Consider the following 57,671-nt stretch of genomic DNA (forward strand, 5'->3'; position numbering starts at 1 on the left):
GGCGGTGGCGGTGGCGGTGGCGGTGGCGGTGGCGGCGGCGGTGGCGGCGGCGGCGGCGGCGGCGGCGGCGGCGGCGGCGGCGGTGGCGGTGGCGGTGGCGGTGGCGGTGGCGGTGGCAAACGATCGGTGCAGACGCTGGAGATGGCCATCGACGCGCTGGACATCGCCGCGATCCGGCCGTTCTGGAAAGCCGTGCTCGGTTACACCCACGAGCCCTCCGCCGACGGGCCAACGGATCCGATCGTCGATCCGGCCGGGCAGGGGCCACCGGTGTGGTTCCAGCGAATGACCGAACCCCGCCCACAGCGCAACCGCATCCACTTCGACCTCTGCGTCCCCCACGACGAAGCACCGGCCCGGATCGCCCTGGCCCTGGCCGCCGGCGGCCACCTGGTCTCCGACCGGCGAGCCCCGGCCTTCTGGGTACTAGCCGACGCCGAAAACAACGAAATCTGCATAACCACCTGGCAGGGCCGCGACTAGACCAAGCCCCCATGCCCTTGCGTGGGGAGAAACGGCGCGCTCCGCACCCAAACTCCCCACACCGCATGCGACCCCACCTTGCGTGGGGACTTGCGGTTCGCTCCGCACCCAAACTCCCCACACAACTGGCGAACCACGCCTGCGTGGGGAGAAACGGCGCGCACCGCACCCAAACTCCCCACACAGCGTGCGACTCCACGTTGCGTGGGGGATTGCGGCGTTGGGGCGCTAGCGGGGCGCGATCGCGTGGTGCGGTCCGCTGCCGCCCACCCGGGGGCGGCAAGGGTCCGCAACTCAACAATGCGAACCGGCGCCGCCCTGCTCAAGGCCGGAAGGACTCCGCCACCACAGCATCGCGCCCGCGGGTGCCACCTTGGGGCGGCAGGAGCCCGCAGCCGCAGCGGCACGCGCGGGCACTACCCGACAGGGCGAGCCGCGGGGATCCGCAGCCTGTCGGGTGACAGGTAGTGGGCTGCGAACTTGCCTTTGAGCGGGTGCGACTGGGCGGCCGGGCTGAATGCGGCTCCGCGGCCATGCTGGGTGCGGCTGGGCGGCCGGGCTGAGGGTGCGGTGATCGAAGTACGTGGGGTCGTGGAGACTTGGGCCGGCATGGGGATGGTCGGCCACGCCGGGACGACTGTTCGGGGAGGGGTTCTTGGTGGCTGCGTTCTTCGCGGTGATCCTTCTGGTCTTCGGGCTGGTCCACTTCTATCTGTGGAAGCGGCTCGGGCACGACACGCTGCGGCCCGGGTGGCCGCGACGGGTCGGCACAGTGGTGGCCCTGGTGCTGACCGTGCTGGCGCCGACGACGCTGATCGGTGTGCGCGCCGGGTACGTCAAGTGGCTCGCCTGGCCGGGCTACCTGTGGATCGCCGTGATGTTCTACCTGCTCATCGCCCTGCTCGTGCTGGAGATCCCACGCCTGGTCGTGCGGCTGCTGTGGGTGGACCGCGTACGTACCGGAAAAGGTCAAGAAGCGGCAGAAACCCGCAGCGCCGCCGCGGACGGTGAGTCGCCGCGGCCCGAGGCTGTTCCGGTCGCGACCGGCGCGCCGACCGCAACCACCGCCCACGACGCCGAAACCGCTACAAAAACCAAGACAGCCAACGCAAGCGGCGTGACAGACAAGACCGAAGCGACAAGCAACACCGAAGCGCCAAGCGACGGCACAACCGGGATCGATCGGCGGCTGGTGCTCGCGCGGGGTGCGGCGATCTTCGCCGGACTCACCGCCGCGAGTGTCACCGGCTACGGCGTCCGCACCGCCACCAGCGCCCCGCGGATCGACCGCGTGCAGATCCCGATCCCCAAGCTCCCCCGCTCCATGGACGGCACCCGCCTGGCCGTGGTCTCCGACATCCACCTCGGCCCACTGACCGGAATCGGTCACGCCCAGCGCATTACCCGCGTGATCAATTCGGTGGGCGCGGACCTGGTGTGCGTCGTGGGTGACCTTGTGGACGGCAGTGTCGCGGAACTGGGGCGGCTCGCCGAGCCGCTGCGCGGCATCGAGTCCCGGAGGGGCGCCTACTTCGTGACCGGCAACCACGAGTACTACTCCGGCTACCAGGAGTGGGTCGAGGAGGTCGCCGAGCTGGGCATGCGGCCGCTGCGGAACGAGCGCGTCGAGATCGACGGCCTTGACCTGGCCGGGGTCAATGACCTGGGCGGGGAGGAGCACGGCGACCCTGCCGACTTCGCCAAGGCGCTCGGCGATCGGGACACCGCCCGGCCGGTCGTGCTGATGGCGCACCAGCCGCTGGCCGCCAAGGACGCCGCGCCCTACGGCGTCGATCTGCAGCTGTCCGGGCACACCCACAGCGGCCAGATGGCGCCGTTCAACCTCCTCGTGAAACTGCAACAACCGGTAGTCTCCGGCTTCGGACGAGTGGACGGGGTGCCGGTTTACGTGACCAATGGCGCGGGTTTCTGGGGCCCACCGGTTCGCGTGGGCGCGCCGCCGCAGGTCACGGTGGTCGAACTCCGCGTGGCGTAACTCATCAAGATCGGTAAGTGTGTTTGAGCGTGGCGATTCATGCCGGAACCGACGGCCGTGACAGGATGCGAGACGTGGAGGTCAGCCCGGACACGTACGTCGCGGACCTACACATTCATTCGCGGTATTCGCGAGCCTGCAGTCAGAGCCTGACCCTGCCCAACCTGGCGTGGTGGGCTCGGCGCAAGGGAATCGGCCTGCTGGGCACCGGTGACTTCACCCACCCGGCGTGGTTCGAGCACCTCAAGGAGAGCCTGGAACCGGCCGAACCCGGCCTCTACCGGCTCAACGACGAGGACCCGATCACCCAGCGGCTGCCCGGTTCGTTGCGCGGCACCACGCCGGCCCGGTTCATGCTGTCCGTGGAGATCTCCACGATCTACAAGCGGGACGACCGGACCCGCAAGGTGCACCACCTGCTCTACGCGCCCGACTTCGCCTCGGCCGCAAAGATCAACACTGCGCTGGGCCGGATCGGCAACCTGACCGCGGACGGCCGGCCGATCCTCGGCCTGGACTCCCGCGACCTGCTGGAGATCACTCTCGAGGCCGGCGGGTACCTGGTCCCGGCGCACATCTGGACCCCGTGGTTCTCCGCGCTGGGCTCGAAGTCCGGCTTCGACGCGATCGCCGACTGCTACGCCGACCTCGCCCACCACATCACCGCCGTCGAGACCGGGCTCTCCTCCGACCCGGCGATGAACTGGCGGGTCTCCAGCCTGGACAACTACCGCCTGGTCTCGAACTCGGACGCGCACTCCCCCGCCGCGCTGGCCCGCGAGGCCACCCTGTTCACCGGCACCCCCGACTACTTCGCGGTCCGGGACGGCATCGGCCAGGCCGGCACGCTCGAGTTCTTCCCGGAAGAGGGCAAGTACCACGCCGACGGGCACCGCGCCTGCAACGTCAGCTGGGAGCCGGAACGCACCCGGCAGGCCGGCGGCACGTGCCCGCAGTGCGGCCGCCCGCTGACCGTCGGCGTGCTCAGCCGGGTCGAGGACCTGGCCGACCGGCCGGAGGGCTTCGCCCGCGACACGCACGTCGAGCACCTGATCCAGCTGCACGAGATCATCGGCGAGATCCACGGCGTCGGCCCCAAGTCGAAGACCGTCGAGTCGCAGCTCAACCACCTGGTCGCGACGCTCGGCGCGGAGCTGGACATCCTGCGCAAGGTCCCGGTCGACGAGATCGGCAAGGCCGGCGGCGACGAACTGCGCGAGGCCATCTCCCGGCTGCGGCGCGGCGAGGTCCGCCGCATTCCGGGGTACGACGGTGAGTACGGCGTGATCACCCTCTTCGAGCCCGGTGAGCTGCGCAACCGCAACAGCGCTCCGCAGGTCGAGACGCTGTTCGACATGGTCCCGGTGGAGAAGCCGAAGGCCGCCCCTCCCCGCGACGACAAGCCGAAGCCCAAGCCCAAACCGGCGAAGGAGAAGCCGGCCCCGCCGCCGCTCGCCCCGCCGCCCAGCCCGCACGAGCCGTTCGAGCCGATGCTGGCCGGCATGGAAGAGGTCGGCACCGGCCTGTTGGACCGGCTGGACGCGATGCAGCGGGTGGCCGCGTCGGCACCCGGTGGACCGCTGCTGATCGTGGCCGGCCCGGGCACCGGCAAGACCCGGACGCTCACCCACCGGATCGCGTACCTCTGTGCCGAGCTGGGTGTCTTCCCGGAGCGTTGCCTGGCCATCACGTTCACCCGGCGGGCCGCGGCCGAGCTGCGCGAACGGCTGGAGAACCTGCTCGGCGACGTGGCCGAGGACATCACCGTCGGCACGTTCCACGCGCTGGGCCTGACCATCCTGAAGGAGAACGCCAAGGTGGCCGGTCTCGGCACCGGCTGGCGGATCGCCGAGGAGACCGAGCAGAAGCAGGCGCGGGAGCAGGCCGGCGAGGATGACACGGCGTACCGGAAACTCCTGCGTCAGCAGGATCTGGTCGACCTGGACGACCTGATCAGCGTGCCGGTGTCGCTGCTGCGCGACGACACCGCGCTCGTCGAGCGGTACCGCAAGCGCTGGCAGTGGATCTTCGTGGACGAGTACCAGGACGTCGACGACCTGCAGTACGAGCTGCTGCGCCTGCTCAGCCCGGCGGACGGCAACCTGTGCGCGATCGGCGACCCGGACCAGGCGATCTACTCGTTCCGGGGCGCGGACGTGCGTTACTTCCTGCGCTTCAACCAGGACTTCGTCGACGCCCGACTGGTCCGGCTGACCCGCAACTACCGGTCCTCGGCGCCGATCCTGGCCGCCGCGGTGCAGGCCATCCAGCCGACCACGCTGGTCCGTGGCCGCCGGCTGGACCCGGCCCGGCTGGACCCGGAGGCCCCGCTGGTCGGCCGCTATCCGGCGCGCAGCGTCTCGGACGAGGCCGACTTCGTGGTCCGGACCATCGACGAGCTGGTCGGCGGCCTCTCGCACCGGTCGCTCGACTCCGGCCGGGTGGATTCCCGCGCGGCCGTCACCGGCACGCTGTCGTTCTCCGACGTCGCGGTGCTCTACCGCACCGACGCGCAGTCCGGTCCGATCCTGGACGCGCTGCTGCGGGCCGGTGTCCCGGTGCAGAAGCGCTCGCACAACCGGCTGCGGGACCGGCCCGGCGTCCAGGTGATCGCCCGCGAGCTGCGGCACGCCGGTGGGCCGGGCGGTGCGCTGCCGGCCCGGATCAAACTGGCCGCGCAGGTGCTGTCCCAGCGGTATTCGGCGCCGACGCTGGACGGCGGGCAGATCACGCCGGAGGACATCTGGTCGGCGGCTGACCTGCTCACCCCGCTGGGTGAGCGAGCCGGCGAGGACCTGCCGCTGTTCCTGCAGCAGCTGGAGACCGGCGCCGAGGTGGACGCGCTGGACCCGCGGGCCGAGGCGGTCAACCTGCTCACCCTGCACGCCGCCAAGGGCCTGGAGTTCCCGGTGGTGTTCCTGGCCGGCTGCGAGGACGGGCTGCTGCCGCTGCGCTGGCCCGGTTCGACGCCGACCGAGGACGAGATCGCCGAGGAGCGGCGACTGTTCTTCGTCGGGCTGACCCGGGCGCAGGACCGGCTCTACGTCAGCTATTCGGCGAAGCGGTCGCGGCACGGCAGCGAGCGGGAGCAGCAGCCGACGCCGTTCCTGGACGTGATCGATTCCGGGCTGTTCGAGCGGCTCGGCGAGTCCACCCCGTCCCGGCCGAAGGACCGGCAGCTCAGGCTGCTGTGACGAGTACACCGGTCAGGGCACCGAGCAGCAGCGCCGGACCGAACGGGAACACCCGGCCCCGCCGGGTCACCAGCAGGTAGATCGCGGTCAGCCCGCCGAGCAGGTGGGCTGACCCGATCCCGGTCACCACGGCCGGCCACCCGCCGAGCAGGCCGAGCAGCAGCGCCAGCACCGCGCCGAGTTTCACGTCGCCGAACCCGAGGCCCCGCCCGGGCAGCAGGGCGAGTGCCAGATATCCGGCTCCGGTCAGCAGCGCCGCCGCCAGCGCCGGGACTATCCGGTACGGCGTGAGCAGCGCCAACGGCGGCCCCACCCCGAACGCCAGCGTCGCGACCAGCGGGTCGGGCAGCCGTAGCGAGCGCAGATCGGTCAGCGCCAGCAGGACTCCGACCTCGGCGGCGAGCAGCAGCACCGGCAGTTGTGGTGCCGGGCCGAGCCGGACGGCGAGCAGCCCGGCAGCCCCGGCGGCGGACAGAAGCGCAGGTGGACGGCGTGTCAGCGGAAACGCCGCGGCGCACCCGAACACGATCGACAGGATCACGAGAAGGGACGGCACGACCCGGGAAGGTAACGACCCGGGCGGGCGAACACCGGTCGGGTTGTGGACAACACCAGGGGGTGTGATGTGTCCGCAGGCGATTCCCGCACCGTCGCGGCGGGCCGCGCACGATACCGTGGCAGGCGGCGTAAGCGCCCAAAAGCGTCACCCGAGAGCCAGAAAGGAGGATTCCGCGATGTCGCACGACGGCCCGTATTCCGGCCCGCCCTGGTCCGGCGGGCGGCCCGAGGAGCCGTACGCGGAACCCTCCGACCCGTGGGGCGAGAGTGGCCGCGCCGTGCCCGACCCGGCCTGGGACGCCCCGCAGCAGTACACCCCGCAGCCGTCCTGGCAGCAGCAACCGGCGCCCGCCCCGCAGCAGCCGGCACCTGCCCCGCCGCCCTCGCAGCACCGGCGCGGCTTCGCCCTGGGCGCCCTGATCGCGGTGCTCAGCGTGCTGGTCGGCGGTGGTCTCGCCACCACGGTCTGGTTCCTGCTCAGCCGCAACGACGACGCGAAGTCCCCGGTGGCCGCCACGTCCACCGCGGTGGCGACTGTGCCCCGGCCGCAGACCAGTGCCGACGCGCGCTTCGCCACCAAGGGCCAGTGCGTCCGGAACGAGGGCACCAACACCGAGCCCGAGCTGCAGATCGTGGTGTGCGCGTCGAACACCTACGAGGTGTTGAAGCGCATCGACGGCCGGGCCACGGGTGAGAAGGACGCCGTCGCCAAGTGCGGCAAAGTGCCTGGTTACACCAAGTGGTACTACTACGACACCGAGTACGACGACGTCGACTTCGTGCTCTGCCTCCGCGAGTATGGCCCCGTCTAGCAATCTCTAGCCCAAAAGCTAGACAGACGTAGAGCGTCATATCGAACCATCTCTAGCGTTCGTCCTAGATGGCCCGATACTGTGCTACCCGTGGATCCGGTGCGGAACCCGTATGCTCCCGGCGCCGGCCAGCGCCCACCCGAGCTGGCCGGGCGCAGCCGTGAGCTGGACGCGTTCGACGTCGTCCTGGAGCGGGTCGCCCGCGGCCGCCCGGAACGCAGCCTGGTTCTCACCGGCCTGCGCGGCGTCGGCAAGACCGTGCTGCTCAACACGCTGCGCTCGGCGGCGATCGGTCAGCTCTGGGGCACCGGCAAGATCGAGGCCCGGCCCGACCAGTCGCTGCGCCGCCCGGTCTCCGGCGCGCTGCACATGGCGATCCGCGAGCTGGCCCCGCACCACCGCGACCCGGACCGGGTCGACGAGGTGCTGGCCGTGCTCAAGGCGTTCGCGCTGCGCTCCAACGACCCCAACGGCAAGATCCGGGACCGCTGGACGCCCGGCATCGACGTGCCGCCGGCGCGCGGCCGGGCCGACTCCGGCGACATCGAGATCGACCTGGTCGAGCTGTTCACCGATGTCGCCTCGCTGGCCACCGACGTGGGCACCGGGATCGCGCTGTTCATCGACGAGATGCAGGACCTGAGCGGCACCGACGTGTCGGCGCTCTGCGCGGCCTGCCACGAGCTCTCCCAGCTCGGCGCGCCGCTGATCGTGGTGGGCGCCGGGCTGCCGCACCTGCCCGCGGTGCTGTCCGCCGCCAAGTCGTACTCCGAGCGGCTGTTCCGCTATCAACGGATCGACCGGCTCGATCGGGACGCGGCCGACCTGGCGCTCGGTGTGCCGGCCGAGCGGGAGGGCGTGGACTACGACCAGGAGGCGCTCGACCTGCTCTACGAGAAGTCGGGTGGGTATCCGTATTTCGTCCAGGCGTACGGAAAAGCGACCTGGGACCACGCGCCGCAGTCCCCGGTGACCGCGGACGACGTCCGGATGGCCGCGCCGGAGGCGGAGAGCGAGCTGGCGGTCGGCTTCTTCGGCTCGCGCTTCGAGCGGGCCACCCCGGCCGAGCGGGAGTACATGCGGGCGATGGCGGCGCTCTCCAACGACCCCGGCAACGACATGGACGCCGCCGTGCCGACCTCGGAGATCGCGCTGTCGCTGGGCCGTAAGCCGGCCAGCCTGTCGCCGGCCCGGGATGCCCTGATCAAAAAAGGTCTCATCTATTCCGGCGAGCGCGGCACCGTGGCCTTCACCGTCCCGCATTTCGGCCGCTACCTCAGAACACAGCCGGTGTGACCACGCGGTAACGGGTATAAGGGATTTCATGAAGCCCGTCCGTACCGCCGCCCGAGCCATGCTCGCCTCGATCTTCGTGATCAGCGGGGTCCGTGTGCTGATCAAACCCGGCGAGGCCCGGGTCCAAGCCGCCCGCCGGGTCACCGACCGCCTCACCCCGCTGCTGGAGAAGGCCGATCCCCGGCTGCCCTCGGACGCGGAAACGCTGGTCCGGCTGAAGGCCGGCGCCGACGTGCTGGCCGGGCTGGCCCTGGCGACCGGGCGGTTCACCCGGCCGGCCGCCGCGGTGCTGGCCGCCGGACTGGTGCCGACCACGTATGCCGGCCACCCGTTCTGGGCCGTCCCGAAGGACCGCCGCGCCGACCAGCAGATCCACTTCCTGAAGAACCTGGGGCTGCTCGGCGGGCTGCTGCTCGCCGCGGCCGACACCGAGGGCGAGCCGAGCCTGCGCTATCGGGCCGGTCACGCGGTGGACCGCAGCCAGCGCGAGCTCAGCCACGCGGTGGACCGCAGCCAGCGCCGGCTCAGCCAGGCGGTGGACCGGTCCCGGCGGTCGGCCCGGCGCGCGGTGCGCACCGCCAAGCGGGAAGCCAAGATCGCCGCGCTCTCGGCGGCCACCGCCCGCAAGCTGCCCGGCTGATCAAAATCGGGCGCGAAACGCACCTCTTGTGCGCGAACCGCATGTACGAATTGTCTAGATAACAACCTTAATGCGGCCTTTGCGTTAAAGCGGACGAGGGGCCGCACGGACGGTCTGCGCCTTCTAAGCTCGCTTCCGCCCGGCAACGAAACCTGCCGCCCTTGCGGCGGCAGGCCGTGCCGTGCCCGGAGGACGAGACGGGGGGTCGCGCCATGCCGGTCATCCAACGACGCGCGCTTCGCGCTGCGCAAAGCAGGTCCGCGCTGGTCACGCTGGGCGTTTTAGGCACCCTCGCGCTGATCGCGATCGCCCTTTCCCGGTACGGCCTGAGCACCCTGGCCGTCACCCACTCCGCCGTCCGCGACTGGTTGCACGGCGCGGAGCTGTACGCGTACCGCGAACCGGTCAGCCAAGCCGGAGCCGCGCTGCCTCCCGCACTCGCCATCCTCCTCGCGCCCCTGGTGCTCCTGCCGCTGCGCGCCGCCGGCTGGATCCTGGCCCTCAGCGGTGTCGCGGCCCTGCTGCTCGCCACCGTGGTGCTGGCCGGCCCGATCGCCCGCCGGTACGGCCGCCGCCGCACCCCACTGGTCCTCGCCGCGGCCGGGCTCGCCCTGCTCACCGAACCGGTCCGGGCCGCACTCGGCGAGGGGCGCCCGGAGCTGCTGCTGTTCGGCCTCGTGGTGGCGGACCTGGTGGCGTTGCGCCGGGCCCGCCGCGCCCAGTGGTGGCGCACCGACCGGCACCTGCCGCTGGCCGACCGGATTCGGCAGACCTGGGCCGACGGCTCCTGGGCCGGCGTCGGCACCGGACTGGCCGCCGCGTTCGCGGTCACCCCGATCTTCTTCCTGGCCGGTCTGCTCGTGCTGCGGCAGCGCCGGGCCGCCCTGACCGCGCTGACCACCGCGGTCACCACCACGCTCGCCGGGCTGTTGTTCGCCCCGCGCGAGACGATCACCTGGTTCGGCGACACGCTCTGGGAACTGAACCGGACCGAGCCCCTCAACGACGCCGCCAACCAGGCCCTGGCCGGCGTGCTGGCCCGGCTCTACGGCTTCCCGGCGCCGCCGGTGCTGGTCTGGCTGTCGTTCGGGGTGCTGCTGCTGGCGGTCGGGCTGATCCGGGCCCGCTCCGCCTACGCCGAGGGTGACGAGGTCGCCGCGTTCACGATGATCGGTATGGCCGCCGCGGCGTTCGGCCCGATGACCACGCCGGCCGAGCTGATCTGGCTGGTCCCGGCGGTGCTGGTGCTGGCCGACGGCGCGATCCACCGTGGCACCGACATCCGCCGCACCCGCAAGATCCGCCGCGGCGAGGCGCTCCTCGGCGCGGCCGCCATCTCCGGCTACGCCCTCCTGCTCGCCGCCCCCGCCGACCTGCTGGCCATCAACGGATACGCACTAGCCCTGATCGTCCTGGTCAGCGCCCTACCCTGGCGCCCGGCCCCAGCCACCACCCAGCGCCCCGGCCACCCAGCCCGCCGCTCCGCCGCCATCCCAGTCCCCCGCGGCGGCTGACCCCCTCCACCGGCGCAAGGTTGTCGTCAGCTCCCGGCCAACCCTCCGCCGGCGCAAGGTTGTCGTCGGCTCGGGCGCCCTATTTGGTACGAATATGGAGCGCTCGCCCGCAGGCTACAAGCCGAGTCCCGCCCGTGAGGCCACCGCGACGCCGCTGCCACCCCGGACCGCAGCGCGCCGCAGTGCCCCGGCTGGCCCTGAGGGGTGCCTCAAGGGCCGGGAGACACCCCTGAGCACCAGCCGAAGACGGGCGGCTGGCCCTGAGGGGTGCCTCGGAACCTCGGACACACCCCTGAGAGCCAGCCAGAGCTTCGCGGCGCGCCGCGGTCCCGGGTAAGCGGCGGCCTCGCGCGGCAAACCGGCCCAGCTCACGGCCGCGGCTGGCGCTGAGGGGTGTCTCCAAGGGCTGGAGGCACCCCTGAGTACCAGCCGACGACGGGAGGCGCGCTGCGGTCCAGGGTGGGCCGGGCCTCGCGTCGGCCTCACGGGCGGGACTCGGCTTGTAGCCTGCGGGCTAGCGCTCCATATTCGTACCAAATGGGGGTTGAAGATGGGTTATGGGCAGTTCACCCATTCTTCGGCGCCGTCTGCGAAGACCTGGCGTTTCCAGATCGGGAGGCGGGCCTTGGCCTCGTCGACCAGGCGGCCGCACGCTTCGAACGCGGCCGCGCGGTGGGCCGTGCTGACCGAGGCCACCAGCGCCACGTCGCCGATCTGCAGGACGCCGACCCGGTGCGAGACCGCGACCGCGTAGACCGCCGGGTCGGCGGCGATCTCCTCGGCGACCTCGCGCAGGACCGCGGCCGCGGACGGATGGCCCTCGTATTCCAGCAGCGTGACACCGCGCCCGTGGTCGTGATCGCGGACCACGCCCTGGAACGAGACGACCGCGCCGGCCCGCCGGTCGGCGACCGCGGCCTCGTGCGCGGCCAGGTCGAGCGGGGTGTCCAGCACCTCGGCGAGGATCACCGGGCTGGTGCGGTTCTCGGTGGTCATGCTCGCTCTCCGGGCAGCAACGGAAGGGGCAGGAAGGGCACCAGGTCGCCGGCCGCGACCTTGACACCGGGCCGGACCACGACGAAGCCGTGCGCGTTGGCCAGGCCGCGCAGCATCGCCGAGCCGACGTGGCCGACCGGGGCGGCGGTCCGGCCGGTCGGGTCCAGGGCGGCCAGCGCCAGGTGCGTGTCGCGGCCGCGGCCGGGCACCGGGACGGCCGCCTCGACCAGCGGCAGGTCGCTGGTGAACGGGCGGCCGGCCAGCCCGGCGAGCAGCGGGGCGACCAGGCTGATCAGGGCGATCACCGCGGACTGCGGGTTGCCGGGCAGGCCGGCGAGGAAGCGCGGGCGGCCGTCCGGGCCGGGGACCCGGGCCAGCAGCATCGGGAAGCCGGGGCGGACCCCGACCGTGTTCACCAGGTATTCGGCGCCCAGCTCGGCCAGCGCCGGGTGCAGGTGGTCGACCGGGCCGTGCATGGTGCCGCCGGTGGTGCAGACCAGATCAGCGGTGTCCAGTGCGGAGCGGATCGCGTCCAGGTGCGCGTCGAGGGTGTCCTTGACCGGGCCGGACACCGCGGTGATCGTCGCGCCGTAGCGCCGCAGCCAGGCCGGGACCTGCGGGCCGAGCGAGTCACGGACCCGACCGGCGCCGGGCGGGCCGGCGGTGAGCAGCTCGTCGCCGAAGACGAGCAGGGCGGCACGCGGCTCGGGCCGTACGGTCAAGGTCTCATAACCGCAGGTGGCGGCGACCCCGATGACGGCCGGGTCGACGGCCGCGCCAGCCGGCAGCAACTCCTCGCCGAGCTCGGCCTCCTCCCCCGGCAGGCGCCACTCCGGCATCGGCCGCGGGGTGCCGGTGACCCGGCCGTCCGCGCCGGTGACCGACTCCTCGACCCGGATCAGGGCGGCAGCGCCGTCCGGCACCATCGCGCCGGTGGCGATCTCGACGCAGACGCCGTCCTCGGTCAGCGGTGGTGGCGTGCCGCCGGCCAGCACCCGGCCGACCGGCCGCCAGGGGCCGGTGCCGCGCACCGCCCAGCCGTCGATGCTCGACGTCGGGAACGCCGGCAGGGCGGTGAGCGCCCGCAACGGCTCGGCCAGGGTGCGGCCGTCGCCGGCCGTCAGGGGAATCCGCTCGGCGCCGGCCGAGGCGGCGAGACCGGCCTGGTAGGCCAGCTCCCTGGCCTGCTCCCAGCCGACCGGGGTGTTCACGTCAGCGCTCACCGGTCGAGCCTAATGCGCTAGTGGTCGCCGCCGCGGATCTGGTCGACGGTGTGTGCAAGGAGTGGACCCAGGACCGCGAGACCGTCCTTGGCGCCGCCGGTCGAGCCGGGCAGGTTCACGATCAGGGTCCGGCCGGCCACCCCGGCGAGGCCACGGGAGAGCGCGGCCGCCGGGACCTTGTCGCGGCTGTACGCCCGGATCGCCTCGGCGATGCCCGGCACCTCGAAGTCGAGCAGCCCACGGGTCGCCTCCGGGGTCCGGTCGGTCGGGGTGACCCCGGTCCCGCCGCTGGTCAGGATCACGTCCACGCCGTCCGCGAGCGCGGCCCGCAGCGCCTCGGTGACCGGGTCGCCGTCCGGGACCACGACCGGTTCGCCCACCTCGCAGCCGAGTTCGCGCAGGCCGGTGACCAGGCGGGGGCCGCTGGTGTCGGCGTAGACCCCGGCAGCGGCCCGGTTCGACGCGACGATCACTCGGGCGCGGATCGTCATGGCCGGTCCTCCGGGCGTACCCAGTCTCCGGTCTTTCCGCCCTCTTTGCGGAGCACCCGGACCGACTCGATGCTTGCCGCCGGGTCCACCGCCTTGATCATGTCGATCATCGTGAGGCCGGCCGTGGCCACCGCGGTGAGCGCCTCCATCTCGACCCCGGTGCGGTCGGCGGTCTTGGTGGTCGCGGTGATCTCCACCGAGTCGGTGCCGAGCGCCAGCTCGACAGTGACACCGTGCAGCCCGATCGGGTGACAGAGCGGGATGAGGTCGGGGGTGCGCTTGGCCCCCATGATCCCGGCGAGCCGGGCGACCGCCAGCGCGTCGCCCTTCGGCAGGTTCTCGCCCCGGAGCAGTTCGATCACCGCGGGCGTGGTGCGGACCGAGCCGGCCGCGACCGCGCGGCGGACGCTCACCGCCTTGGCGGACACGTCGACCATCCGGGCTGCGCCGGTCTCGTCGACGTGCGTCAGGTGCTTTTCCTGGGGCATACCGGGAGCTTATAGAGCGTTCGACGTAACCGCGTTCGCATCAACGCCCGATTGGCTTCACACTTTGTCCACACCGCCTTCGCAGAGTTCCGCCACTGCTCAGGGACCCTGCCGGGGTGGAATGAAAATAGTAATCGGAACTTATTACCATCGCTTTCCGTTGCCATTCGGAAACTGTCGGTGACGAAATGCTGAGCGCTTTCCGCATCATGCTCAAAACGACACGATTCACTAGAAACCGGACCGCTGCGCGCCTATCTTCGATCTCGTCGCGACACAAGAGAACGCCAGCTCGTTAGTGGAACCGGACCCGTTCGCGGGGGATTCCACCGACGTCGAGATGAGGAGAACGCCATGCGTAGCGGCGACTGGGGCTGAACCACAGTGATGCGCAAAACGGCGCAGATGAATAGCCTGGAACCCTGAGCTACGGCTCAGTTGCGTTCGGCGACAAGGATGTCATGCCTGACACCAGCTTCAACGACGACGCGACCGATCGGCGGCTTCGGCTGCTCATCGGTCTCGTCGTCGTGTTGGGGCTCGGCGCCTCGGCCTGGTGGATCTCCTACCTGCACCACCACCCGGCGCCGACCCCCTCGATCGCCGTCCTGACGCTGCTCTGCCTGACCGTGGCGGCGGCCTACCGCTTCCGCGTCTCGGTCCGGGTGCGGTCCAGCGTGGACGGCCTGGCCTGGGCCGAGATGCCGGTGCTGGTCGGGCTGGCGCTCGTGCCGACACCGTGGGTCGCGCTGTGCGCGGCGATCGGCGTCGGCATCGTCCGGCTGCTGACCCGGGCCGGAGCACAGAAAACCGTCTTCGCGGTGGCCAAGGAGGCGCTGACCGCCGGCGCGGCCGGCGCGATCTTCGCGGCCTACGGGGTCCAGCCGAGCGTCACCGACCCGTACGTCCCGGTGGGGGTGCTGGTCGCCGCGCTCACCGTGTTCACCCTCGTCGACCAGCTGGTCTTCATCCCGGTGGTGGCGACCGGCACCCGCACCAGCGTGCTGGCGGCCGCCCGGCGCAACTGGATCGGCAAGGTCATCGGGTACCTCGGCCAGCTCGGTGCCACCCTGCTGGTGCTCTGGGTGCTGTCCAGTGACGCGAACGTGCTGCTCCTGCTGGTCGCTCCGCTCGTTGTGGCTTGCATGTACCTGTGGCAGTCCCGCAGCTCCCGCACCCGCGAGGAGCGCGAGTCGTGGCAGCGCCTGGCCCGGGCCACCGACGAGCTCAACGCCGTCGACCTCACCCAGGTCCTGCACTCCGCGACGACCCGCGCCGCACAGATCTTCTCGGCCGTCGAGGCGGTCATCGACCTGACCACCGGGGGCATCGGGCGTACCGTCCGGGCCACCGAGGACCACGTGCTGACCGACGGCCCGCCCGCGATCGGACCGGCCCGCGCCGACGAGACCACTGTGGATCTCGTCGCGCACGAGGGCGGGGCCCGGGTGGGCGTGCTGCGGTTGCGGTTCGGCGGGACGGTGCGGCTCACCGAGTTCGAGCAGTACAAATTGCGTACGTTCACCTCGGCCGTCTGCACCGCCATCCGTAACGCGCAGGCGTACGCCGAGCTCGAACGCATCGCGGCGGAGAACGCCTACGCCGCCGCACACGACCCGCTCACCGGCCTGGCCAACCGCCGCCACCTGTACGAACAGGCCGAGCGCCGATGCCAGGACACCTCGCCGGACGGCCTCGTCGCCCTGCTGATCATCGACCTGAACCACTTCAAAGAGGTGAACGACACGTTGGGCCACGCGGCCGGCGACGACGTGCTGCGTGAGGTGGCCCGCCGGCTGGACGAGGCGGCCCCGCCCGGTGACCTGGTCGCCCGGCTGGGTGGCGACGAGTTCGCGGTGCTGCTCACCGGCCTGCCCACCCCCGCCCTGGCCAACCACCGGGCCACCGCGATGCTCGCCGCCCTCGAGCCCAGCATCGAGGTCGAAGGCATGCGGATCACCGTCGAGGCGGCCGGCGGCATCGCGCTGGCCGTCGGCACCGGCAGCGTCGAGGAGCTGATGCGGCGCGCCGACATCGCCATGTACCAGGCGAAACGCGCCGGCGAGCCGACCATGATCTACGCGCACGCCCGGGACACCTCGGACGTCGAGCGGCTGATGCTCACCGGCGAGTTGCGCCGAGCGGTCAGCGAGCACGAGTTCACCGTGGACTTCCAGCCGATCGTCGATCTCGGCAGCGGCGAGGTGGTCTCGGCCGAGGCCCTGGCCCGCTGGCACCACCCCGACCAGGGTGATCTCACCACCGTGCAGTTCCTCGAGACGGTGGAGCGGTCCGGTCAGCTGCCGGCGTTCGCCGACGCCGTGCTGGAGCAGTCGCTGCTGGCCATGCAGAGCTGGCGGGCGGCCGGGTTCGACCTGCCGGTGGCGGTGAACGTGTCACCGCGCAGCCTGCTCGACCCGGACTTCCCGGCCGCCGTGCTGGCCCGGCTCGAACGCCACGACGTGTCACCCGGTCAGCTGGTCCTGGAGCTCGCCGAGACCCTCACCATCAGCCAGCTCGACGTGGTCGAACGGGTGCTCGCCGAGCTGCGCAACGCCGGGGTCCGGCTGGCCGTCGACGACTTCGGGACCGGGGTCTCCTCGCTCTCTGTGCTCTCCCGCATCCCGGTGCACCAACTCAAGATCGACAGCGAGTTCGTGGCGTCCGTGGAGACCTCGACGGAGGCGGCCGCAGTCGTCCGGACCACCGTCGACCTGGCCCGCAATCTGCACCTCACGGTCGTCGCCGAGGGCGTGGAGAGCGAGCCGCAGCGGCGGGCGCTCTGGGCGCTGGGTTGCACGGCCGGTCAGGGCCACCTGTTCGCCCGGCCGCTGTCCGCGGCCCGGTTCCTCGGCACGCTGCAGCGCGGGTCCGGCGGGCGGCCCGGCGTGCTGGCATCGGCGCTGCACGATGCCGGGTCGGTGGTGCGGATGCCGGTCCGCAGGTCGGCCGGGCCAGGGAGATCTTCTCTGCCACACTTGCCGGCGTGACACAACCCGCCGGCGGACTGCTCGGGCGCATCGACCGGGCGGCCGGTGGACTGGCGGCCGACTTGGGGCTGTACCTGATCTCGGCCACGTTCGCCCTGGTCACCGCGCTGACGTCGACGCTGTTGCCGCATCGGGCCTGGGGGTTGATCGCCGCGTGGGGCTATCTGGCCGCAGCGCTGCTGGTGCTCGGGCAGATGCTGCTGCGCCGTACCGCGTTCGCCGCGGATCGCTTCCGGGCCGGGCTGACCTGGCTGACCTGGTCGGCTGTCGCGCTGGTGCCGCTGGTCGTGGAGGCGGTGCAGCGGGCCGGCGGGCGCACCGACCGGGCGCAGGAAGAGGTGCTGGTCGTCGAGTCGATGGGCCGGTCGCTGCTGGAGCACGGGACGCCGTACCTGAGTCGCGCTGAGATCGCCGCCATTCCGCTCGACGAGCGCTTGATGGGCTACCGGCCGTACCAGCCCGGCATGGCGATCTTCGGCCTGCCGCGGGCGTTCGCCGGTGACCACTGGTGGACCGACGCGCGGATCTGGTTCGCGCTGGTCACGGTGGTCGCGCTGGTCACGGCCCTGCGTTTTTGCAACCCCTTTCCGGTACGGGCGATCCAGGCGGCAACCGTCCTCCCGGTGACCGCACTGACCCTGGCGACGGGCGGCGACGACATCCCGGTGCTCGCACTGTGCCTGCTCGCGCTGGCCCTGGCCGCCGGCGGTCGATTCGGCTGGTCCGGTGTCGCGGTCGGTCTTGCCGCGTCCGCCAAGCTGTTCGCCTTCCCGGTCGTCGCGGTGCTGGTCGTGCTGGCCGTGGTCAGCGGCCGGGGCCGTCGCATGCTTCCGTTCGCGCTCGGCCTGCCGATCCTGGCCCTGTTCCCGCCGCTGCTGGTGAACGCGGACTCGCTGATCGAGAACGTGCTCCGGTTCCCGCTCGGGCACGGCCTGGTGACCAGCCCGGCGCAGTCACCGTTCCCCGGCTACCTGATCGCCGAGAACCTGCCCGGCGGACACATCCTGGCCGGCGGGCTGCTCGGCGTCGCGGCCCTGGTGATCGCGTGGCGGCTGGTGCGGCACCCGCCCCGCGACGCCGGCGCCGCCGCGCTGTTCTGCGGGTGGGGTCTGCTCGCCGCGATCCTGCTGATGCCCACCACCCGGTTCGGGTACCTGCTCTACCCGGTGGCGCTGCTGCTCTGGGCGCCGGCCCTTTCTCTTCCGGCGGGCCCTCTTCTGGCTGGTCCACAGAAAGCGCACAGGTTCTTCCGCCCCATCGGATGACACAGCCTTGTACCGTCAATGAGATGCAGATGACCTGTCCCAAGTGCCACGGTGAGATGCGGGTCTACGAGCGCAGCGGCGTCACGATCGACCAGTGCACGGAATGCCGCGGCATCTTCCTTGACCGTGGCGAGCTGGAAAAACTCTTCACCGCTGAGGCCAACTTCAACCGTTCTTCGTCGGCGCCGGGCCCTGCCTCGCACACCCCGCCGCCGCCCCCGCCGCCGCAGCAGCAGCCGCATGGCGGCCACGGTGGGTATGCTCCGCCGCCCCCGCCGCCCTACGGCGCCCCGGTTCACCACGCCCCGCCGGTCGCCTACCCGCCGGCCGCGCACTACCCGCCGGCCGCGCCGCGTTACGGACACCACGGCCACTACCGCCAGCACCACGGCCACTACCGTCGCCGGGGCTTCCTCCACGACCTGTTCGACTGATCGCTCTCGTTCGGTAGTCCTGCTCATTTGCTGACCGACCCGCTCCAGCCCGGTTCCCCCGGGCCGGGGCGGGTCGTCGCGCATCCAGGCCGGGCCGGTCGTCGCGTCCCGGCCAAGGCGGGTCGTCGCGCATCCCGACCGGGCCGGTCGTCGCGCCCCGGCCGGGCCGGGCGGGCGAGTCGTCGCGCGTTCAGGCGGCGGTCGCGGCGGATCGTCACTCAGGGTCTTGTTCCGGCCATTCCCGAATTTCTCCCCACCCTGATCGCCGAGGCGGCCCTGGACCATTCGGATCTCGCCGGCCGCTGATCGGTAGGGCCGCGACCAGCCGATTCGGCAACGGGAGCGGCGGGCGTCACCATCGACGTCTCATCGGTGTTACGGAACCGCCCGCGAATTGGGACGGCCCGGCGACGTCACTGACGCGCACCTCCCGGCCGCGCTCGACCGCTCTTGACCGAGAGCAACCATGCGGCCCCCAGCGCCCCCGCGGCCGCCCCTCTCGTGCCCGGCACCGCGACCAGCGGCAACTGACCCCGGCCGTCGCATCACCGACAAGACCGCCGACCAGCCACAGTGGCATTGATCACGCTCAGTGACCACAAACCGGAGTCGATCCGTCACTTAAGAGTGAGCTATTTCGATAGCTCTCTCTTTTCGTTCGCGTTACGAAGTCATTGGAATACGCAACGTCGCGGATCTTGGGTATTGTCACGTCGCCCCCTGTCGCGGCGAACGGAGGAAGAACCGTGACTGAAACCGCTGATCGCGCGGCAAGTCAGGCCCTGCGGAACGATCTCGAAGACGTCTACGGCCGGTATGAAGAACTACGCTCCGGAGTGGACGAACTACAGCGCAGCCTCGCCACCATGCAGGTGAGCGCGGATTCCTCAGACGGCGCCGTCCGGGCGACCGTGAACGCCGACGGTGAGCTCATCGGGCTCCAGCTCGACCATCAGGCCTGCCGCGAGTGGAACGTCGAAACCCTGGCCCGGATCATCGTCGAGACGGTCCAGCACGCCTCAGCCGGCAAACACCGCCAGGTCGAGCGCCTGGTCACCACCCACCGCCCGCCGGACGATCCCGCCTGACCGGCCACCGCCCAGCGCCGCCCCTCCAGCGCCACCCCTGCGGCCCCACCCGCTCCAGCGCCGCCCTCAGCGGCCCCGCTGCTCCAGCACAGCCGCCCGCAGCGCCGCCGCTCCGATGCCGCTGCTCCGGCGCCGCCCGGTGAGGCCCGGCCACCCGGCCACGCCCCACCAGCACAAACCGTCCTAAATGGCCATATCCACGAAGCGGGACAGGTGCAGCTGCGCCGCCACCGTGATCGTGTCCGTCGGGCCGTTACGGTGCTTGGCCACGATGAAGTCGGCCTCGCCGGCGCGCGGTGACTCCTTGTCGTAGTAGTCGTCACGGTGCAGCAGGATCACCACGTCCGCGTCCTGCTCGATCGAGCCGGACTCACGCAGGTCGGACAGCTGGGGCCGCTTGTCGGTGCGCTGCTCGGGGCCACGGTTCAGCTGGCTCACCCCGATCACCGGGCACTCGATCTCCTTGGCCAGCAGCTTCAGACCACGGGAGAGCTCGGAGACCTCCTGCTGCCGGCTCTCGGTCTTCTTCGGCGAGGACATCAGCTGGAGATAGTCGATGACCAGCAGCTTCAGGTTGTGCCGCTGCTTGAGCCGGCGCGCCTTGGCCCGGATCTCCATGAGGTTCATGTTGGGGGTGTCGTCGACGAAGATCGGCGCCTCGCTGATCTCGCCCATCCGCCGGGCCAGCTTGGTCCAGTCGTCGTCGGAGAGCTGTCCCGAACGGAGGGTGTGCAGCGGCACGCGCGCCTCGGCGGAGAGCAGCCGCATCACCATCTCGATCTTGCTCATTTCCAGCGAGAAGATGGCGCTGGCGTGCCCGTGCCGGATCGCCGCGTTCCGGGCGAAGTCCATGCTCGCCGTCGACTTGCCCAGACCGGGCCGACCGGCCACGATGATCAACTGACCAGCGTGCAGGCCGTTGAGCAGGCGGTCCAGGTCGGCGAAGCCGGTCGGAACACCGCTCATCACGCCGCCCGAGGCGCCGACCGCCTCGATCTCGTCGAGCGTCGGCTGGAGCATGTCGCCGAGCGCCGCGAAGTCTTCGCTGACCCGTTTCTCGGTGACGTCGTAGATGGCCTGCTGGGCCAGGTCAACGATGTCGTCCACGTCGCGGCCGCCGTTGCCGCCGGCGCCATACCCCAGCTGCACGATCTTGGTGCCGGCCTCGACCACCCGGCGCAGGATCGCCCGTTCCGAGACGATCCGGGCGTAGTACGACGCGTTGGCCGCGGTCGGCACGCTCTCGATCAGCGTGTGCAGATAGGGCACGCCGCCGATCCGCTGCAGGTCCCCGCTGTCGGCCAGGGCGGCCGCGACGGTCAGCGCGTCGGCCGGCTCTCCCCGCCCGTACAGATTGAGAATGATGTCGTAGATGGTGGCGTGGACCGGGCGGTAGAAGTCGTTGGTCTTGAGGATCTCGACGACGTCGGCGATCGCGTCCTTGGAGAGCAGCATGCCGCCCAGCACGCCCTGCTCGGCGGCCACGTCCTGTGGCGGCGCCTTGTCGTACTGTCCGCCGTTCGGCGACTCGGACCGGCCGGAGCCGCCGTTTCGGGGTCCCCCGGACGGCTGAGATGAGGGACGAGGTTCCGGTCGTGCGTCGTCGGTGATCGACACCGGGACATCCCCCTTAGTTGGCCCTGCCACGATCATGATCGAACAGCCCTCGTACGACCTCTTCGGCCGATCTCGCTTCAAGTTCAGCCGGAGCGGTCGATCAGAGGGCGGGACCACTCTACGAACCCTGCTGCCACCAGCCCAACTGCCGCGGTGGACGAGTCTTGGGACAACCTGTGGACAGGACCCCCTCAGCTGTGGGCAAGCCTGTGCACACCATGTGGACAACTCTTGGGGAAAGAGTCTCAGCAGCACTTTTCTGGACGCGACCTGTGGAGGGCAGAAAAGCTGATAGATCTGGGAAAATACCGGGTCGGGTGAGCAAGCTGTCGCTGTGAGGCGTTGCGGTTCCGCCTTCGGCACGTCACCCTTTTCAGGTGGACCAACGGGAGTGGGACTACGGTGCCCGCATGTCGCGCGATCGGCGCGGTGCGGACCCTTGGCCCACCCGAGAGCCGGAGATCAACGAGTCAGAGCCCAGTTGGTCGGCTCTGACCGACACCGGCAGCATGACGCCGAGCCCCGAAGCACTCACCTGGCAGCGCCGCGCGGACGCGTGGGCGCAGCAGGGTGACCAGCAGGGCGACCTCGAGCCGTATTCCGGCGGTGGCGGCGGTCACGCCATCGAGCCGGCGAACCGCTGGTCCGACGTCGCCGCCACCGGCCGGCCCACGTTCCCGGCCGACGGCGCCGGCTGGCGCACCCAGACCTCGGAGTGGCGGGCCACCGGCGCACGCTGGCGGCAGACCACCGAGTGGCGCTCGTCCACCGGCTCGCACGTCTGGCGTTCCACCACCGAGGCGTGGCAGCCCGGCGACGACCCCGCCGACGCGCCGCCCGGCACCCCCGCCGCCGATCTGATCCGCCCGACCATCTCCGGCACCGCCTGGCCGACCCCGGCCCTGGAGTCCGGCTCCGGCCGCGACGGCAGCCGCGACCGGGAGAGCAGCCGGGACATCTCGTCCAGCTGGTCGGAGACCCCGTCCTGGCGCCGCGACGCGGACACCGGCCGGGCCGCGACCACCCCGGTCGAGCAGACCTGGAGCAGCTCGGGTTCCCAGACGCCGTCCTGGCAGCAGCCGCCCGCGCAGACGCCGTCGTGGCAGCAGCCGAGCCAGCAGACCCCGTCCTGGCAGCAGCCCGGCCAGACGCCGTCCTGGCAGCAGCCGTCGTCCCAGCAGCAGTCCGCGCCGTCCACGCCGTCGTGGCAGCAGCCGTCCCAGCAGCAGCCGCCGTCCACCCCGTCGTGGCAGCAGCCGTCCTCGCAGCAGCCGCCGTCCACGCCGTCCTGGCAGCGGTCCGGCGACTCGCGGCCGGCCACGCCGTCCTGGCAGCAGCCGTCCGACTCCCGGTCGTCGTCCGCCTCGGCGAGCGGCGCCTGGTCCACCGAGAGCGCCGCCGCGGCCCCGTCCTGGAGCGACAGCCGCCGTTCGCCCGGTGAGAACACCACCGACGTCGGCGGCTGGGAACGCCCCGACGGCCCCGGTTGGCAGACCGGTCCGCGCGACGACGGCCGGCACTTCGTCCGGGAGGACGACCGGGCCGCCTGGCGCCGTGGCACCGACCCGGAGTGGTCCACCCGGCGCGGCCGTCGGCGTGCGCCCGAGCCCGAGGGCCAGCCCTCCGGCGGCAGCGGCTGGTCCGGCACCTCGTCCGAGGACGACTGGGCCGACCACACCGACACCGGCAGCATGCAGCTCGGCCCGGGTGCGCAGTCCGGCGATCCGGGCGCGCCCGGCCCGTCCTGGGGCAGCCGGTCCGCCCGGCGCGGTTACCAGGCTGACCAGGCGAGTTATCCGGAGACCCCGCGCCGCGGTCTCGTTCCGGAGCAGCCCACCGGCTATGCCGCCGAGCAAAACGGTTATGCCGGGCAGAACGGCTATCCGGGGCAGCCCGCTCAGGATTCCGGCGCCGCTTACGGCGAGCGTGGCGGACAAACCCCTATTCGGTACGGCGTACGTCCGGAGTCCTCCACCCGTCTGTCCCGCCGCCCCGCGCCCGACGAGGCCCCGGCGCCCGGTGTCAGTGGCCGGATCCGGGACGACAGCGCCGCCGCCTCCGGTGGCCTGCCCCAGCGCCAGCGCGTCGACCAGAGCAGCCCGCGCATCGACCAGACCGGCTTCCCCGAGCGTCAGCGCGGTGAGCAGCGCGGTCTGCCCGGGCGGCAGCGCGGCGATCAGGATGGCCCGCGCGTCGACCAGAGCAGTCTGCGCATCGACCAGACCGGCTTCCCCGACCAGCAGCGCGGCGAGCCCGGCGGCATGCGCAGCGAGCCCGGCGGCATGCGCGGCGAGCAAGGCGGCTCACGCGGCGAGCAGAGCGGCATGCGCGGCGGCCCGGGCGGTCTGCCCGAACGCCAGCGCGGCCTGCCCGAGCAGCAGCGTGGCGAGGGCCGGGGTGGCGGCCAGCCGAAGCGCTACAACGCGAACCCGACGAACTGGCGCGAGGACACCTCGTCCTGGGACGCCGAGCAGGACACCAGCAGCTGGACCCGGGACCCGGACACCGGCCAGTGGAGCCGGGCCGAGGACGACCCGCGCGTGCTCGCCTGGCGTGCCGAGGCGGCCCGCCGTGACCAGCAGAAGCCGGGCGGCACCGTGGAGCCGCCGCAGGCCGAGCCGGCCAGTTGGGACGGTGGCGGCGGGCGACGCGGCCAGCGCGACGAGCCCACCGGCCCGGTCGGCGGGGTGCCCGGCGGCCCGCTGCCCGGCAACGCCATGCCCGGCCCGGCGCCGCGCAGTGCCATGCCCGCTCCGCGCAGCGCGATGCCCGGTCCGGCCGCGCCGCGCAGTGCGATGCCCGCCGGCGAGGGTGGCTGGTCGAACAGCGGTGCGATGCCCGGTCCGGCTACACCGCGCAGTGCCGTGCCGAACGGTGGCGGCACACCCTGGAACGGCGCTGACCAGCCCGATCCTTACGCTTCCGGCCGCTTCCGCGGCGAGGGGTATTCGCCGGACGGTGGTCAGCCGGGGCGGGGCGCTTCCGACCCGTACGGAAATGGCTTTGGCTCGGACAACGGCGCAGGCCGCCGCCGCGCGGCGGACCCGGAACCGGAAGGCTGGCCGGGCCGTCAGGCTCGCGGCGGTCCGGAGGACGACTACGCCACCGGTGGCTGGCGCCAGGGCCCGATGCCGCCCCGCCAGGGATCTCAGCGTGAGCTGCCCGCAGGACGCTCCGACGGCCGAGGCGAGCAGTCCGGCTACGCCGAGCCCGGTTATGGCGCTCAGCAGCCTCGTGAGCTGCCCGCCGGCCGTTCGCCGCGGCCCGAGACCGATCGCATTCCGCGCCAGTCGGCCTACGGCGCCCAGGAGCCGGCCGGCTGGGCCGAGCCCGACCGTGCCCCGCGTCGGTCCGGCTACGCCGACGCCGGTCAGAACGGCTACGGCGACCCGGAGCCCAACGGCTACGGCGGTCCCGAGCAGAACGGCTACGGCGGTCTCGCTCAGGGCGGCTACAACGGTGCGGGTCAGGGTGGTTACGGCGGCCCCGAGCCGGATCGCGGCAGCCGTGACCAGCGCCGATCCGGCGCACCCGGCTACGGCGGCCCGGAGCAGGACGGCCCGCGCCGCTCCGGTGCACCCGGCTACGGCAACCCCGAGCAGGACGGCCCGCGCCGCTCCAGTGCACCCGGCTACGGCGGCCCGGATCCGGAGGGTTCCGGCTGGTCCGACACCGGTCGTGGCGCCCGTCGAGCCGGCGCGCCCGGCTACGGCGGTCCCGAGCCTGACGGCTCGTCCTGGGGCGACCAGCGCCGGGTGAGCAGCGCCCGGGCGTTGCCGGCCGGCCCGACCCGGCGCGAGGAGCCGAACGGCTACGGCGTCGACCCGCGCAAACCTCCTTACGGCGCGCAGCGTGAGCTGCCGGCCGGCCCGTCGTCATGGTCCGACCAGGCCGGCGGACCGGAGATGCCCGGACCGGACGGCTTCGGGCTTCCGCGCCGTCGCGACGATCAGGACGAGCCACCGTACGGCGGCGGCCGTGGCTATGACGGCCGCGACGATCCGCCCTTCGGCGGTGGTGGCGGCCGTGGCCGCGACGATCGGCGGCCGCCAGGCTCGTGGAACGACGGCAGCGGCCCAGCACCCGGACGGAACGGCTCAGGGCAGGGCAGCGGCGGTTATCGCCGTGGCGCCGACCCGGATACCGGTTACAGCAACGGCGGCGCGCCGGACGGGGGCGGCTGGCGCGCCAACGCCGACAGCGACGCCCCCACCAACGGTGCAGCCTCGGGCGGCACCGCGCCTCGCGCCGAGCCCGGCGCGGACTGGCGTGCCGACCTCACCGGCAGCACCGCGGCACCGGTCTCCGGCGCCGCGGGGTACCGTGCCGCCGCCACGCCCGACACCGACTGGCGGTCCGGCCTCAACGGCGGCAGCGGGGTCACCACCAGCGCCGCGCCGGTCTCCGGCTACCGCGCCACCGCCACGCCCGGCAACGAGTGGCGCGCCGAGCTGAACGGCGGCGGCGCTGCCCCGGCCGCCCCGGCCCCGGCAGCACCCGGCGCCGACTGGCGCGCCGACCTGACCGCCGGCGCCACCGCGGTCGCCGCCATCCCTCCCGTGCCCGCCGCCGACTGGCGCGCCGATCTCACCGGCGGCCCGGCAGCCGGAACCGCTCCGGCCGCACCCGGCGCCGACTGGCGCGCCGACCTGACCGCCGGCGCCACCGCGGTCGCCGCCATCCCCCCGGTGCCTGCCGCCGACTGGCGCGCTGACCTCACGGCCGGCACCGCCGCCGCTCCCACCTCGGGTGCGGCCGGGTACCGCGCCACCGCCGGCGCCGACTGGCGGGCCGACATGAGCGCGGCGCCCACCTCCGGCGCCGCACCGGCCGCCGGCAGCACCGGGTACCGCGCGACCGGCGAAGCACCGGCCCCCGACGACTGGCGCCGCGAGCTGAGCGCCGAGGTCGGCGACGGCGAGGCGCAGCGCTTCAGCACCTCCAGCTTCCCGCCGTTCCGGCCGAACGGGTCAGCCGCGGTCGCCGGCAACGCCAACCTGGCGATGGGCGCCACCTCACTGATCGGCACGCCGCAGGCCGACGCCCCGGACGCCGACAACGTCTGGCCGCCGCGCCGCGGCGTGAGCAGCGCGCTGTTCGAGAGCACCGGCTCCTACGAGCGCCGCCCGGTCAGCAGCGGCGTGCTCTCCGGCAAGCAGAGTGACCTGCTCAACCCGGACGAGGACGAGGACGAGGAGAAATCCAGCAGCCCGCTGGCCGCGGTCGGCTACACCGTCGTCTGGTACGGCGTGCCCCTGGTCCTCTTCGTCCTCGGCATGTTCCTGCTCAACTCCGACCAGCGCACCAACGCCCTGAAGACCCTGGCCAGCGCCGCCCCGCAGTTCGGCATCTCGCTGGCGCTGAGCATCGTCGTCGCGTTCGGCCTGCGCTTCGCCACCACGGCGTGGAAGTCCGCCAGCGTCGGCCTGGCCGCCGCGGTCGTCGGCGGCGGCCTCGCCACCGTCCTGGCATCCGCCATCAGCGGCAACAGCCTCAGCTGAGGACCGCTTCTCCTCCGGGCCGCACTTTTCCCGTACGTTCATACGCCGTGACCCCGGACCCGCCCGTGTGGCTGCTCGACGTCGACGGCGTGCTGAACGCCTACCGCGCCGGCTGGTACTCCGCGCCCCGCGTCATCCAGGTCTACTCCACTGCGGACGCCTACGACTATCGGATCCGCTACGAGCCACGCCTGATCGACGCGATCGGCCGCCTGCACGTGACCGGCCGGGCCGAGGTGACCTGGTGCAGCACCTGGTGCAGCGACGCCCCCGCCCTGGAACAGGCGCTCGGCCTGCCGGAGTTGCCGCGCGCCTTCACCGAGCCGTTCACCGGCCTGGACGCTTCCCTGGCGAAGCTCGCCGCCGCCCAGCGGGTGATCGCCGCCGGTCGGCGCCTGATCTGGACCGACGACGTGGAGATCGACGTGCACGCCGACGTCTGCGCCCCGTGGGCGGCCACCGGCGGCGCCCTGCTGATCAGCCCGGACGCCGGCCGCGGTCTGCGCGCCCGCGATCTGCGCCGGATCGAACGGTTCCTGCACCAGCAGCCCTGACCCCGGAAGGCCGTGGGGCTCTCAGGGGTGTCTCCACGTCGTGGAGGCACCCCTGAGGACCAGCCATCGGCAGGGAGAAAGACGAAACGGCATGCCGGTGATCCGGCATGCCGTTCGCTGTGGTGCGGGGTGTTACTTGGCGGCGACCACGTTCACCGGGAACGTGGCGGTCACCTCGGGGTGCAGCTTGACCAGGACGTTGTACGAGCCCGTGGTCTTGATGTGACCCGGGAGCTCGAGACGACGACGGTCCAGCGCGGGGCCACCGGCGGTCTTCACCGCGGTGACGACCTCAGCCGGGGTGATCGAGCCGAACAGACGCCCGTCCTTGCCGGCCCGCGCGCTCAGCGCGACCTTGAGGCTGGACAGCTGGGTCTTGACCTCGTTCGCCTGGCCCAGGTCACGGATCTCGCGAGCCTCGCGGGCCCGCTTGATCACCACAACCTGCTTCTCGGCGCCCTTGGTCCACTGGATCGCAAAGCCCTGCGGAAGCAGGTAGTTGCGGCCGTAACCGTTCTTCACCTCGACGATGTCGCCGGGGGTGCCCAGGCCGGACACTTCCTGCGTGAGGATGATCTTCATTTGGGTGATCCTCCTCAGCGAGCCGTAGCCGTGTACGGCAGAAGCGCCATCTCGCGGGCGTTCTTAACCGCGCGGGCGATCTGTCGCTGCTGCTGCGAGGTCACACCGGTGACGCGGCGGGCACGAATCTTGCCGCGGTCCGAGATGAACTTCCGCAGGAGCGCGGTGTCCTTGTAGTCGATGTAGGTGATCCCGTCCTTGTCGAGCGGGTTCACCTTCTTCTTCGGCTTGCGAAGCGCCGCAGCCTTAGCCATAGCTCTTACTCCTGAACTCAAGAAACAAGAAAGCCCGAAGGCTTAGAAGGGAGGCTCGTCGTCGAACGAGGAGTTGCCGCCACCGCCGGAACGGTTGCTGGAGGCCGGAGCCGCCGATGCCCACGGGTCGTCGAAGTCGTTGCTCCGACCGCCGCCGCCACCGGACTGCTGGCCACCGCCACCGGGCTGCTGCCGGTTGCCACCGCCGCCACCGCCACCACCGGAGGCGCCGAAGCCACCCCCGCCGCCGCCGGAGCGACTCGCCTTCTGCACCTTCGCCGTGGCGTAGCGCAGAGACGGGCCGATCTCGTCGACCTCGAGCTCCATGACGGTGCGCTTCTCTCCCTCTTTGGTGTCGTACGAACGCTGGCGCAGCCGGCCCTGCACGATCACCCGAGCGCCGCGCTGCAGCGACTCGGAGACGTGCTCGGCGGCGTCACGCCAGACACTGCACGAGAGGAAGAGTGGCTCGCCGTCTTTCCATTCGCCCGACTGCCGGTCCAGAGTCCGCGGGGTGGAGGCGATGCGGAACGAACAGACCGCAGCACCCGAATTGGTGAAGCGCAGCTCAGGGTCGTTGACCAGGTTGCCAACAACCGTGATTACGGTTTCTCCAGCCATGAAACTTCTCCTCGCCGCTCAAGTCGTTGAGACAAAGGGTCTCAGGACCCTCTGACAAAAAACGACTCAGCGGGTCTCGGGACGGATGACCTTGGTCCGCAGAATGGACTCGTTGAGCTTGAGCTGACGGTCCAGCTCGACCACGGCCTCGGGCGTCGCCTGCAGATCGACGACCGCGTAGATGCCTTCAGCCTTCTTGTTGATCTCGAACGAGAGCCGGCGACGGCCCCAGACGTCGAGCTTCTCCACCGAGCCGCCGGCAGTCCTGATGACGTTCAGGTACTGGTCGAGCGACGGGGCTACGGTGCGCTCCTCGAGCGAAGGATCGAGGATCACCATGAGTTCGTAATGACGCAAGACATTCACCTCCTATGGGCTTTGCGGCCACGGTCTCTCCGTGGCAGGAGGTCTTGAGTCGCACGCAGCAGAAAGCCGTGGGAGAGAGAACGCCTCGAGAGGCACGCCCACGGCGGTTCAGACTGCGAACCGAGCCAGCATACCCACGAGGTGGCCTCCAGCCCAAAACGAAAGACCCCGTCCGTGGACGGGGTCTTTCGTCATGCAGAGCCGCGGGGCGTCCGGTCCGGTTCGTTGGGTGGGACCTGGGGAGGAACGACCACACCGATGAGGTGGACGCGGTCGCCCCGCGGAGCCTTATGAGCCGAAGCTTACGCCAGATTTGCCCGGGATGCACGTTGCGACACGATTGCCCGAATCGCGGCGGTAAGAACACCTAGCACACAAACGATCGCGGTCAGCCCGAGCAGCCCGATCGGCCGGGTGGTACGCAGCGGCTGCAGCGCGGCGACCGGTTCGGCCGCCGGAGCGGCGAGGGGACGGTCCGCTTCCGCGCCCGGCGAGTCCTCGAACCCCGGCACGACCGGGTCGGCGCTCGTCACACCGGTCACCGACGCGGGGTCGGCAGGCGCCATCGACGCACGGTCGCCCGGCGGCATTCCGGCGAACGCCGAGGCGGCGGTGTCCGCCGTACGCGAAGCCTTGCTCTTGATCTTGTGGGGTTGATCGTCGCGTGGCGTCGCGGTGGCCGCGCTCGTCGTGTCCCGCGCCGGGGTGGACGGGCGGTCGTCGTCAGGTACCCGCAGGCCGGCGCGGGTGGAGTCCGCCGAGGTACGGGTCGGCCGGGAGCGCGGTGGCCGGTCGGTCGGCCGCGCGGAGCCGGACACCGACGAGTTGCCGGACGAGCCGGTGCCCATCGACGACGTGCCGGCCGAGTCGGAATCGCCGGGAGCCGGGTTGGCCAGCGACGCCGCGGCCGACGGCACCGCGGTGACCAGCATCGGGACCGGGTCGTCGGCGCCCGTGCAGTCCGGGGTGAGCAGCACCGGAGTGGTACCGCGGCGGAACAGCACCTCGGCCGCGCCGTCGTCCGGAATGACACCCTTCGAGGCACCCGCCAATTCCAGCCGGGCGTCGTGACCGGTCCGGTTGACCACGTGCAGCGTGCTGTCCGCGGGCACCGTCAGCTTCTCGACACTGGGCTGGGAGCTGCAGGAGAGGCCGAGCACCCCCCCGCCGAAGGTCACCCGGCGATCGCCCGGTTCGAACTGGTCGGCGCTCGCCGTACCGGTGCTGAGCAGCGGCAAGCCGAGGAGCAGACCGCTGGCGACGAGTGCCGCCACCCGGTATCGGAACCGCCGCGCCATGCACTCTCCCCAGTTCGGCACCGGCCTCGACCGGCAAACGGTCAAACGTGATCGATGGGGCTAACGACGCGTAGCGGAGGCCGGTGACGCTCGGCGGAAAGTGTCGGACCGGCGTCGTAGGCTCGTGGCATGCGCATCGGAGCCCATGTCGACCCCACTGACCCGCTGGTCGAGGCCGCTGCTCGCGGCGCCGAGGCGGTGCAGTTCTTCCTCACCGACCCGCAGGGTTACAAGAGCCCGACACCGCGCGACGACGCGGCCGAGCTGCGGGCCTCCGAGGTGGACATCTACATCCACGCGCCCTACATCGTGAACGTCGCCTCGCCCAACAACCGGATCCGCATCCCGAGCCGCAAGCTGCTGCTGGCGCACGCCCGGGCCGCCGCCGAGCTCGGCGCGAAAGGTCTGATCGTGCACGGCGGGCACGTCGGCGCGGGCGCCGATCTCGACGCCGGGTTCGTCAATTGGCGAAAAGCTTTTGAGTACGCGGAGAAGGAGGGCGGCCTCCCCCTCCCGATCCTGATCGAGAACACCGCCGGTGGTGACAACGCGTGCGCCCGCCGTTTCGACGACCTGGCCCGGCTCTGGGACGCGGTCGGCTCGTTCGGCGCGGGCTTCTGCCTGGACACCTGCCACGCGTTCGCCGGCGGCGAAGACCTGCTGAACATCGTCGACCGAGTCAAGGCGATCACTGGCCGGATCGACCTGATCCACGCCAACGACTCCAAGGGCGGATTCGACTCGGGCCAGGACCGGCACGACAACCTGGGTAATGGGAAGATCGACCCCGAGTTGGTGGTCGCCGCCATCCGCGCCTCCGGGGCCCCGGCCATTGTGGAGACTCCGGGCGGGGTGGAAGGTCAGAGCGCTGATATCGCCCTGCTGCGGGAGCGGTCGGGCGCCTGACGAACGGGTCCGGGGAGGGTCATGTCCGAGCAGCCGCCATCGCTCTCGATCAGGTCCGCGGGTGACGGCGCGGAGGCGCCGACGCCACGGGAGCCGAAGAGGAAGCGGTTTTTCGGCATCCTCGGCCCCAAACGCCCCGCGGCAGTGGTCAAAGAGGACAGTTCGCCGGTCACTACCGACAAGTCGGATAAGCCCGGCGCCGAGACCGTGCCGCCGAAGCCCAGCGAACCGGACGCTGCGTCGCCGAAGCCCGGCGAATCGGACTCTGCCCCGCTGAAAGCTAGCGAACCGGACTCGGCGTTGCCAAAGGCCGGCGAACCGGGCTTGGCGTCGCCGAAGGCCGGCGGACCGGACCCGGCGTCGCCGAAGGTGAGCGAACCGGACGCTGCGTCGCCGAAAGCCGGCGAATCGGACTCCGTCTCGCCGCGGGTCGGCGGGGCGAAGTCTGAGCCGCTGACGGCCGGCGACGGCGGGCCCGACAAATCCGGCGAATCTGTCCCGGCTGCTTCTGGCAACCCGCAAGAGGCGGGCACCAAGCCGAAACGGCGCGGGCTGCCCGACACCCGGCCACCCGGTGCGCCGCCGGATCCCTGGACCGCCTTCACCACGATCCCGGAGAAGCCCCCGGGCCGGATCCGGCGCGGGCTGCGGGCCGGCGGGCGCGGGCTGATCCACGAGTACGCGCTGTCGTTCTACATCTCCGCGCTGCTCGCGGTCGGGCTGACCTGGCCGACCCTGCGCTACCCGCTGCACACCCTGCCGCAGGATCTCGGCGACCCGTCCCGGCAGGCGTGGCAGGTCTCCTGGGTCGGGCACGTCCTGCGGACCAACCCGGTGAAGCTCTGGCAGTCGAACGCCTACTTCCCGGCCAAGGACAGCTTTGCGTTCGGCGACAACCTGCTCGGCTACGCGCCCTTCGGCCTGATCGGCGACGGGCCGAACGCGGCGATTCTGCGCTACAACATCCTCTTCGTGGTCGCGCACGCGCTGCTGCTGTTCGGCGCGTATGCCCTGGTGCGTCAGCTCGGCGTCCGGCCGACCGGCGCCGCGGTGGCGGCGGCCGCCTTCGCGTGGGCGCCCTGGCGCCTCGCACAGGAGGGCCACCTCGACATCGTCTCGGCCGGCGCGATCCCGCTCGCCCTGGCTCTGCTGGCGCGCGGGCACGGCTGGTCGCTGCGCTACGGCTTCCGACCGGCCCTCCGGCATACCGGGTGGGCCGCGCTCGGCTGGCTGGTGGCTATCTGGCAGCTGAGTCTGGGCTTTTCGCTCGGGCTGCCATTCGCCTATGTGCTCGGCAGCATCGTGCTGTTCCTGTTGATCGCGGTGCCGATCCGCTGGTTCCGGCAGCGCCGCCGCACGAAGGCCGCGAAGGCACTGGTACCTGCGCTGGTGCCGGCAGCCGAGACGGCCACGGCCGTGGCAGCGACGGCCGTGGCGACAACGGCTGTGACAGCGACGGAGAAGGCAACGACGGGCGTAGCGGCGGCGGGCGTAGCGACGGCGGGCGTAGCGACGGCGACGACAGCGACGACGGGCGTAGCGACGAAGAACCCGGACGCCGGAACGAAGACAAGCATCGAAGACGGAGCAAAGAAGGGCACGGAGGCCGAGGCTCAGAAGGGCACTGCGGACAAATCGGAAAAGGGCTCCGCAGCCGGAGTGACGGAGCCGTCAGCCCAGGGCACGACGAAGGATGCGGAAGAGAGCGCCGACAAGGCCGCTCCGAACGCCACGGACCGGGCCACAGACAAAGCTGCGGATCAGGCCGGCCTGAAGCCTGCGGGTCAGGCTGCGCAGAAGCAGGACGCGGATAAGAGCACGCAGAAGACCGCAGACCAGTCCATCCGGAAGACCGCAGACCCAGACGCGCAGAAGTCCACGAACTCGGCGACCGAGAAGGCCGTGGCGCTCGCCGCCGAAAAGACCGCGGCGCCAGCGACTGAACAGGCTGCGGTGCCGGCCACTGAAAAGGCTGCGGCACCGGCGGTCGAGAAGGCCGCGGTGCCAGCGACCGAGAAGGCTGCAGTGCCGGCCTCTGAAAACGCTGCGGCACCGGCCGTCGAGAAGGCCGCTGGGCAGGGCGCCAAGCCGGACAGCGCGACGGCCACCGACCAGGACCAGCCCAAAGCCACGGCCGAAGCCGCAAAACCGGGCACGCGGAAGTCCGCGAAACCGCGCCGCGAGAAAAAACCGCGCAAACCCACCAAGCCGCGCACGCGGAAGGGGCCGAGGGAGGGCACCGTCCTCGGCTGGCGGCTGCTGCTCACCAACTTCCTCGGCGTGCTCTTCTTCGTCGGGGTCGGTGCCGTGATCGCGATCCCCTACCTGCGGGTCCCGGACTCACCCACCCGCAGCAGCGAGATCGACTTCTTCTCGCCGCCGCTGCGCAGCCTGCTGATCGGGCCGGCCGAGTCCCGGATCTGGGGCGCCGCCCACGCCACTCCGCGCGCCTCACTCGGCTGGGCCGCCGAGATGTCGCTGCTGCCGGGCTTCATGCTCTACGCACTGGCCCTGGCCGGGCTGCTCTTCTCGATCTGGCGGTGGCGTCAGCGGCTGTTCCTGGTGCTGGCCCTGGCCGCCTCGGTGATCCTCACCCTCGGGACCACGTTCTTCGGCGGCCGGTGGACCTACCTGCCGCTCTTCGGGCACCTGCCGGCCTCGTTCGACCTGCGCATCCCGGGCCGGCTGATGCTCTGGACGACGCTGCTGCTGGCGATCCTGGCGGGCGGGGCGGTCGACGAGTTCGTCCGGCGTGCCGAGCAGCTCGCCGCGCAGCGCACACCGCCGTGGCCGGGGCCGTGGATGCGGCTGGCCACCCTCGTACCGTTGCTGCTTGTGGCGTTGGAGGGCTGGAGCTCGACCGCGCATCCGGTGGCGCCCACCCAACCGGCCGCGATGCGCACCGTCGGCGGGCCGGTGCTGGTCCTGCCGACCGGTGCGCTCGAGGATCAGATCGTGCAGCTGTGGACCACGTCGCGTTATCAGCAGGTCGCGAACGGCGGGGGCACCGTCGCCGCGGCGCAGCAGGCCGAGCTGCGGGGCAAGGTCACGGCGTTCCCGGATCTGGCCAGCATCGCGTACCTGCGCTCGATCGGGGTGAACACCGTGCTGCTGGTCCGGTCCGATGTGGCCGGGACCCCGTGGGAGCAGGCCGGCGACCTGCCGGTGGACTCGCTCGGCATCCGCCGCGAGGACCTCACCGACGCGGTCGTCTTCCGCCTCAACTGAGAAACCGCGTTGTCCCACTGATCGCCGCGCAAAGTGAGAGCCGCAACCGCGGAAAGGGCAAAGGCGGCCGGGAGCAGGAGCGGGGCCGTGCTCCGGTCGTACCGGAAATGGGGAACCCGGACCATCGGCGGCCGTGAGTGGAACGCGAAGCGGGGCACACCCGAAGGTGCGCCCCGCTCGGCGAAAAGGGAAGAAACCGCAGGTCGCTAGACCTTGACCACCACCGGCGCCTCCGGCGGCGCCATGTCGCCGGCTGGGATCGCGGGGCGGCTGAAGCCGAGGTGCCGGCGCAGGTTGTCCACCCACCCGACGTCCGGGCCCTCGAACACGCCGGCGTCCGGGTCGGTGTCGTAGGTCTGCCGGACCACGTCCAGCTCCGGCTTCCAGATCTCCCGGATCACCAGGCCGCACAGCACCGCGACGGTGATCAGCCGCAGGCTGGACGCGAGCACGAAGGTGCCCTCCGGGATGACCGACTTGCCGCCCGCGCCGATCAGCTCGGCGTAGAACGCGGCGAAATACCCGATCTCGGCGACCGTCCAGGCCAGCACCGCACCCCACTTCGGGCGGGCCAGCACGATCAGCGGGAGCAGCCAGAGCACGTACTGCTGCGACCAGACCTTGCTGAAGATCAAGAAGAAGGCCACGACCAGGAAGGCGAGTTGGGCCAGTCGCGGTGGCTTCGGCGCGAGGAGGCCGATCACCATGAGTACGACGCACGCCAGACCGAAGAGCGCGTACGACGCCACGTTGAGCTGCGGGATGTGGTCGCTGAGCCACTGGAACGGCCCCCGGTCGCCGGGCGAGCCGGTCTTCCACTTGCTGTCGAGGTACCGCCCGACGTACCAGAACGTGCCCCAGTCCACCGGGCGCTCCGAGTTGAGCCGGAAGAAACGCAGCCAGGACTCGTGGTACCAGTACCAGACCGGGAAGTTGACCACCAGCCAGGTGATCACCGCGCCGATGGTCGCCTCGACCCACGGCATGATCCGTCCGCGGCGCACGGCGAGCACCAGCAGCGGCCCCAGGATGAACAGTGGCCAGAGTTTGGCCGCCGCACCCAGTCCCAGGAAGATCCCGGCCAGGGCGGGCCGGCGCCGCACCCACAGCAGCAGGCCGATCGCGGCCAGCCCGATGGCCAGGAAGTCCCAGTTGACCGTGGCGGTCACCAGCAGGATCGGGGACAACGCGAAGATCGCGGCGTCCCAGGGCCTTCGTCGTCGCATGGCCAGCAGCACCGCCGCGGTGGCGACCGCGAACAGCGACAGGATCAGCGCGTTCGCGTTGTAGAACCAGCTGCCCTGGTTGATGCCGGTGTCCTGGGTGGTGCCGTACCAGTGCACCGGCAGGCCGAGCGCCCCCATGAAGTACCCGGTGACGACCGGGTACTCGACCTGGTGGTCGACGTACGGCACGGCGCCGTCACTGAGGCCCTCGGCGTAGTACAGCGCCAGCACGTCGGTGTAGCAGAAGCGGGTGTACTGGACGTTCTTCTGCCAGTCGCCGCTCATGCAGGGTGACTTCTGCACCCAGGAGAGCGCCAGGATCAGGCAGGTAAGGGCCAGGATCAACCGCGGGGCGGTCCAGAACCGGTTGGGCCGGGCGTCCGGGCGCGTCGCGTGCGAGCCGAGTGGCCCGCCGATGAATTGCGACAGTCCCCGCACGAAGCCGTCCGAGGTCGCACTCGGGACGTCGGGCCGGTCATCGTTGGGCGGTTGCGCGCTCATGTCTTGGCATCATGCCGCATGAAGCTCGGAGATCGGCGGCCACCCGGGCGCGGCACACCGATGGATAGTCAATGAAAAAACGGCGCCCACCTCGAGGAGGTGGGCGCCGTTCGAGCCGTACGAGACATCAACCGCCGTTGTTGTTTCCGCCACCGTTGTTGTTGCCGCCGTTGCCACCGTTGTCGGTGTTGCCGTTGTCGGTGTTTCCGGTGTCGCCGGTGTCGCCCTGGTTCTGGCAGAGGAACGACAGATCGCTGTCACAGACCTTGCTGTTGTCCTCGACCGGCTGCTCCACGGGCGGGGGCACCTCGCCGTTGCCCAGGCTGGCGTCGCCGCCCTCCTGGCGGTCCGGGAACTTCTCGACGTCCCAGCCCTTCTTCTCCGTCACCGTGTCGATGAATTCCTTCCAGATGGAAGCCGGAGTGCCGGAGCCGAACATCTTCTTGGTGCCGCCGGGCTCGGTCAGCGCGACGCGGTTCACCTTGCCGCCGACCCAGACGGTCGCCGCCAGCTGCGGGATGCCGCCGACGAACCAGGCGTCACCGTTGGCGCTGCTGTTGGCGTTGCTGAGCTCCCAGGAACCACTCTTGGCGATGGCCTGGCGGCCGTTGCGCAGGGTGTGGTTGGCGTGCGCCGGGATCTGGTCGAGCACGCCGGCCAGGTCGGACATCTGCGCCCGGTCGAAGACCTGGGTGCCTTCCTTGGTGATCGTCGTCAGGCTCTTGAACTTGCCCGTCGCCGGGTCGACCGACTTGATCGCCTTGATGAAGTGCGTCTGGTGCCGGACGCCCTGCGCCACGATCGTGGCGACGCCGGTGGCGTGGTCCAGCGGGAGCACCCGGTACTGGCCGAAGCCGACCTCGCGGTCGAACTTCTTGGCCAGCGTGGCGGCGTCGGTCTTGTTCAGGTCGATCCGCTCGCCCTGCGGGTACTTTTCCGAGCCGTCGGTCCAGATGTAGTTCAGACCGGCGGCCTTGGCCGCGGCGATGACCTTCTCCGGGCCGAGCTTGTCGGCGATCCAGTAGAACGGGAAGTTGTACGACTTGATCGTCGCCTTCTCCAGGTCGCAATACTTGATCTTGCCGTCACAGAGGCTGTCGTCGGCGCCGGCGTTGCTGATCTTCTTGCCGTTCAGCCGCTTCAGCTCGCCGTTCCACGTCGTCTTGAAGGAGAAGTTCGCCTTCAGCGCCGCAGACAGCGTGTAAATCTTGAACGACGAGGCCGGCGACTGTCCGCCGCTCTGCTGCACACCCGAGCCGTCACCGGCCATGTAGCCGGCGTAGTCGGTGCCGTTGGCGTCGTCACCGCCGTAGTAGCCGAGCACCTCTCCGGTCTCCGGATCGATGCCGATCACCGCGGCCTGGTACGTCTTCGGCCGCCCGTTCATCGGCGACGTCTTGCTGGCCCGCGAGCCGGCCTGCTCGGCAGCCTTCTGCACCACCGGGTCGATCGTCGTGGTGATCGTCAGACCACCCTTTTGGATCATGTCGTCGGTGATGCCGAGCTCGTGCAGCTCATAGGTCACATGCCGCTGGATGACCCCGGCCGGCTTGCCCTCCCAGCAGGTGCTGCACTTGGTGCTGGCCTTGCCCTTGAGCGGTTCGGGCCACACCCGCTTGTCGTAGACCTCCTGGCTGACCCAGTTCTTCTCAAGCATTTGCTTCATGGTGTATTCCCAGCGGATCTTGGACTCCGTGGGATTCGTCACCGGGTCGTACCCCTGGTGCTTGGTGATCGGGTCCGGGTAGGGCTGCTTGATGATCGAGGCGATCACCGCCGCCTGATACGGGTTGATCTCCTTGAGCTTGCCGGAGCCACCGTGGACGATCGTCACGCCGTAGTAGCCCTGTGCAGCGGCCTCCGCGCCCAGCCGACCTTTACCGAGGTCGATGTAGTTCAGGTACAGACCCATGATCTGGTCTTTGTCGTACTTGGACTCGAGCTTGCGGGCGATGACCGCCTCGCGCAGCTTCCGGCTGTAGCTGATCTCCTTGAGATCGGCGACATGCCGGGCGTACTGCTGGGTGATCGTCGACGCGCCCTGCTTGTCGCCACCGGTGAAGTTGTTCCACGCGGCGCGGGCGATGCCCTTCATGTCGATGCCGTTGTGCGTGTAGAAGTTGCCGTCCTCGGCAGCCGCCACGGCGTGCGACATGGTCAGCGAGATGTTCTTGTACGGCACGTTGACCCGGGCTTCACCGGTCTTCGCGAGGACCTGACCCTTGGCGTTGTAGATGACGTTCATCTGCGACTCCGCCTTGGGCGTGGGCAGCTCGACGTCATCGAAGAAGTAGGTGCCACCGACGATGCCGGCGCCGATCATGATGACCAGCACGGCCGCCGCGGCGGTGAGGATGTTCGCGCGGCGGTACTTCTTGTCCGCCTTGGTGCGCGGGCGCTTGCCGGAGCCGCCACCGCTCAGGTTGCTCGGACCGCCGCCAGAACCGGGCGGGGGCACCGAGGCACGCCCGCCGATCGGGGCGCCACCCACCGCGGCCCGGCCTGGCACGGCAGCGCCACCCACGGCGGCGGAGCCGACCGAGGCACGGCCGCCGACCGGAGCGGCACCGCCGACCGAGGCACGACCCCCGACGGGGGCCGCACCGCCGACCGAGGCACGCCCTGGGGAGACCGAGGCGCGGCCGGGAGAGGCGGAGCCGACCGACGCGGAGCCGGCCGGGCGCCGATAGGCATCCGGGCCGGGCCGTTGTTCCTCGTCGTCCGGTCCGGAAGCAGCGGACGGCCCGGGCACTCTGGCCCGGGCTCGTGCGTTCTGCGGATCGCCGTACGCGTTCATTCCTTCACACCTACCGTTCGCGGTGGCGCGGCCGGGCTGTCCGGGAAGGACTCCCGGAGACCGTGCCACGAGCGGGCGCTTTGGGCTGCGTTTCCGGCAGCCGCCTGTTCGGACGTCTGAAATGACCGATTGCGGCACTGGCTGCCCGAGTCGGCCTTAAACGTGCCTACGTTATCGACATCGATCCAGTTCATCGCCGGGCCTCCCCGGCTTGTGAAACCGAACCTGTTTTCCACTGCATCGGGGACTCGTCCTCACCCAACGCGTCCCGGCCGAGCACGTAGCGCTCGATCAAGTGATTCCACGAGCACGAGCGGCAGACCTCGACCACGAAGACCTGGCACTCACGGAGCGTCATCGCGAGCACCGGCAACTCGGCGGCCTTGTGGGCCTGGCCGGCGGAGTTCTTGAGCTCGTCGCCATAGACGTAGTGGACAAGTGTCAGGTTGTCCACGCGGCAGATCGGGCACCGCTCGTCGGTCGGCTCGCCGTGGAAGGTCGCCGCGTTCTTCAAGTAAGGAGACGCGTCACACACTTCCAGGGCGCTGATCTGGCCATTTCGCACGTCACGCAGGACTGACCGCCTCTGAAGCGAGTAGTCGACCACCTGCCGCTGCGTGCGCATGGCGAAGAGAGTACGCGGTCACCGCTCCCACGGCGACAGTCATCACAGAGCGTGGCGTGGCGATAGCGCAGGATGTCCGACTTGCACGATGCGGCGTCCCGATCTACGGTGACGATGTATCGGGCCGATACATCGGGACAGACGCTCAGGGAGGTCGAGGTGCTGGAGTTGGCGATCCTCGGGCTCCTGCAGGAAGCCCCGATGCACGGCTACGAACTCCGCAAGGAGCTGGCCACCAAGCTCGGCACTCTGCGCGCCGCCATCAGTTACGGGACGTTGTACCCGACCCTGAAGCGGTTGAAGCTGGCCGGCTGGATCAGCGAAGCCGAAGCGAACAACAACGAAATTGTTCCCCCGATGACCAGCAAACGGGGTCGGGTTGTCTACAAGATCACGGCCGAGGGCAAGGAGCGGTTCGGCGAACTGCTCGCCGCCACCGGGCCGGAGACGTACGACGACGCCGGTTTCGGAGTGCACTTCGCCTTCTTCTCCCGCACCGACCAGGCCACCCGGCTGCGGATCCTGGAAGGTCGCCGTCGCCGGATCGAGGAGCGCCGGGAGGGGCTGCGGGAGATCCTGGCCCGCGCCGCCGACCGCCTGGACGCGTACACCCTCGAGCTGCAGCGCCACGGACTGGACGCGTGTGAACGCGAGGTCCGCTGGCTGGAAGAACTGATCACCAACGAGCGGTCCGGCCGTACTCCGGCCTTCCGCCAGCGCGCCGGGGTCACCGGCACGCACCTGAACGCCGACGCCGCTCCCCCGGCGCCGGAAATGAACTCCGCGGTCCGACCGGCTGCGGAAACACCCCCGGAAACACCGCGTCCGCGAACGGACCGGCCGTGATCAACAAGGAGGCAAACGCGATGGGTTCCGTCCGCGTCGCCATCGTCGGTGTGGGTAACTGCGCCTCGTCCCTCGTGCAGGGCGTGGAGTACTACAAGAACGCCGACCCCACCGACCGCGTTCCCGGTCTCATGCATGTGACCTTCGGCGACTATCACGTATCTGACGTGAAGTTCGTCGCGGCGTTCGATGTTGACGCCAAGAAGGTCGGCATGGACCTCTCTGAGGCGATCGTCGCCAGCGAGAACAACACGATCAAGCTGACCGACGTGCCGCCGACCGGCATCACCGTGCAGCGCGGCCCGACCCACGACGGTCTGGGCACGTACTACCGCGAGATGATCGAGGAGTCCTCGGCCGAGGTCGTCGACATCGTCCAGGCGCTGCGTGACGCCGAGGTCGACGTCGTCGTCTCCTACCTGCCGGTCGGTTCCGAGCAGGCCGACAAGTTCTACGCGCAGGCCGCGATCGACGCCGGTTGCGCGTTCGTGAACGCCCTGCCGGTCTTCATCGCCTCCGACCCGGTCTGGGCGCAGAAGTTCACCGACGCCGGTCTGCCGATCGTCGGTGACGACATCAAGAGCCAGGTCGGCGCGACCATCGTGCACCGCGCGCTGGCGAAGCTGTTCGAAGACCGCGGTGTCGAGCTGCTGCGCACGTACCAGCTCAACTTCGGCGGCAACATGGACTTCATGAACATGCTGGAGCGCACCCGCCTGGTCTCGAAGAAGATCTCGAAGACCCAGTCGGTCACCTCGCAGATCCCGCACGAGATGATCAAGAGCGACGTGCACATCGGCCCGTCGGACCACGTGCCGTGGCTCGACGACCGCAAGTGGGCGTACATCCGCCTCGAGGGTCGCTCCTTCGGTGACACCCCGCTGGTCGCCGAGCTCAAGCTCGAGGTGTGGGACTCCCCGAACTCGGCCGGCGTGATCATCGACGCGGTCCGCGCTGCGAAGATCGCCAAGGACCGTGGCATCGGTGGCCCGATCCTGTCGGCGTCGTCGTACTTCATGAAGTCCCCGCCGGTGCAGTACAGCGACCACGACGCGCACAACGCCGTCGAGGCCTTCATCAAGGGCGAGGTCGAGAGCTGACCAGCGTCACACCATAGAAAAAGCCGGCACACCACGTGCCGGCTTTTTCTATACCCGCCCGGCCGGCTCCTCGATCTTGCGGGCCTCCGATCGGTCGTCGCCGCGCGGCTGGACCGGCACCCGGGTGCGATCCGCGTCACGTGCCGACGCCGTGCGCAGGTCGGCGAAGGCCTGCTTCAGAGCCTTCCGGAGCACCGCGGCGAGCGGTTTCTCGGCCAGGCGGTACACCAGCCAGGCCAGACCGAGGATCAGCACGATCGCGGTGGTCACCAGCAGCCAGGCCGGCAGCCCGGTCGCCTCGTGAGCGTGCCGGACGAACGCGTACCCGAGCCGCTGGTGCAGCAGGTAGAACGGGTAGGTGAGCGCACCGGCGGTGGTCAGCCAGCGCCAGCGGATCCCGTCGGCCCAGCCCAGCGCGATCGCCAGGACCGCGGCGTACGCCAGTGTGATGATCAGAACGCCGGGCCAGGTCGGCACGGAGAAGCCGGGGTTGACGTCGGCGACCCGGTCGGTGACGTTCTTGATGCTGATCAGCCAGGCGAAGGCGACGATCCCGAAGAGCAGCGGTGACCGGCCGAACCGGTGGATCAGGAACATCGCGATGCCCGCGATGAAATACGGCGCGTACTGCGGGATCGCCAACATCTCGACCATCCGGCTGTCCAGGGTCGGCCCGATCACCGCGACGGTCATCCAGACCGCGCAGAAGATCACCACCCTTCGGTACGTCAGGCCGAACGCGACCAGCGCCGCGAACAACAGGTAGAAGCGCAACTCCACGAAGAGCGTCCAGTAGACGGTGTCGACCGAGCCCACGCCGAGCGGCTCCTGCAGCATCGTCAGGTTCACCGCGATGTCCCGCAGCCCCGGTACTCCACTGACCGGCACCCCGCCCGAGATCGGCACCAGCGAGACCACGGTCGCGGTGATCAGGATGCAGACCCAGTACGCCGGGTACAGCCGGCTCACCCGTGAGGTGAAGAAGTCGCCGAGGCTCCGGTTCCAGCTGCTCATGCAGATGACGAACCCGCTGATCAGGAAGAACAGCTCGACACCGAGAAAGCCGTAGATCGACACGTGTGACACGTGCGGCAGGAAGTACTCCGGCAGGTTGTGCCCGTCGATCCGCCAGGACACCGTCAGGTGGTAGGCCGCCACGGCGAGCGCGGCGGTGATCCGCAGCGCGTCCAGCGCGGCGAGCCGCGGCCTGCGCCCGGGCTCGGGGGCAGACCCGTTTCGCGGCGCGGTCGGCCGTTGGTCAGTCAGCATCGCGACGGACAATAGCCGCTGGAACCAACTCCCAGCAGGCCGCTTGTCCGTACGGGCATCGGCCGGATGACCCGTCGGCGCAGGTCGGCTCAGCCCCAGGCGCGGGTCAGCGACACTCGCGCTTCCAGTTCCAGCAGCTTGCGCTTGCGCTCCAGCCCGCCGCCGAACCCGACCATCTTGCCGCCGGCGCCGACCACCCGGTGACAGGGCACGATCACCGGCACCGGGTTGTGGTTGCAGGCCGTGCCGACCGCCCGGGCCGCTCCGGGATCACCGAGGGCGGTCGCGATCGCTCCATAGGTCATCATTTCCCCGTACGGAATCCTGGCGATCTCGGCCCACACCGCCCGCTCGAACGCCGACCCGCCGCGCATCTCCACCGGCACACTGAAGTCGGTCAGCTCCCCCGCGAAATACGCCGCCAGCTGCTCAACAGCCGGATGCGTCACCGCCGAGGCCGGCCCCGCGGCGGCGAAGCTCACGCCCACCACCACGTCCCCCTCGACAACAACCCCGAGCAGCCCGATCGGTGACTCAACGACGAACATCCCGCCATTGTCCCGCGTCGTCCGAGAACTTCACCGATCCAGGCAAGGGTTTCGATCGCTGGAGCGTCTGTTCCGGTGGAGGTGACCGGTGAAGCAAGCGCTCGAAGCGGAGTTCACCGCATTCGTCGCGGATCGGGGGCAGGCGCTGCTCCGGATCGCGCATGCCTTGACGGGGGACCGGGAGTCGGCCGAGGACCTGGTGCAGGGTGCGCTGGCCAAGGCGTACGCCCGCTGGCCGCGGATCCACGGCGAGGCGGAGGCGTACGTACGAAAAATCATCTACAACGACCGGATATCGGCCTGGCGCCGTCCCATGCGCCGCAACGAGGTGACCGTCGCCGACCTGCCGGAACGGCCGCAGGCCGGACGGCACGACCACGACGTGACCGAACGCCTCGCCCTGCGCGACGCGCTGCTGTCCCTGCCGGCCCGGCAGCGCGCCGTGCTGGTGATGCGCTATCTCGAGGACCGCAGTGTCGAGGAGACCGCGCAGGTGCTGGGCTGCCGCCCCGGCACGGTGGCCAGCCAGGCCTCCCGTGCCCTGGCCAAGCTGCGCGAGCTGGTCTCCGGCGTCGACGAGTGGACAAACCGGACGGGGGTCATCCGATGAGGCATTTCGAGGACAACCTGCGCGCCGCCGTCGAGGATCTGGCCCGCGCCGCGCCGGCGATGAACGACATGGCAGTGGTGGCCCGGATCCGCGGGCGCCGGATCAGGCGCCGCCGGCAGACCGTGCTGGGCGCGGCAGTGGTGCTGCTCGCCGGGGCGGTGATCACGCCGTACGTGGTCCTGGATGGACGCCGGGACGGCCAACGACCGCAACCGGTCGACTCGGTGCCGACCAGCAAGGCCCCGGTGGTCCCGCTGCCGAGCGGTCCGGTGACCGTGCCGGCGATCCGCGCGGACTGGTGGAAGGCGCCGATCGAGCTACCCGGCGGCGTGGTGGTCACCTCGGTCAGCCGACCGAACACCTACAACGATGACGGCACACCGACGTTCACCGGGGACACCCCGCAGGACGGCAACGTGGCCCTGAACCGCCTCACCGGCCGCTACCAGGTCTTCCCGGTCAAATACCAGGTGTTCGAGGCCGCGCCGAAGGGCCACTACGTCCTGGTCGAGGACGAGAGCATGGCGGGTGGCTACGTCCCGGTCGGCATCGTCGACGCGGCCTACAACGGCGCCCAGGTGCTCACCCACGGCTCCGGCCTCGGCACCGAGTGGTCACCGGACGGCAAGAAGGTCGCGCTGACCACGTCGCTCGGCAACCTGAGGATCATCGACGCGAAGTCCGTGACCGAGAAGGAGCGGGAGATTCCGGGCGGCCGGGAACTCTGCCCGGACACCTGCACGTTCACCTGGCTGCCCGGCAGCAAAGAAGTCGCGCTCCCGCAACGCGACCCGGACGTGGCCGAGTCCGAGTCCGTGCCGGACACGATAAAGGAGATCAAGGTGTTCTCCGCGGCGACCGGCAAACTGCTACGCACCCTGCCAATCCCGGGCGTCCCGACCGGCTCGGCGGCCTGGTCACCGGACGGTCGCTACGTCGCGCTCCGGCCGGACGCCACCGCACCGGACGGCACCCGGATCGCCGAGGTGGCGACCGGTCGGGTGGTCACCACGCTGCCACGGGCCGGCCAGGTCCGATTCCTCGCCGAAGACCAGATCCTGGCCTTGAGCGGCCTGGACGTGACGGTTTACGACCTGACCGGGACCGTGCGGGCGACCAGCCGGCTACCGGCGGACTTCAACAACCGCGAGGTCAGCCTAGGCATCAGCTGATCAAAAGGCGTCAAGAAATGTGGCCCTGCTCGCGGGCCCACTTGAGGAGCTCCGTCTCGGCCTCGTCGTGATCCAGCGGCCCCCGGTCGAGCCGGAGCTCCTTCAGGTATCGCCAGGCCTGCCCCACGATCGGGCCCGGCGGCACCCCGAGCAGCTCCATGATCGCGTTGCCGTCCAGGTCGGGGCGGACCTTGGCCAGGTCCTCCTCGGCCTCGATCCGGGCGATCCGGTCCTCGAGCGCGTCGTAGTCGGCGGCCAGCGCGGACGCCTTGCGCCGGTTGCGGGTGGTGACGTCGGAACGGGTCAGCTTGTGCAGGCGGGACAGCAGCGGGCCGGCGTCGGTGACGTAGCGGCGCACCGCCGAGTCGGTCCACTCGCCCCGGCCGTACCCGTAGAAGCGCAGGTGCAGCGCGACCAGCCCGACCACGTCGGAGGTGACGTCCTTCGGGTACTTCATCGCTTTCATCCGCTGCTTGGTGAGCCGGGCACCGACCACCTCGTGGTGGTGGAAGCTGACCCGGCTGTCCCGGCCGACCGCCTTGGTGGCCGGCTTGCCGACGTCGTGCATCAGCGCGGCCATCCGCAGCACGAAGTCGGGCGAGTCGTCGCCCTCGAGCCGCATCGCGTTGGTCACCACGATCAGCGTGTGCTCGTAGACGTCCTTGTGCTGGGCGTGCTCGTCGATCTCCAGCTTCAGCCCGGAGAGCTCGGGCAGGAAGCGGTCGGCCAGCCCGGTGTCGACGAGCAGCCGCAGCCCGGCGAGCGGGTCGGCGCTGCAGATCAGCTTGGTGAACTCGTCCCGGATGCGCTCCGCGGTGATCCGGTCCAGATCAGCCGCCATGTCCCGCATCGCCGAGATGACCGACTCATCCACAGTGAACTGCAGTTTCGCCGCGAAACGGGCGGCACGCAGCATCCGAAGTGGATCATCGCCGAACGACGCCTGCGGGGTGGCCGGCGTCCGGATCACCTTCGCGGCCAGGTCCTGCACCCCGCCGAACGGGTCGGTGAACTCGTGGCCGGGCAGCGACACCGCCATCGCGTTGATGGTGAAGTCCCGCCGCGACAGGTCGTCGAGCAGCGATGTGCCGTAGGACACCACCGGGTTGCGGGTCACCCCGTCGTACGCCTCGGCGCGGAACGTGGTGATCTCGATCCGCAGGCCGTTCTTCTGGATGCCGATCGTGCCGAACTCGCGACCGGTCTCCCAGATCGCGTCGGCCCAGCCGTGCACCAGGGTGAGCGTCTGCTCGGGGCGGGCATCCGTACAAAAGTCCAGGTCGTCGCCGAGGCGACCGAGCAGCGCGTCGCGGACGGAGCCACCCACCAGGTGTAACTCATGGCCGGCGGCGCCGAAGCGGCGCCCCAGCTCGTCGGCGACGGGTGACACGCGGAGCAACTCGGCTACCGCGTTCTGCTGGGCATCGTTCAACAAAGACATGGGATGACCAGGATATCGGCCATCGGTCCCGATTCGGGCGGTGGGTCTCCGCCCGATGGCGGCCGGCGACGCCGCCGGGCAGGATGGGAACGTGCCAGTTCCCGAGGCGCTGCGCCGACTGAGCCTGGACGCCGGGTTCTGGACGGGCGAGATCAGCGACACCGAACTCCTCCCCGACCTGCTCCGAGTGTCCTTCCCGGTGCTGGACGGCTACGCCCTCATCCTCGAGATCGAGCTGCCCTCCGGCGAGCGCACGCTCGGCCTGCGCCGGCCGTCGTCCAGCGAGCCGATCCAGCTGGGCTGGGCTCCGGCCGGCGGTCCGTACCCGGCCGCGCTGCGCTGGTGGGAGCTGGAGACGTGCGCCCGGGTGATCGCCTTGGCCGACCCGACCCTGCCGCACCCGGGGCTGGTGACCGCGCTGCTGTCGCCGTTCGCCCCGGCGACCGCCGACGACGACGTGCCGTCGGTGGCCGGGATCCGCGAGGCGGCGTACCGGTCGTTGCGCCGCCCGGTGCCGCCGCCCCCGCCCTCCGGTCCGGAGCAGGACCCGCTGCCGCTCTTCCGCGAGGACCGCTGGTGGCCGGTGCCGCCGGCGCCCTCACCGCAGGTGCTGGACGAGGCCGCTATCGCGGCACTGAGCGACCCGACGCAGGCGGTGGACCAGGTCCGCGCGGGCAAGCGGTTCCCGCACGAGGACCTGGCAGATTTGGTACGACGTGCCACCGCCCATCTGGACGCCCTGCCCCGGCGGGACTGGTACACCCTGACCCGCCCGCTGGCCCGGCAGATCACCGAGACCGGTGACCTGACTCCGGTGCGTGCTCTGCTCGGCGCGCTGACCGAGGCCGGGTGCGACCACCCCACCGTCCTGGACGCGCTGAGTGAGCCCCTGGTGGCGCTGGAGGCATGTTGGATGGTGGAAACCCTGGCCGGGGCCGAACCGGGCACCCTCCTGCGTCACCACGTGTGACGTTTTCTTCTATGGTGGCTCCAACATCGGTACGGCTCTGGAGGCAAGGGTGAGCGGCGGCCTGTACCGCAGTAACCACGCGGCGGACGGTTACCCGCGCCCGGAACAGGGCGTCACGGTCGTCTCCGTCGATGAACAGTCCGCCACGGCCAGCGGCGATCAAGCCCTGCCGCCGGAGAACGTCCCGCCCGCGAGCGACGACAGCGGCGGCAAGAGCACGGCCGGCCAGAGCGCGATCATGGCGATCGGCAGCATGGTCAGCCGAGTGATCGGCTTCGTCCGGACCGCCCTGCTCACCATGACCCTGGGCGGCCTGGTCGGCAACGCCTACACGAACGCGCAGTTCCTGCCGAACCAGATCTACGAGCTGCTGCTCGGCGGGATCCTCTCCAGTGTCCTGATCCCGCTGCTGGTCCGCCGCCGCAAGGAGGATCCGGACGGCGGCCAGGCGTTCACCCAGCGACTGCTGACCTTCGCCGTGGTGTCGCTGGGCATCGCGACCGTGCTGGTGGTCGTCGCCGCCCCGCTGATCACCGCGATCCAGTCCAGTGACGACGCCGACCCGGACTCCACCCGCCTGGTCACCCAGCTCGCCTACCTGATCCTGCCGATCATCTTCTTCACCGGCCTGTCCGGGCTGATCGGTGCGGTGCTCAACGTCCGCGGGCACTTCGCCGCGCCGACGTGGGCGCCGATCCTGAACAACCTCGTGGTGATCGCCACCTGCGGTGTCTTCATCCTGGCCTACGGCAGTAGCGGCGAGCTGACCCCGAAGAACATCACCGCGACGCAGATCGCGCTGATCGGCGGCGGCACCCTGCTCGGCATGGTGGTCCAGGCGCTCGGCCTGCTCCCGGCGCTGCGCAAGGTCGGCTTCCAGTTCAGGTGGAACTGGGCGCCGCGCTCGCTCGGCCTGCGCGAGATCGGCCAGCTGGCCGGCTGGATGCTCTGCTACGCCGGCGCCAACCAGCTCGCCGTCTTCCTGGTGGTCCGGGTCCTCACCAAAACGGCCGGCGACAACAACCCCAGCACGCTGGTCTACAACAACGTCTTCCTGCTGATCATGATGGCGCACGGCATCATCGGCGTGTCGGTGATGACCGCCCTGCTGCCCAAGATGAGCGCGGCCGCCGCCGAGGGACGGTACGACGAGGTCAGCGCGGACCTGAATCGTGGCATCAAGCTCACCTCCGCCGCCCTCGCCCCGATCGTGGTGATCTACGCGGTGCTGGGCGCTCCGATCGCGGTCTTCCTGTTCCAGGGCGCCCGGTTCACCAACGCCAACGCGCTGGCCACCGGCACGGTACTGACCGTGGCCGCGTTCGCCGTGCTCCCGCTCTCGCTCAGCTACCTCTGCACCTACGCGTTCTACTCGCTGCAGGGCAACAAGACCGTCGCGCTGATCAACCTGCCGGTGGTCGCGGTCCGGATCGGCGCCTACCTCGTCCTCGCCGAGGTGCTCAAGCCGGCCCTGCTGGCGGCCGGCATGACCGCGGCCAACGGGATCTCCTACCTGGTCTCGGCGTTGATCTCGCTGGCCGTGCTGCGCCGCCGGATCGGCCGGCTGAACCTCGGCACGGTCGTCTCCGCGCTGATCCGGGTCGCAATCGCGGCCGGTATCGCGGCCGCCCTGGGACTGCTCGTCCTGCACTTCCTGCCCGGCTCCGGCGCGCCCGACGGCCGGGTCCAGGCACTGATCCAGCTCATCCCGACCGGCGCGGTCATCCTGATCACCTACCTGGCCGCGGCGTACCTGCTGCGGGTTCGCGAGATCACCCAGGTCGTCGGCATGGTCCGTCGCAAGATCGGCCGCTGAATCACCCCGAGATCCACCAGACCCGCCCTGAACAGGGCCTCTTCCGCTGCACTGCCCGAAAAACCACCCGTTCGTACGGGGCCGCGCCCATGCCGCGCCGGGGGGACGACCTGCCGGACCATGGCTCCGTACGGGTATGGTCGTTCTCGGCATGTGCTCGGGAGCACCTTGTCCTGAGCACCAATACATGCACCACCTAGGGAGGACTGGTGACCCAGGTCGGCGAAGGCCACGAGACCGCGGCCGACGAGGCCGGACCGGTCTTGACCTTCGGTGCCCCCAGCGCCGGCGAGATCCTGGCCGAGCGTTACCAGCTCGAGCAGCACGTCAACAACGACAGCGCGGGCCGTCAGGTCTGGCGCGGGATCGACGTTGTGCTGCGCCGGCCGGTCGCGGTCGTGCTCCGGCACCCGGGCGGCGATTCCGCTGCCGAAATGCTCCAGGCCGCGGTCGCGGCGAGCCGGGTGCTCCACCCCAATCTGGTCGGCGTCTACGACGCGATCGACGAGCAACAGCGGGCGTATGTGGTTCGCGAGTGGGTCGACGGCGAGTCGCTGCGTGACCTGATCGCCGCCGAGGGCCCGCTGGACCCGTCGCGGGCGATCACCATCGCCCGCTCGGTCGCCGACGCCCTGACGTCGGTGCACGCCACCGGCATGATCCACGGCAACGTGCACCCCGGCACCACGCTGATCGGCGACGACGGCCGGGTGGTCCTGGCCGACGCGCGCGCCGATGAGGCGGACAGTGTCGAGGCGGACATCCGCGCGGTCGGCGGCATCCTGTATTTCGCGCTCACCGGCCGCTGGCCGCACGCCGAGGTCGGCAGCTCCGCGCTGCCGGACGCGACCCGCGACAGCGCCGGCAACCCGGCTGCCCCGCGGCAGGTCCGGGCCGGTGTTCCGGCCTATCTCGACGACCTGACGATGGACCTGCTGGACCGGCGGGTCGCTCCGCCGGCCGCCGAGGCGCTCACCTCCGAGCTCGGCCGGCTCGACTCGGCCACCGAGGACGAGGAGTTCGAGGACGTCGGCCCGCTCCGCTTCGTGCAGGGCGGCGGCGGTTCCGCCGAGCCGACCCGCAGCGCGCGGAAGATCCTGATCGGCGTCGGCGCCCTGGTCGTCATCGCCATCATCGGCCTGGTCTTCGGCATCAACGCGATCAACAACTCCAGCAAGCCGACGGCCTCGGCCTCCACGCCCGCGGGCACCGACGCGGGTGCCCAGCCCGGCGCGGACGGCGACCCGTCCGCCGCTCCGCAGGGCGACCCGGTCAAGATCCCGCTGACCGCGGACATGGTCCGGATCGTCGACCCGCCGAAGGGCGGCCGTGGCGACACCGGCAAGTCGCAGTACGTGGTCGACGGCGACAAGAACACCGCCTGGGAGATGTCGTACTACAAGCAGCCGAACTTCGGCGGCCTGAAGGACGGCATGGGCGTGCTGATCCACCTGCCCAAGGCCCGCACGCTCGCCTCGGTCAGCGTCGACGTCTCCACCCCCGGCGCGGCCATCGACATCCGGACCGGCACCACCGACCCCGGTGACACCTCCAACGGCGACAAGCAGATCGTCAAGACCTACACCAAGCTCAGCGACGCCGACACCGAGGCGAACCCGGGCACCAAGGTGAACCTGTCCGGTTTCGACCCGGACAAGCAGTACCAGTACGTGCTGGTCTTCCTGACCAAGCTGCCGCCGAACGAGGACGGCCAGGGCTTCAAGGTCAACGTCAACGAGATCGAGCTGTACGGGTACTGAGACACCAGCCAGAAAGAAGAACAGGGCCGCCCGGCGACAAGGGCGGCCCTGTTTTCTTGGCCCAGGCCTGACCACCACGGGCCGCGCCCGCATGGCATACATTGCTGGCGTGACTTTCCGGGACGTACCGCCCGGCGGGACCGGCGCGGATGTGCCGAGCGACGCCGAGCTGGTGCGTGCCCACGTCGAGGGTGATCCGCAGGCGTTCAACGAGCTGGTCCGGCGGCATCGGGACCGGCTCTGGGCGGTCGCGCTGCGCACCATCGGGGACCGCGAGGAGGCCGCCGACGCGGTGCAGGACGCGCTGCTGTCGGCGCACCGCGCGGCGGCGAAGTTCCGCGGCGACTCGGCGGTCACCACCTGGCTGCACCGGATCGTGGTGAACGCGTGCCTGGACCGGATCCGCCGGCGGCAGGCGCACCCGACCGTGCCGCTGCCGGACGGCTCCCGGTTCGACGACGACCGGTCGTCCGGTCCGGAGCCGGCCGCTCCCGCACCGGATCAGGACACCGTGCTGCTGGTCCGGGACGCCCTCGCGGCGCTGCCGGTCGAGCAGCGGTCCGCGATCGTGCTGGTCGACGTGCAGGGGTATCCGGTGGCCGAGGCGGCCGAGATGCTCGGTATCGCCGAGGGCACCGTGAAGAGCCGCTGCGCGCGTGGCCGGGCCCGGATGGCCCTCGCCCTGCGGGACGTGCGCGGCGAGGTCACCGGCGCGCCGAGTGACCCCGGGCACGGTGGGAACCGGAGCGACGGCGGCGACGTCTCATCCAGGTCGCGCGCGGTCACGCCGCTGCCGACCGGGCGTGAACGGAGGGAACAACGGTGACCGGCGCCGAGTTCCACGGGATCGACATCGACCTGCTGGCCGACTACATCGGCGGCGCGCTGGACGGCACCCCCGAGGCCGATCGGGTGGCCGCCCTGATCGCCGCCGAGCCCGCCTGGCAGGAGGCGTTTTCGCTGCTCGCGCCGGAGATGGCCACGGTCGGCGCGCTGCTCGGCGACCTGCCGGGCGAGCCGATGCCGGACGACGTCGTGGCCAGGCTGGACTCCGCGTTCGCCGCTCTGGCCCCGTCCGGAACCGCTCTCGGCATCGCGCCGGACGACGGCGGCGAGCACGTCGGGACCGCTCCGGACGTACCCAAAACGGTTTTGGATCTTGAAAAACACCGCCGTAGGCGCGGCGACCGCCGCTGGTTGCGCTTCGCCGCGCCGATCGGCATCGCCGCGGGCGCGATCGGCTTTTTCGGGTACGCCCTGACCGCCCCGCGGAGCGCGAACGACGACAGCGGCTCAGCCGACTCGGCAGCGGCACCCGCGGCCGGTGGCGTGATGGTGGCCGGGACCCCGGAGACGACGCTGGACAGCGGCACCGACTACACCCTGGGCACCCTGACCCAGAGCCTGAAACGCACCGCTGACGCCCCGCTGAGCGCCTCCGCGGATGTCCCGCAGGTCTCCCCGGACATCGCCGGTGTCCAGGAGCTGGACGTGCTGGCCCGGCTGCGACTGCCGGCCGCGCTGCTGAACTGCCTCAGCGCGATCGCCCAGGAGAACAGCGGTGGCACCCTGACCGCCCACTCGGTGGATTACGCCCGGTTCGACGGCGCGCCGGCCCTCGTGGTGCAGTTCAGCGCGGACAACGGCGAGTGGGTCTGGGCGAGCGGCGCCGACTGCGGATTGCCCGGTGTCGGCGCGGACACCCTCGGCCAAGTCCCGGTACGCTGACGGACGCCCCCTGGCGTGAGGTCGGACACGAGCCGGACCGGGGGGAATGGTGAATGCCTAGCATGACGTTCTAGCGTGCGACGTCGCCGTGCCCAACCGGCGTGCAAACAGACTTGAGGAGTCGGCAGTGGACGAGGTCCGCAATCTGATCATCATCGGTTCGGGGCCGTCCGGCTACACGGCGGCGCTCTATGCCGCTCGTGCCGAGCTGAAGCCCCTGGTGATCGAGGGCGTGCAGTCCGGCGGTGCGCTGATGACGACCACCGAGGTGGAGAACTTCCCCGGCCACCGGGACGGGATCATGGGCCCGGAGCTCATGGACAACATGCGGGCGCAGGCCGAGAAGTTCGGCGCCGAGTTCATCACCGACGACGTCACCCGCGTCGAGCTGTCCGACAAGCCGACCGAGGCCGGCACCGAGGGCCTCAAGACGGTCTGGGTCGGCGACCAGCAGTACTTCGCCCGCGCCGTGATCCTGTCGACCGGTTCCGCGTGGCGCCCGATCGGCGTGCCCGGTGAGCAGGAGCTGCTCGGCCACGGCGTGTCGGCGTGTGCCACCTGTGACGGCTTCTTCTTCCGCAACCAGCACATCGTGGTGGTCGGCGGCGGCGACTCGGCCATGGAGGAGGCCACGTTCCTCACCCGGTTCGCCGAGACCGTGACGATCGTGCACCGGCGGGACTCGTTCCGGGCCAGCAAGGTCATGCAGAAGCGCGCGCTCGACAACGAGAAGATCAAGGTCGAGTGGAACTCGGTCGTCGAGGAGGTCCTCGGCGACGACGGCAAGGTCGTCGGCGTCCGATTGAAGAACGTGGTTTCTGGGGAAACCAAGGTTCTCGACGTGACCGGCGTGTTCGTGGCAATCGGCCACGACCCGCGCAGCGAGCTCTTCAAGGGCCAGGTCGAGCTGGACGACGAGGGCTACGTGAAGGTGCAGTCGCCCAGCACCCGGACCAACCTCTCCGGCGTGTTCGCCGCCGGTGACCTGGTCGACCACACCTACCGGCAGGCCATCACCGCTTCCGGCACCGGTTGTGCCGCGGCGCTGGACGCCGAGCGCTTCATCGCTTCATTCGTCGAGCTGTAAGACCGGGAGGACCTGTCGTGGGAGCAACCAAGGTGGTCACCGACGCCACCTTCGCCAGTGACGTGCTGCAGTCCAAGAAGCCGGTGCTGGTGGATTTCTGGGCCGAGTGGTGCGTGCCGTGCAAGAAGGTCGACCCGCTGCTGGCCGAGATCGCCAACTCCGAACTGGGTGAGCAGGTGGAAATCGTCAAGGTCAACATTGACGAGAACCCGCAGACCGCGCTCGCCTACCAGGTGATGTCCGTGCCCACCCTGACCATCTTCAAGGACGGCGAGCGGGTCAACTCGGTGGCCGGCGCCAAGCCCAAGAGCTTCCTGGTCAACTTCATCGAGTCCGCGCTCTGATCGTTTTCGTCGTCTTTCGCAGGCCCCGCGTCCCCACCGGGACGCGGGGCTCTGTTTGTCCGCCGGAGTACGCTCCGGGAGGTCGTCCCTTTCTCGCCCCCAGGGAGTCGTGAGTGCGGTCCATTCGACGCGGAGACACCGGTCCTGCCGTTTCCGAGATCCGGTCAATTCTGGCCGGTCTGGAGTTGCTCGCCGACCGCGAGCCGGACCTCTTCGACGAAGCCGTGGAGAACGCGGTCCGTGCCTTCCAGCAGAGCCGTGGGCTCGGCGTGGACGGCATGGTCGGCGACGAGACCTGGGGGGCGCTGGACGGCGCCCGCTGGCGGCTCGGCTCCCGTGCCCTCTTCCACTCGGTGCCGGACGCACTGGTCGGTGAGGATGTCCACGCCCTGCAGGAGCGTCTGCTGGAGATGGGCTACGACACCGGCCGCGCCGACTCCATCTATGGCGCCCGGACCGCTCGCGCGCTCGCCCAGTTCCAGCGTGAGGTCGGCCTGGCGCCGGACGGGTCCTATGGTCCGCAGACCATGAAGGCGCTGCGCCGGCTGGGCCGCAAGGTGGTCGGTGGCCGCCCGCAGTGGCTGCGTGAGGCCGAGGCGTTCCGGCAGTCCGGTCCGAACCTGGTGGGCAAGACCATCGTGATCGATCCCGGCCACGGCGGCGGTGACGACACCGGTGTGGTGGTGCCCGACGGGCCGCTGCGCTGGACCGAGGCCGACCTGGTGTTCGACCTGGCCGCCCGGCTGGAGGGCCGGCTGGCCGCGGCCGGCATGCGGGTGCACCTGACCCGCGGCCCGCAGCCGGCCGCGCCGATGAGCGGCGCCGACCGCGCCGCCCTGGCCAACAGCCTCGGCGCCGACCTGCTGATCTCGCTGCACCTGGACGGGCACCCGACCGACGCCGCCGAGGGTGTGGCGACGTACCACTACGGCACCGGCAACGGGCTGAGCAGCACGGTCGGCGAGCGGCTGGCGGCGCTGGTGCAGCGCGAGATCGTGGTGCGCACCGGCATGCACGACTGCCGCACCCACGCCAAGACCTGGGAGCTGCTGCGGCTGACCCGGATGCCGACGGTCCGGGTCGACCTCGGTTACCTGACCTCGCCGGCCGACCGCGAGCGGCTGATCAACCCGTTGTTCCGGGAGCAGATCGTCGAGGCGATCCTGGCCGCGGTGCAGCGGATGTACTTCCCGGTCGAGCGGGACGTGCCGACCGGGTCGATCGACGTGCGGCAGCTCCGGATGGCGCTGGCCGAGCGGGCCTGATCTTCGGCTCTCGGGCAGCCTCTCAGGCGGCGCGGTTTCGAACTCTTGGGCGGCGCGGCTTCGAACTGCCCGCTCAGTTCTCCATCGAGCTGGTCGCGGGCATCGGGCGGAGGAGCTTCTCCGGGCTCATCGAGCCGAGGAGCTTCTCCAGCGCGTATTCCACGTCCGACTTCCAGGACAGCGCGGTGCGCAGCTCGAGCCGCAGTCGCGGATAGCGCGGGTGCGGCCGGACGGTCTTGAAGCCCACCGACAGGAAGAAGTCGACCGGGGCGACACAGCCACCCTCGGAGTCCTCGTCGGGTTTGGCATCACCGAACGCCTCGATCGCCTTCACACCGCGCTTCGTCAGGTCGCGGGCCACGCCCTGCACCAGCATCCGGCCCAGGCCGCCACCGGCGAACGCGGGCACCACCTTGGCCGTGGTCAGAATCGCGGCGTCGGCGCTGACCGGTGAGGTGGGGAACGCCATCGACCGGGGGACGTAGGCCGGCGGGGCGAACATCACGAACCCGGCCGGCATGCCGTCGACGTAGACCAGCTTGCCGCAGGAACCCCACTCCAGGAGGGTCTGTGACACCCAGGCCTCCTTGTCCAGACCCGGGTCACCGCTGGCGCAGGCGCGCTCGGCGGAGACCGGATCAAGCTCCCAGTAGACACACTGGCGGCACGGGCGAGGGAGGTCCTCGAGGGTGTCGAGGGTGAGATTGACCAGGCGGCGCGACATGGCGAACCCCTTGCGCTGGACTCGGAGCGGACCGGTGGGTAAGCACGGTCGCTCGTCCGCGCCCTGGGAAATCGTACGTCGCAACCCCCATGAACGGGAGCAGGTCGGACAACAGCTGACCCGTACGGACGGGTTCCGCCGATGTCCGCGCCGTTTAGGCTGGTCCCGAGCTGGTCGCAGAGATCAGCCGTTTCGTAGTGAGGTGAGAGCCGAATGACCGGTACTACCCAGGACGATTACACCGATCGGTACGCGCGCCGGGTGAGCGGGATGACCACGTCCGAGATCCGGGCCCTGTTCGCCGTCGCCAGCCGCCCCGAGGTGGTGTCGCTGGCCGGCGGGTCGCCGTACATCGCCGCGCTGCCACTGGACGCGGTCGGCGAGATGATGCAGAAGCTCGCCGCCCAGCAGGGCACCACGAGCCTCCAGTACGGCATCGGCCAGGGCACCGTCGAGCTCCGTGAGCGCATCTGCGAGGTGATGGCCCTCTCCGGCATCACCAATGCCTCCCCCGACGACGTGGTCGTCACGGTGGGCGGGCAGCAGGCCATCGATCTGCTGGCCCGGCTGTTCCTGGACCCGGGTGACGTGGTGCTCGCCGAGGGGCCGACCTACGTCGGCGCACTCGGCGTTTTCCAGGCTGCCCAGGCACAGGTGCACCACGTGGCCATGGACGCGGACGGCCTGATCCCGGAGGCACTCGAGGAGGCGATCGCGTCGCTGGCGCTCGCTGGACGCCGTGTGAAGTTCCTTTACACGATCCCGACGTACCAGAACCCGGCCGGCGTCACGCTGTCCGAGGAGCGTCGCGAGCGGGTGCTGGACATCTGCGAGCGGGCCGGGCTGCTGGTGGTCGAGGACGACCCGTACGGAATGTTGTCCTTCGAGGGCGAGGCCCCGCTGCCGCTGCGAGCCCGGCGCCGGGACGGGGTGTTCTACTGCAGCACGTTCTCCAAGACCTTCGCGCCGGGGCTGCGGGTCGGCTGGATCCTGGCGCCGCACGCCGTACGGGAAAAGCTCGTGATGGCGAGCGAAGCCAACATCCTGTGCCCGAGCGCGTTCGCGCAGGGCGCGGTCACCCAGTACCTGACGACGATGCCGTGGCAGGAGCAGATCAAGGTCTACCGCGAGGTCTACCGCGAGCGCCGGGACGCCCTGCTGAGCGCGCTGACCGACCTGATGCCGGCCGGCACCACGTGGACCCGGCCGGCCGGTGGCCTGTTCGTCTGGGCCACCCTGCCCGAGGGGCTGGACTCCAAGGCGATGATGCCGCGGGCCATCGCGGCGCGGGTCGCCTACGTGCCGGGAACGGGCTTCTACGCCGACGGGACCGGGCGGGGCAACATGCGCCTCAACTTCTCGTTCTCCGCGCCGGACCGGCTGCGTGAGGGCGTGCGGCGGCTGGCCGGGGTGATGGAACAGGATCTCGCCATGCGCGCTGTCTTCG

General features: G+C 70.7%; 46 protein-coding genes (1 of these 46 running past the window's edge). 28 read left to right on the forward strand and 18 right to left on the reverse strand.

Going from position 1 to position 57,671, the window contains the following annotated elements:
- The 3 genes from Apa02nite_RS13195 to Apa02nite_RS13205 form a co-directional block, all read left to right on the forward strand.
- Positions 1-483, forward strand: a 483-nt coding sequence (locus Apa02nite_RS13195; RefSeq protein ID WP_275412461.1) for a VOC family protein, incomplete at its 5' end; no start/stop codon positions are given.
- Positions 484-1,138: 655 nt separating this feature from the next.
- Entirely contained in the window at positions 1,139-2,479 is a 1,341-nt protein-coding gene (locus Apa02nite_RS13200) for a metallophosphoesterase (RefSeq protein WP_239164290.1), read from the forward strand.
- A 65-nt stretch (positions 2,480-2,544) separates the two neighbouring features.
- Positions 2,545-5,673 carry a UvrD-helicase domain-containing protein gene (locus Apa02nite_RS13205; RefSeq protein WP_203825278.1) on the forward strand — a complete coding sequence of 1,043 codons (3,129 nt, stop codon included), beginning with the start codon at positions 2,545-2,547 and terminating at the stop codon, positions 5,671-5,673.
- Here the strand turns inward: Apa02nite_RS13205 and Apa02nite_RS13210 are convergent.
- Positions 5,660-6,229 (reverse strand): prepilin peptidase, encoded by a 570-nt coding sequence (locus Apa02nite_RS13210; protein ID WP_239164291.1) that lies wholly within the window; start codon positions 6,227-6,229, stop codon positions 5,660-5,662. The genes Apa02nite_RS13205 and Apa02nite_RS13210 overlap by 14 nt on opposite strands.
- A 178-nt stretch (positions 6,230-6,407) precedes the next feature.
- On the opposite strand from Apa02nite_RS13210, the gene Apa02nite_RS13215 reads away from it, so the two are divergent.
- From Apa02nite_RS13215 to Apa02nite_RS13230, 4 genes are all read left to right on the forward strand, one after another.
- Complete coding sequence (locus Apa02nite_RS13215) at positions 6,408-7,043, forward strand: LppU/SCO3897 family protein (protein WP_203825279.1); 636 nt, start codon at positions 6,408-6,410, stop codon at positions 7,041-7,043.
- Positions 7,044-7,133: 90 nt separating this feature from the next.
- A complete protein-coding gene (locus Apa02nite_RS13220) occupies positions 7,134-8,339 on the forward strand; it encodes an ATP-binding protein (RefSeq protein WP_067702131.1) in 1,206 nt (401 codons plus the stop codon).
- A 28-nt stretch (positions 8,340-8,367) separates the two neighbouring features.
- The gene (locus Apa02nite_RS13225) at positions 8,368-8,979 is read left to right on the forward strand and encodes a DoxX family membrane protein (protein WP_067702129.1); all 612 of its coding nucleotides are present in this window, start codon (positions 8,368-8,370) and stop codon (positions 8,977-8,979) included.
- A gap of 212 nt (positions 8,980-9,191) precedes the next feature.
- Complete coding sequence (locus Apa02nite_RS13230) at positions 9,192-10,493, forward strand: glycosyltransferase family 87 protein (RefSeq protein ID WP_067702125.1); 1,302 nt, start codon at positions 9,192-9,194, stop codon at positions 10,491-10,493.
- 555 nt (positions 10,494-11,048) lie between these two features.
- Here the strand turns inward: Apa02nite_RS13230 and Apa02nite_RS13235 are convergent.
- Genes Apa02nite_RS13235 through moaC form a run of 4 tightly spaced genes read right to left on the reverse strand, consistent with a single transcriptional unit; the run spans position 11,049 to position 13,691 of the window.
- On the reverse strand, positions 11,049-11,489 hold the full coding sequence (locus tag Apa02nite_RS13235; protein ID WP_067702122.1) for a molybdenum cofactor biosynthesis protein MoaE: 441 nt from the start codon (positions 11,487-11,489) through the stop codon (positions 11,049-11,051).
- On the reverse strand, positions 11,486-12,712 hold the full coding sequence (locus Apa02nite_RS13240; RefSeq protein WP_239164292.1) for a molybdopterin molybdotransferase MoeA: 1,227 nt from the start codon (positions 12,710-12,712) through the stop codon (positions 11,486-11,488). Before Apa02nite_RS13240 ends, Apa02nite_RS13235 begins: the two co-directional genes overlap by 4 nt.
- Positions 12,713-12,729: 17 nt before the next feature.
- On the reverse strand, positions 12,730-13,203 hold the full coding sequence (locus Apa02nite_RS13245) for a MogA/MoaB family molybdenum cofactor biosynthesis protein (RefSeq protein WP_203825280.1): 474 nt from the start codon (positions 13,201-13,203) through the stop codon (positions 12,730-12,732).
- Positions 13,200-13,691 carry a cyclic pyranopterin monophosphate synthase MoaC gene (gene moaC / locus Apa02nite_RS13250; protein ID WP_067702114.1) on the reverse strand — a complete coding sequence of 164 codons (492 nt, stop codon included), beginning with the start codon at positions 13,689-13,691 and terminating at the stop codon, positions 13,200-13,202. Before moaC ends, Apa02nite_RS13245 begins: the two co-directional genes overlap by 4 nt.
- A 461-nt stretch (positions 13,692-14,152) precedes the next feature.
- Between moaC and Apa02nite_RS13255 the strand changes: the two genes are divergently transcribed.
- From Apa02nite_RS13255 to Apa02nite_RS13270, 4 genes are all read left to right on the forward strand, one after another.
- Entirely contained in the window at positions 14,153-16,681 is a 2,529-nt protein-coding gene (locus tag Apa02nite_RS13255; protein ID WP_203825281.1) for a putative bifunctional diguanylate cyclase/phosphodiesterase, read from the forward strand.
- On the forward strand, positions 16,678-17,946 hold the full coding sequence (locus Apa02nite_RS13260; RefSeq protein ID WP_239164293.1) for a glycosyltransferase 87 family protein: 1,269 nt from the start codon (positions 16,678-16,680) through the stop codon (positions 17,944-17,946). Before Apa02nite_RS13255 ends, Apa02nite_RS13260 begins: the two co-directional genes overlap by 4 nt.
- A 23-nt stretch (positions 17,947-17,969) precedes the next feature.
- Entirely contained in the window at positions 17,970-18,380 is a 411-nt protein-coding gene (locus Apa02nite_RS13265; RefSeq protein ID WP_067702108.1) for a TFIIB-type zinc ribbon-containing protein, read from the forward strand.
- Positions 18,381-19,126: 746 nt separating this feature from the next.
- Complete coding sequence (locus Apa02nite_RS13270; protein ID WP_203825282.1) at positions 19,127-19,468, forward strand: YbaB/EbfC family nucleoid-associated protein; 342 nt, start codon at positions 19,127-19,129, stop codon at positions 19,466-19,468.
- A gap of 183 nt (positions 19,469-19,651) precedes the next feature.
- Here the strand turns inward: Apa02nite_RS13270 and dnaB are convergent, their stop codons facing one another.
- Positions 19,652-21,085: a replicative DNA helicase gene (dnaB, locus tag Apa02nite_RS13275; RefSeq protein WP_203825283.1), complete on the reverse strand. Its 1,434-nt coding sequence runs from the start codon at positions 21,083-21,085 to the stop codon at positions 19,652-19,654.
- Between the two features lie 509 nt (positions 21,086-21,594).
- On the opposite strand from dnaB, the gene Apa02nite_RS13280 reads away from it, so the two are divergent.
- Positions 21,595-26,586 (forward strand): hypothetical protein, encoded by a 4,992-nt coding sequence (locus Apa02nite_RS13280; RefSeq protein WP_203825284.1) that lies wholly within the window; start codon positions 21,595-21,597, stop codon positions 26,584-26,586.
- A gap of 47 nt (positions 26,587-26,633) precedes the next feature.
- Entirely contained in the window at positions 26,634-27,140 is a 507-nt protein-coding gene (locus tag Apa02nite_RS13285; RefSeq protein WP_203825285.1) for a hypothetical protein, read from the forward strand.
- Positions 27,141-27,272: 132 nt separating this feature from the next.
- On the opposite strand, the gene rplI is transcribed toward Apa02nite_RS13285, so the two are convergent.
- The 5 genes from rplI to Apa02nite_RS13310 all read right to left on the reverse strand — a co-directional run bounded on the left by rplI (position 27,273) and on the right by Apa02nite_RS13310 (position 30,261).
- Positions 27,273-27,722 (reverse strand): 50S ribosomal protein L9, encoded by a 450-nt coding sequence (rplI, locus tag Apa02nite_RS13290; protein ID WP_067702094.1) that lies wholly within the window; start codon positions 27,720-27,722, stop codon positions 27,273-27,275.
- Between the two features lie 14 nt (positions 27,723-27,736).
- Positions 27,737-27,976, reverse strand: a complete 240-nt coding sequence (gene rpsR / locus Apa02nite_RS13295; RefSeq protein ID WP_007073789.1) for a 30S ribosomal protein S18 — start codon at positions 27,974-27,976, stop codon at positions 27,737-27,739.
- A 42-nt stretch (positions 27,977-28,018) separates the two neighbouring features.
- Complete coding sequence (locus Apa02nite_RS13300; protein WP_067702091.1) at positions 28,019-28,597, reverse strand: single-stranded DNA-binding protein; 579 nt, start codon at positions 28,595-28,597, stop codon at positions 28,019-28,021.
- Between the two features lie 66 nt (positions 28,598-28,663).
- The gene (gene rpsF, locus Apa02nite_RS13305; protein ID WP_067702088.1) at positions 28,664-28,954 is read right to left on the reverse strand and encodes a 30S ribosomal protein S6; all 291 of its coding nucleotides are present in this window, start codon (positions 28,952-28,954) and stop codon (positions 28,664-28,666) included.
- Positions 28,955-29,265: 311 nt separating this feature from the next.
- Positions 29,266-30,261, reverse strand: coding sequence for a hypothetical protein (locus tag Apa02nite_RS13310; protein ID WP_203825286.1), 996 nt, complete (start codon positions 30,259-30,261; stop codon positions 29,266-29,268).
- A 129-nt stretch (positions 30,262-30,390) separates the two neighbouring features.
- Here Apa02nite_RS13310 and Apa02nite_RS13315 point away from each other — a divergent pair, with 129 nt between their 5' ends.
- On the forward strand, positions 30,391-31,167 hold the full coding sequence (locus Apa02nite_RS13315; RefSeq protein ID WP_203825287.1) for a deoxyribonuclease IV: 777 nt from the start codon (positions 30,391-30,393) through the stop codon (positions 31,165-31,167).
- A 324-nt stretch (positions 31,168-31,491) separates the two neighbouring features.
- On the forward strand, positions 31,492-34,395 hold the full coding sequence (locus Apa02nite_RS52335; RefSeq protein WP_203825288.1) for a hypothetical protein: 2,904 nt from the start codon (positions 31,492-31,494) through the stop codon (positions 34,393-34,395).
- A gap of 206 nt (positions 34,396-34,601) precedes the next feature.
- On the opposite strand, the gene Apa02nite_RS13325 is transcribed toward Apa02nite_RS52335, so the two are convergent.
- From Apa02nite_RS13325 to Apa02nite_RS13335, 3 genes are all read right to left on the reverse strand, one after another.
- The gene (locus Apa02nite_RS13325) at positions 34,602-36,122 is read right to left on the reverse strand and encodes a glycosyltransferase family 87 protein (RefSeq protein WP_203825289.1); all 1,521 of its coding nucleotides are present in this window, start codon (positions 36,120-36,122) and stop codon (positions 34,602-34,604) included.
- 127 nt (positions 36,123-36,249) lie between these two features.
- Positions 36,250-38,919: a transglycosylase domain-containing protein gene (locus Apa02nite_RS13330; protein ID WP_203825290.1), complete on the reverse strand. Its 2,670-nt coding sequence runs from the start codon at positions 38,917-38,919 to the stop codon at positions 36,250-36,252.
- 190 nt (positions 38,920-39,109) lie between these two features.
- Positions 39,110-39,544, reverse strand: coding sequence for a DUF5318 domain-containing protein (locus tag Apa02nite_RS13335; RefSeq protein ID WP_067702077.1), 435 nt, complete (start codon positions 39,542-39,544; stop codon positions 39,110-39,112).
- A gap of 159 nt (positions 39,545-39,703) precedes the next feature.
- Between Apa02nite_RS13335 and Apa02nite_RS13340 the strand changes: the two genes are divergently transcribed.
- Both Apa02nite_RS13340 and Apa02nite_RS13345 read left to right on the forward strand, forming a co-directional pair.
- On the forward strand, positions 39,704-40,390 hold the full coding sequence (locus Apa02nite_RS13340; RefSeq protein WP_203825291.1) for a PadR family transcriptional regulator: 687 nt from the start codon (positions 39,704-39,706) through the stop codon (positions 40,388-40,390).
- A 20-nt stretch (positions 40,391-40,410) separates the two neighbouring features.
- Positions 40,411-41,490, forward strand: a complete 1,080-nt coding sequence (locus Apa02nite_RS13345; RefSeq protein WP_067702199.1) for an inositol-3-phosphate synthase — start codon at positions 40,411-40,413, stop codon at positions 41,488-41,490.
- Between the two features lie 48 nt (positions 41,491-41,538).
- Here the strand turns inward: Apa02nite_RS13345 and Apa02nite_RS13350 are convergent, their stop codons facing one another.
- Positions 41,539-42,759 (reverse strand): acyltransferase family protein, encoded by a 1,221-nt coding sequence (locus Apa02nite_RS13350; protein WP_203825292.1) that lies wholly within the window; start codon positions 42,757-42,759, stop codon positions 41,539-41,541.
- 89 nt (positions 42,760-42,848) lie between these two features.
- Positions 42,849-43,307 carry a methylated-DNA--[protein]-cysteine S-methyltransferase gene (locus Apa02nite_RS13355; RefSeq protein WP_203825293.1) on the reverse strand — a complete coding sequence of 153 codons (459 nt, stop codon included), beginning with the start codon at positions 43,305-43,307 and terminating at the stop codon, positions 42,849-42,851.
- Between the two features lie 88 nt (positions 43,308-43,395).
- Here Apa02nite_RS13355 and Apa02nite_RS13360 point away from each other — a divergent pair, with 88 nt between their 5' ends.
- Both Apa02nite_RS13360 and Apa02nite_RS13365 read left to right on the forward strand, forming a co-directional pair.
- Positions 43,396-43,917 carry a SigE family RNA polymerase sigma factor gene (locus tag Apa02nite_RS13360; RefSeq protein WP_067702068.1) on the forward strand — a complete coding sequence of 174 codons (522 nt, stop codon included), beginning with the start codon at positions 43,396-43,398 and terminating at the stop codon, positions 43,915-43,917.
- Entirely contained in the window at positions 43,914-45,089 is a 1,176-nt protein-coding gene (locus Apa02nite_RS13365; RefSeq protein WP_203825294.1) for a WD40 repeat domain-containing protein, read from the forward strand. The genes Apa02nite_RS13360 and Apa02nite_RS13365 overlap by 4 nt, the downstream gene beginning before the upstream one ends.
- 10 nt (positions 45,090-45,099) lie before the next feature.
- On the opposite strand, the gene Apa02nite_RS13370 is transcribed toward Apa02nite_RS13365, so the two are convergent.
- Positions 45,100-46,530: a CCA tRNA nucleotidyltransferase gene (locus tag Apa02nite_RS13370; protein ID WP_203825295.1), complete on the reverse strand. Its 1,431-nt coding sequence runs from the start codon at positions 46,528-46,530 to the stop codon at positions 45,100-45,102.
- A gap of 91 nt (positions 46,531-46,621) precedes the next feature.
- On the opposite strand from Apa02nite_RS13370, the gene Apa02nite_RS13375 reads away from it, so the two are divergent.
- The 8 genes from Apa02nite_RS13375 to Apa02nite_RS13410 all read left to right on the forward strand — a co-directional run bounded on the left by Apa02nite_RS13375 (position 46,622) and on the right by Apa02nite_RS13410 (position 55,500).
- On the forward strand, positions 46,622-47,500 hold the full coding sequence (locus tag Apa02nite_RS13375) for a hypothetical protein (protein WP_239164294.1): 879 nt from the start codon (positions 46,622-46,624) through the stop codon (positions 47,498-47,500).
- 49 nt (positions 47,501-47,549) lie between these two features.
- Positions 47,550-49,316: a murein biosynthesis integral membrane protein MurJ gene (murJ, locus tag Apa02nite_RS13380; RefSeq protein WP_203825296.1), complete on the forward strand. Its 1,767-nt coding sequence runs from the start codon at positions 47,550-47,552 to the stop codon at positions 49,314-49,316.
- 209 nt (positions 49,317-49,525) lie between these two features.
- Positions 49,526-51,076, forward strand: coding sequence for a protein kinase family protein (locus Apa02nite_RS13385; protein WP_067702053.1), 1,551 nt, complete (start codon positions 49,526-49,528; stop codon positions 51,074-51,076).
- A 91-nt stretch (positions 51,077-51,167) separates the two neighbouring features.
- The gene (gene sigM, locus Apa02nite_RS13390) at positions 51,168-51,902 is read left to right on the forward strand and encodes an RNA polymerase sigma factor SigM (RefSeq protein ID WP_203825297.1); all 735 of its coding nucleotides are present in this window, start codon (positions 51,168-51,170) and stop codon (positions 51,900-51,902) included.
- Entirely contained in the window at positions 51,899-52,804 is a 906-nt protein-coding gene (locus Apa02nite_RS13395) for an RsmA family anti-sigma factor (RefSeq protein WP_203825298.1), read from the forward strand. The genes sigM and Apa02nite_RS13395 overlap by 4 nt, the downstream gene beginning before the upstream one ends.
- A gap of 127 nt (positions 52,805-52,931) precedes the next feature.
- Positions 52,932-53,891, forward strand: coding sequence for a thioredoxin-disulfide reductase (gene trxB, locus Apa02nite_RS13400; protein WP_067702044.1), 960 nt, complete (start codon positions 52,932-52,934; stop codon positions 53,889-53,891).
- A gap of 17 nt (positions 53,892-53,908) precedes the next feature.
- A complete protein-coding gene (trxA, locus tag Apa02nite_RS13405; protein ID WP_067702040.1) occupies positions 53,909-54,235 on the forward strand; it encodes a thioredoxin in 327 nt (108 codons plus the stop codon).
- 113 nt (positions 54,236-54,348) lie between these two features.
- The gene (locus Apa02nite_RS13410) at positions 54,349-55,500 is read left to right on the forward strand and encodes an N-acetylmuramoyl-L-alanine amidase (protein ID WP_203825299.1); all 1,152 of its coding nucleotides are present in this window, start codon (positions 54,349-54,351) and stop codon (positions 55,498-55,500) included.
- 73 nt (positions 55,501-55,573) lie between these two features.
- Here the strand turns inward: Apa02nite_RS13410 and Apa02nite_RS13415 are convergent, their stop codons facing one another.
- Positions 55,574-56,224: a GNAT family N-acetyltransferase gene (locus tag Apa02nite_RS13415; protein ID WP_067702034.1), complete on the reverse strand. Its 651-nt coding sequence runs from the start codon at positions 56,222-56,224 to the stop codon at positions 55,574-55,576.
- 213 nt (positions 56,225-56,437) lie between these two features.
- Between Apa02nite_RS13415 and Apa02nite_RS13420 the strand changes: the two genes are divergently transcribed.
- Positions 56,438-57,671, forward strand: partial view of an aminotransferase-like domain-containing protein gene (locus Apa02nite_RS13420; RefSeq protein ID WP_203825300.1) — the 5' portion only. 77 nt of this gene lie beyond the right edge of the window; 1,234 of the gene's 1,311 nt are visible here — the first part of the coding sequence; the start codon lies at positions 56,438-56,440; its stop codon lies off the right edge, out of view.

This window comes from Actinoplanes palleronii (assembly GCF_016862315.1).
GTDB lineage: Bacteria > Actinomycetota > Actinomycetes > Mycobacteriales > Micromonosporaceae > Actinoplanes > Actinoplanes palleronii.

Bases quoted from the DNA above. Each gene is read 5' to 3' on its own strand.
- Apa02nite_RS13350 (WP_203825292.1), bottom strand. From the start codon at position 42,759: ATGCTGACTGACCAACGGCCGACCGCGCCGCGAAACGGGTCTGCCCCC.
- Apa02nite_RS13330 (WP_203825290.1), bottom strand. From the start codon at position 38,919: ATGAACGCGTACGGCGATCCGCAGAACGCACGAGCCCGGGCCAGAGTG.
- Apa02nite_RS13230 (WP_067702125.1), top strand. From the start codon at position 9,192: ATGCCGGTCATCCAACGACGCGCGCTTCGCGCTGCGCAAAGCAGGTCC.
- Apa02nite_RS13225 (WP_067702129.1), top strand. From the start codon at position 8,368: ATGAAGCCCGTCCGTACCGCCGCCCGAGCCATGCTCGCCTCGATCTTC.
- Apa02nite_RS13345 (WP_067702199.1), top strand. From the start codon at position 40,411: ATGGGTTCCGTCCGCGTCGCCATCGTCGGTGTGGGTAACTGCGCCTCG.
- Apa02nite_RS13365 (WP_203825294.1), top strand. From the start codon at position 43,914: ATGAGGCATTTCGAGGACAACCTGCGCGCCGCCGTCGAGGATCTGGCC.
- Apa02nite_RS13255 (WP_203825281.1), top strand. From the start codon at position 14,153: ATGCCTGACACCAGCTTCAACGACGACGCGACCGATCGGCGGCTTCGG.
- Apa02nite_RS13300 (WP_067702091.1), bottom strand. From the start codon at position 28,597: ATGGCTGGAGAAACCGTAATCACGGTTGTTGGCAACCTGGTCAACGAC.
- Apa02nite_RS13355 (WP_203825293.1), bottom strand. From the start codon at position 43,307: ATGTTCGTCGTTGAGTCACCGATCGGGCTGCTCGGGGTTGTTGTCGAG.
- Apa02nite_RS13205 (WP_203825278.1), top strand. From the start codon at position 2,545: ATGCGAGACGTGGAGGTCAGCCCGGACACGTACGTCGCGGACCTACAC.
- rpsR (WP_007073789.1), bottom strand. From the start codon at position 27,976: ATGGCTAAGGCTGCGGCGCTTCGCAAGCCGAAGAAGAAGGTGAACCCG.
- rplI (WP_067702094.1), bottom strand. From the start codon at position 27,722: ATGAAGATCATCCTCACGCAGGAAGTGTCCGGCCTGGGCACCCCCGGC.
- Apa02nite_RS13315 (WP_203825287.1), top strand. From the start codon at position 30,391: ATGCGCATCGGAGCCCATGTCGACCCCACTGACCCGCTGGTCGAGGCC.
- Apa02nite_RS13325 (WP_203825289.1), bottom strand. From the start codon at position 36,122: ATGAGCGCGCAACCGCCCAACGATGACCGGCCCGACGTCCCGAGTGCG.
- Apa02nite_RS13215 (WP_203825279.1), top strand. From the start codon at position 6,408: ATGTCGCACGACGGCCCGTATTCCGGCCCGCCCTGGTCCGGCGGGCGG.
- Apa02nite_RS13310 (WP_203825286.1), bottom strand. From the start codon at position 30,261: ATGGCGCGGCGGTTCCGATACCGGGTGGCGGCACTCGTCGCCAGCGGT.
- Apa02nite_RS13370 (WP_203825295.1), bottom strand. From the start codon at position 46,530: ATGTCTTTGTTGAACGATGCCCAGCAGAACGCGGTAGCCGAGTTGCTC.
- Apa02nite_RS13280 (WP_203825284.1), top strand. From the start codon at position 21,595: ATGACGCCGAGCCCCGAAGCACTCACCTGGCAGCGCCGCGCGGACGCG.
- Apa02nite_RS13245 (WP_203825280.1), bottom strand. From the start codon at position 13,203: ATGACGATCCGCGCCCGAGTGATCGTCGCGTCGAACCGGGCCGCTGCC.
- Apa02nite_RS13235 (WP_067702122.1), bottom strand. From the start codon at position 11,489: ATGACCACCGAGAACCGCACCAGCCCGGTGATCCTCGCCGAGGTGCTG.
- sigM (WP_203825297.1), top strand. From the start codon at position 51,168: ATGGCATACATTGCTGGCGTGACTTTCCGGGACGTACCGCCCGGCGGG.
- Apa02nite_RS13335 (WP_067702077.1), bottom strand. From the start codon at position 39,544: ATGCGCACGCAGCGGCAGGTGGTCGACTACTCGCTTCAGAGGCGGTCA.
- Apa02nite_RS13415 (WP_067702034.1), bottom strand. From the start codon at position 56,224: ATGTCGCGCCGCCTGGTCAATCTCACCCTCGACACCCTCGAGGACCTC.
- moaC (WP_067702114.1), bottom strand. From the start codon at position 13,691: ATGCCCCAGGAAAAGCACCTGACGCACGTCGACGAGACCGGCGCAGCC.
- Apa02nite_RS13265 (WP_067702108.1), top strand. From the start codon at position 17,970: ATGCAGATGACCTGTCCCAAGTGCCACGGTGAGATGCGGGTCTACGAG.